This window comes from uncultured Sphingorhabdus sp., from assembly GCF_937872355.1.
GTDB lineage: Bacteria > Pseudomonadota > Alphaproteobacteria > Sphingomonadales > Sphingomonadaceae > Sphingorhabdus_B.
This window is the reverse complement of record NZ_CALMSV010000172.1, coordinates 1-47435: the sequence shown is the minus strand read 5'-3', so window position 1 is coordinate 47435 and position 47435 is coordinate 1. Positions and strand designations below refer to the sequence as shown.

Below are 47435 nucleotides of genomic sequence, written 5' to 3'. Positions count from 1 at the left end.
CGCCGACTTCGTGCCCCGGCTCGCCGGGCTGCTGAAGGAATGGACCGACGTCACCGAGCGCCTCGGCGAGCGCGGTTCGCGTCGCCCCGAGGAACTGGGCGCGGCCGCGGTCGACTACCTGCTGTTCACCGGTTACCTGTGCCTCGCCTGGTGCTGGGCGAAGATGGCGGCGGTCGCGATCGTGCGCCTGAAGCACGAGCCGCCGGATGCCGCGTTCTACCGCGCCAAGCTCGACACCGCGCGTTTCTACTACGCGCGCCTGCTGCCGCGCGCGGAGCTGCGCCTTTAACTCGGGTGCGCCTTCACTTTGCCGAAGTTCCTCCTTCACCTGCTCGCGTGACATGCGAAGTCTCCGAAAGCGTTGGAAATTTTGCGCCGGAACATCGAGCAGGGCGATCAACAGCATGGCAAGGCCCAGCGCCAGCAAGAGCGATATCAGGCTGCTGCCAAGGCTGGCCGATGCCGTCAGCGGATCAGCTGCAGACAACGAAAGTAGTTTGGGGAGTTCACCCATTACCAGCCACCAGCCAACACCACCCAGCAGTCCGGCCTTGGCTAGCGCTTTGGCGAGTTCGATCAGGCCCTGCATCCCGAAGATGCGTTTGATGCCCGAAAGCGGGCTGAGCCGGCTTGCTTTGAACGCCATGGCCTTGCTGCGCCAACCGAGCGAGCCGAGCAAGGCAGGCCCGGCAATCGCCGCTGCAAGGCTGGCAAGCAGCAAGGCGGCGAAGGGAAGAATGAGCGGGGTCAGCAGGCTCGTCAGGCGCGCGGAGAGTTCGAAAGCGGCAAAATGGCTTCTTTCGATGGCAAGCCCGTTCCGCAGCATCGCCGCAACGGCGTTGACCAGCCATTGGCCTGCAAGCGCCAGCCAGCCGATCCCGGCCAGTATGACCAGTGCCGATGCCAGTTCGCGAGAGATCAGGACATCGCCTTCCTCCGCCGCATCCTTACGCCTTTTGGGGGTAGGTGCTTCGGTTTGCTGGTCGCGATCCGGAGCCTCGGCCATGGCTCAGCCCCTCACCAGCATAGCCGACATCGCCAAAGCTTCGGCCATTGTCCTTGCCAATGCCTCCGCCATTACAGGTGTCGCAATGGCGAGCAATATGGTTCCGGCCGACAGGGTGACCGGCAAGCCAACCGCAAACAGATTGAGCGTAGGCGCCGAGCGTGAGACCATTGCAAATACGGCTTGCACCATAAGCAAGGCCGAAAGCACTGGCATCGCCACGGCAAGACCGGCTACAAACATCAGCCCGCCAAAATCGATCATGCCTTTCAAGGTGGTCGCCGATAGCCATGCGGCGCCGGGTGGCAGGCTTTGGTAGCTTTGAAATACCAGTTCGAAGAAGAGCAAGTGACCATCGGCGGCGAGGAAAAGAACCAGCGCTAGCATCGACAAATATTGCCCAATTGCGGGGCTGGGCTGGCCGGTGGCCGGATCAGCCATTGCCGCGAATCCGATGCCCATCATGTTGCTGATGACCTCGCCCGCCAGCAAAGCAGCGGCAAAGCCGATCTGCAACGTGAAACCCATGGCCAGCCCCGCCAGCACTTCGCCTGCCATCATTGCAAAGCCAGCCAAGGAGACCAATCCATCCGGTGGCATTGAAGGCTCGATCATCGAAACGGCGGGCAAGGCGAGCGCCAGCGACAGTACCAGACGTAATTGCACCGGCACATTCGCCGCGCCGAAAAATGGCGCCGCCAGCATGGCGGCTCCCGGACGGATCATTGCCAGCAACCAAAGTTGCAACGTCGCCTCGATATTGCCGAATGCGAATTCGTTCATGGCCTCAGCGCAGCAAAAGCGGAATTTGGTCGAACATGTCGCGGGTAAAATCGGTGAGCAGCACCATGATGCTGCCGCCGAACAGCGCCAGACAAATCGAGACAAGGATCAGCTTGGGCACAAAGCTGAGCGTCTGTTCGTTGATTGAAGTGGCCGCCTGAACCATGCCGAGCAGCACGCCGGTAACGAGCGCAGGCAGCAGGATCGGTGCGGAAGCCAGCGCGAGCACCCACAGCGCCTGCTGGGCTATTGATAGGAAAGCGTCTTGTTCCATCTCATCCGCTCGCAAAGGAGGCGGCGAGCGACCCCATGGTCAGCGCCCAGCCGTCGACCAGCACAAAGAGCAGCAGCTTGAATGGCATTGAGACGATGGTCGGCGACAGCATCATCATACCCAGCGACATCAGCGCCGAGGCCACCATCAGGTCGATAATCAAAAAGGGAAGGAAGATCAGAAAACCGATCTGGAAGGCGGTCTTGAGCTCGCTAGTCACAAAGGCGGGCAGGAGGATTGAAAAGGGCACATCCTTAGGGCTTGCCAATGGCGGGGATTTGGCCAGTTTGGTGAAAAGCGCCAGATCGCCCTTGCGGGTCTGGGCGAGCATGAAGCCATACAGCGATGTTCCGGCACGCGTAACCGCTTCTTCAATGCCGATCTGCTGTTCGCCATAAGGCGTGATCGCGGCGCGATTGATGTCAGACAGCACCGGCTGCATCACAAAAAGCGATAGGAACAGGCTTAAGCCCACCAGCACCTGATTGGGCGGCGTCTGTTGCAGCCCCAACGCGTGGCGCAGGATCGATAATACAATGATGATCCGGGTGAAGCTCGTCATCATCAGCACCAGCGTGGGCAAGATGGTGAGCAGCCCCATGAGCAGCAGGATCTGCAGCGACAGTGACAGCGGGCGGCCGTTTCCGGCGATTTCGCCGAGCGCGCGGTCCATCGCGCCGCTGCCGCTTTGCGCCAATGCTGCTTCTGGAATTAGCACAGTCATCAGCGCAAAAAGACCCGCGATCCACAGCAATCTAGGCAGCATCAAAATCGCCCCTGTCGTCGATGGCTATGGGTGTGATCGTGCCCCTACCCAGTGCGATCAGATGCAGTCTGCCGCCAAATTCGACGACGGCCAATTTGTTGCCAGCACCAAGCGGTAAAACCTCGACCAGCCGCACCAGCCTGTCTTGTGCCGCAACTCCGGGCAGTCCAGTCTGCAAACGCTTCCACATCCAGAGCGAGGCCCAGGCGAGCCCACCTACCAGCGGCAACAGGAGCGCCAGACGCAGCAGATATTCGAGCATCAACCGCGCCCTTCTGCCGAAACAAGTTCGGTGATGCGGATGCCATAGCGCCCGTCGACCGAGACAATTTCCCCGCGTGCGACCAGGCTGCCATTGGCACAAATATCGAGCGGTTCTCCTACCTTACGGTCAAGCGTAACGACATTGCCTGGCTCGAGTGTTGCCAGTTCAGCAATAGTCATCATTGTAGAGCCGACTTCGACCGATACACGAACCGATATTCCCGCCAGCAAATTGACGGAGCTGGTCCTATTGGGCGCCCGTTCAATTTTCCGGGCTTCGCTGAGGTCGCTCATGCGGGGCTGCTTTCATGGAGGGTTTCGATACGAAGCGCGACGCTACCCTGCCATTCACCCATGCATGCGTTGGCAAAGGGGCGTTCGCCGACGAGCATGGGAATCGAAACCGGCATTGTGATCGGCAGAACATCGCCCGGCTGCAACGCCAACAGGCGTGATGCGGGCATTTGGGCAATGGCAATTTCGGAACGGGCAAGCAGCGGAACCCGACCAGTGTGTGACAAGATGCGGTTCTCCCGTTCGGCTCGGCTGATCGACTGCTGGCGTTGCTTTGGCTGTGCATCACGCGATGCGATCAGATCCGAAGCCACGTAGACGCGCATCGTCCAAGTTGCGCCGGTTGTAAGCGCGATATCGAATTCAAATGTGATCGGTGCTTCGACAACAACAGGATCGAATCCTTCCACATCGACACCAAATCGCGCTTCCGATTGCGTGAATGATGGCTCTTCTGCACCAGGAAGCGCGCCCACCAGCCATTCGCACAGCCGATTTCCAAGCCGCAGTGCAAAACGGCTCTGGGCTTCGCCCGGCTTGTCTGCGCGCGCGTCGACACGATCGCCGCCGTAAATTTGCACGAACAGGCGTTCGAACAGGTGCGATGGCATTTCGATAAAAGCACCGGGCTGGCCAGCCTCATTTTTGCAGATAAACCTGATCAACGGCTGATCCGGTGGCGAACCCGCTGCTGCGTGTGCGACCGCGATTCCCTCCGGCTGCACTGCCAGCCGCCGCAACAGTGCAGCAAGGCCATCGGCAAGCCTTGCGGTCGAAATACCGCCTTCATCGGCAGCCTTTCGGTTCGATGATGCAGCAAGCAAGTCCAGCTTCTCGGCTTCGGGTCTGCTCACTGGATCACCAGACTGTTAAAATAGACATTGTCGATCCCGCCAAAGCCCTCTTTTTGGCGCAGCACAGTATTGATCGCCCGCGTCAGTTCGCGCTGCAGCATCTGCTTTCCTTGTGCTGTCGACAGCACGGCAGGGTCCTGTTCGGACAATGTCATCAACACCGCTGAGCGGATCGGAACATCCTGCCGCTTGATATTGGTGATGACCTTGCCGTCATAATAAGTCGCCAGGCTGATTCCGATCTGGATGAATCCCGATCCATCAGCGAGGTTTGCGGTGAAGGGCTGCTCGACCGCGAAATAGGTGATTTCATATTTGGCCGGGTCTACCTTTATCCGGTCATTGGGAACCGAGACTGTACCCTCTTTCAACGGCGCTTGCTTATGGCCTTCACCTTCGGCGGCGAGTTCGGCGGGTTCCTCGCTGCGCAATACCAGCTTGGGTCGGTTCGGGTCTTCCTTTGCTGCTTTCGGCGCGAAGCCACCGGTGGCATAAATCGCGGCGCCCGCACTCCCGCCTGCAAGCAACAGCGCGCCACCAGCCATCAGCAACAACTTCTTTTTGCCGCCTGACTTTGGCCTGTCCTTCTCGGAATTGTCCTTCTCGGTTTTGCTCATCCCACATCCTCGAATGCGGATCAGGCATATCGGCCGGTTGGTTGGCCGTGTGGCTGATCCTGGTCCTGGACCGTGTTTCGGTCTGTTTCCGGGAACGGCAGGAACGGGCGGGGAATTGCACCGTTTCGGCTGTGTCTGCCATCGCCACTTGCTCCAGATTGGACGGTGGGATCTGCAACAGCGACGCCGCGCTGACGTAGTTCCTCGATCAGCCGGGGCTCTTCGCGTGCCACTATAGTCTTTGCCTCCTCGTTTGACGGCCGCAGTTCTACGAGCAACCCTTGAGGTGTATCGGCCAATCCGACTTCCAGCGTTCCGAGATGCCTGGGTGTCAGCCGGAATGTGAGTTCCGAAGTGGCGCTTTCGCGAGCGAGCAGGATTTCTTGCGAGAGGCGCGCTGCCCAATCGTTTGAGCGGAGGTCCGGCAATGGCCGTTCAGGTTGCAGCTTTGTCTTTTGAGCGAGTTCGATAACGACCGACAGGGCCGATGCCTCAAAGGGCAGGGCCTCTGTAATATTGGTTGGAGCAAGCGGTTCCGCCGCCCCCGTTTCGGCTTGAATGGGCGACTGGCCAGCAAAATGGCGGATCCCGTTCATGTTGGACGCTAGCTCCACCACTGAAAGGCTTTTGTTCGTTCGCTGCCCAGCCATTTCAACAGTCGGGGGCGGTGCAGCGGGCAATGGTGCAAAAATTGCCAGCAATTGAGGCTGACTGGCCGGTTGCACCGGCGGAGGCGCCTCATCTGGCTCGGCCACCTTTGCACCATGGTCGACGACTATATGCGCGGTAATCACGAGTGGTGGTGCTGGGGAAGGGGTGGCCACCGAAATGGATGAATCTATAGGGATTTCGGTTTTTGAAGCCTCTGTTTCCTGCGTTGCAGCGTTCGCATTCTCACAGTTGTTTGCGTCCAACGCCATGGTCATCTGCGTTTCAAACACCGCCGATTGTAAAGCCGGGGCGAAGCTGACGACCGGCAGCGCTGCTTCCGCCCTGATAGCAAAAATCCCCGTTAGCGGATTCATCGCTTTTGGCTCCATCCTGTTCCAGGCCGGACTGTCCGGACTTCAGAACGGGCCGACGATTGCTGTTCTTCCGTTCGGATGGCTTGCGAGATCCGTTCCTTGACCCTCTCCATTCGTCCCTTCGCGCGTCGAGCTGCCAAGCTCGCTTCGCTGCAATCGACCGTCACGCGTTCGATAGCGGGCTGCAGGCTGGCCCCTGCCTCGACCAGTCGGCCACTCCATTCGCCCAACGCCGCCAATTCGACACCGGTTGGACAGGCCGTTTTGTGGGTCAAAGCGCTATGCGCCGCTTTGATACGCAATTCGGTTGCTGACAGTTGGGCCCGCTCGCGCTCGGCCTTTGTCTGCGCAATTTGGGCCAAGCGGGCGTCGAGTGCATATTTGCGCAATAGCCGGCGCAGGCGCTGCGATTGCTGGATCATGTGCCAAAACCTTCGATCAAGGCAGTTCGGCTTTCGGAATAGGGAACCAGCGCATCCTCCCGCTGCGTGATGAAGCTGCGCATCTCTGACTGGCGGGCGACGGCTTCATCGAGCAAGGGGTCGCTCCCCGGGGTATAGGCCCCCATCAGGATCAGGTCGCGATTTTCCTCATAGACCGACCAGAGCTGGCGAAAGCGCTGCGCTGCCGATCGGTGCTCGGCATCAACTATATCCGCCATGGTCCGCGACAGTGATCGGCCAATATCGATTGCAGGATAGACTCCCGCTTCGGCGAGGCTGCGCGACAGGATGATATGTCCGTCGACAATAGCGCGCGCTGCATCAACAACCGGATCTTCAAGATCGCCGCCGTCGGCAAGAACGGTGTAAATGGCGGTGATCGATCCGCCGCTGCGTCGATCATTGCCCGCCCGCTCCACCAGTTGCGGGATTAAACCAAGAGCAGACGGCGGATAGCCCTTCATCGCCGGGGGTTCACCGAGCGCAAGGCCAATTTCACGCTGGGCGTGCGCGATGCGGGTAAGGCTGTCGAGCAGAAGTAACACGCGCTTACCACGGGCGCGAAAATATTCTGCGATTGCTGTTGCCCGCATTGCAGCCTTGATACGCAATAGTGGCGCTTCGTCGGCTGTTGTCGCGACAACGACGGTTCGGCGACGCATCCCGTTGTTCAATCGTGCTTCGACAAAATCGCTGACTTCGCGCGCGCGCTCTCCAATCAATCCCGCAACCACAACGTCACAGTCGGCGCCAGCGAGCATCTGGCCCATCAGCACCGATTTGCCGACGCCCGAGCCGGCGATCAGTGCAACACGCTGGCCCTCTCCGAGCGACAACAGGGCATTGATTGCCCGGACCCCGCAATCGAAATGTCGCATCACGCGGCCACGGCTCAACGGGTTGCTGTTGCCCCCCGCAAGCGGCCATGTGTCTGGAAGTTGGGGCAAAGCGAGTCGGTCCAGCGGTCTGCCCATCGCATCAATCACGCGGCCAAGCAGCACTTCCCCACATCTTGCCAGACCCGCCTGCCCATCGGCGACAATAGGTGCGCCAACAGCCAGCGGAATATTGCCCCTCAATGGCAAGGCGAGACTGCGGTGCCCGCGAAATCCGACAATCTCTCCCGGTACGGAAGAGCCATCGCTGCACGAGATTCGTACAGGAGTCAGCAGGGGTGCGGGAAAGCCCTCAATTTCGAGCAGCATGGCCTCATGCGCAGCAAGTCTGCCCACATAGCGGGGGGGCATGTCATGGAGGTGGATAGCCTGCAAATGGGCCTTTGTGGTGGAAAGGCTCATTGTTCGTCTTCCGCGATGCCAAGTTGCTGGCGCAACGATTCAAGTTGCACCGCCCGGCCATGCTCGACCGTACCGGAAGGCGATTCCAGGCGCAGCGTGCCACGCGCGACCCGCATATCCGCAACGACAGGCAGGCCAAGATCGGCACCTTTGAATGAAGCGGCGTCATCCGGGGAGAGCTTGAGTACGGCATCGACCGCGATCGGCTCGGCAAATATGACAGCCTCATCGACCTGCTTGCGAAGTAGCTCCAAGTCGACTGGTGTCACTCCGACGATTTCCCGCACAAGGCGGTCAACAGTTTCGCAAATCATTTTGCGCACCGCTTCAGGTTCCACCGGCTGCAATGCGTTGGCCGCCGCTACCAAGGCTTGCAAGCGCCTGCGCTCCTCCGCAAAAGCTGTTTCGGCGAGCAATTGTCCTTCGGCCAATCCGCGCTCAAATTCGTCAACCGGATCGGTCTTGGTATCGGCTGGATCGGCGGTCCAAAGCTGAAACGTACCAGACCCAACTGTCGAAGTTTCGAAAAGCGGTACAAATGCCGGTTCAGACATAGTCGTCGCCCTTGCCGCCCAACATGATCTCCCCCGAAACAGCCATCGCGCGGGCGATTGCGACGATTGCCTTGCGTGCGGCGTCGACCTCTTCGCGCTTGACTGGAGCCATTTCGGCCAGCTCGTCGCGGATTGTATCGGCGGCGCGAGCAGACATGGTGGCGAGGAAGCGGTCGGCGAGAGCACCCTCGGCTCCCTTCAGCGCCAGCGCCAATGTTGCCGCTTCGACCCCGCGCAGCACAGCTCCCAGCGACTTGGCGTCGAGCTGATTCAGATCTTCGAACACGAACATTTCGTCTTCGATCGCGGCTGCAAGCAGCTTGTCCTTCTTTCGCATCGCTTTCAGCAGCTCTTCTCCCACTGTGCGGGGGAGGCTGTTGACGATCTTGGCTACGTCGCTTTGCCCGCCGATTTCCAGCGTAATCGCTTTGGCTGATGCCGCTTCGGCTTCGGCCAATGTTTCCTCAAGATCATCAATCGCCTCGGCATGCACCGGACCCAGCCGCGCCGCACGCCATAAAAGATCTGCTTGCCGCTCGCCCGAAAATCCAGCCAGCACAGCAGCAGCAATATCCGGCGCAAGCATCGATAGGAGGACAGCACCAACTTGCGGGTGTTCGGCATTGATGACATCGGCGATTGTTTCGGTTTCCATCCACCGCAGTCTTTCGAGCGCATCGCGTTGCGGCTGCGGCGCGATCGATGACAGCAAGGAGCCTGCACGATCATCCCCCAAAGCATCGGTCATCACGTTCCGGATCTTGCGGTCTGCACCTGGGGTTAAAGCCGAAACTTCCCGGCTGCCCGAAACGAAACGGCCTAATGCTAAATCGACCTTGCTCTCGTCCGCTTCGGCTGCACCGAACATCTCACTGCCCAATTGCCGCACTTCATCGGGATCAAGGTGGCGTAGCACATCTGCGGCCTCCTTTTCTTCAAGAAGCAGCATCAGAATTGCGGCTGCCGAAGCCCCTCCGATCTGCGGTTTGCCCTCAGCTTCCACGACCGCGTTCCTGCATCAGGTGGCGAACGATATGCGCGGCACGTTCGGGGTCTTGCTGGACAAAGGCGCGCACCAGTTGCGCCCGCGCTTCATAACCGGGGGCAGCCTCTATCATCGCGAGCGTGATATCTTGCCCGTCGGATTTCACCGAAGCCTTGGCCGCGTCAACGGTCGCCTCAAGCAATTGGTTCTCGATCAGGGCTGCGCGCTCGCTGGCTTCGGCGGCACGGCGCTTCATCGCTTTGCGCAAGGGCAATCCGACGACAAGCAATACCGCCAGAGCGCCAACAACGGCGCCGACCTGACGCAGCAGCGGCCAGAACCAGAGTTCGTCCCACGGTGCAACTTCGGGCGCCGCTATTTCGGCAAAGGGCCGTGCCGAAATGGCGACCTGATCACCCCGCTCCGCATTGAAGCCGACTGCGCCCTTCACCAGCGCATCGATCTTGGCGATATCGGCTTCCGACAATGGCTTGCCTTTCTGCCGCAGCGCCACAGCGACCGAAAGGCGCTTCAACTGCCCCTGAGGCTGATGCGTAACGGATATCTCGCGTCCCAGTGCAAAGCTGCGTGAGAAATTTTCCTCGCTTGATCCTTGCGTCGCGGCTTGCGTTGCAGGTGCACCCGCGGGCGGCGTGGTCGACAGCCCGGTTGCGGGCGGCGGCTGGTTAGACATGGCCCCGGGAATACCAACGGCTGGCGTTGCTGCGCTGCCGTTACGCGAATTGCTGCCTTCTTCGCGGGTCAGCACGCGGCTGTCCTCGGGAAAATTCTCACGCGTAGCCTGGCTTTCGCTGGCATCGACTTCAGCGTTAACTTCAACCGAAAAGGCGTCACGCCCCAATACCGGGGTCAAAAGGCTGATTAGAGCCGCGCGATATCGTGCCTCGATGCGGCTTTGCAGGTCGAGCAACGCGCTGTTGGCGCTTTCTACGCCGGACAAAAGTGCGCCCGATTGATCGATAACGGACACTTGTTCGGCCGACAGGCCCGGAACTGAAGAGGCAACCAAATGGCGGATTGCGCGCACCTGAGCTTCGCTCAATGATCGGCCCTGCTGAAGCGTCAACAACACAGAGGCGGCGGCAGGCTTCTCCTCACGCACGAAGACGCTGGGCTCGGCGAGCGCAAGATGCACACGCGCTATTTTGACGGCATCGATAGCCTCGATTGTTCGTGCCAGATCGGCCTCGCGCGCGCCACGAAGCATTTCGCCTTCGATTGCCCGGCTCGCGCCCATTGGCAATGCGGCCAGCATAGCGTCGCCGCTCGGCTGCGCCTTGGGCAGGCCTTGCCCGGCGAGCATCATCTTCGCTTCGTGCAGTTTGTCGGCGTCGACCGACAGGGCGCCGCTGGCGGGATCAAGCGTGTAGCCGATGCCGGAGGCTTGCAAGGCCTCGGCCACTACCGCCTTATCGGTTTCGGCAAGCCCGGAATAAAGTGGTGCTTGTGTCGGGCTTTGCAGCGTCAGCCAAGCGGCGGCGGCAAGGCCCAGCACGCTGACCATCGCCACGGCTGGAAGGGCACGTGACACGGCTGGCTGGCGGAGAAAAGCGAAGGCACCGTTCATACGTCCACCAAGCCCGTTTTGAGCGTTAGTCAGGAACGGAGTCGGCGCGCCCGCCGGAATGATTTGCTGCTCGCTCATGGTTTAGACCGGCATGTTCATGATGTCGCGATAGGCGGAGAGCAGTTTGTTGCGCACCTGAAGTGTTGCTTCAAAACCGAGCGACGCCTTCTGACGCTCGACCATCACACTAACGATGTCATGAGTCTCGCCGCGCTCATACGCCGCCGACAGATCGGAAGCCTTGGCCTGCTGTGCGTTCACCACGCTTACGACGTCGGACAATGTCTGTGTGAAGGACGACGCGCTTTCGGATTGAGGCGCGGTATCGAGCCCTGCGGCGCGTTGCAACGCCTGGTTCTGCGAAATAATTGCAGATCGCATTTGCAGCAGGCGGTTTTGATCGATCGGGTTCATGGCTTGTCCTGGTCTGGTTCGGTCAGAACAAAGCAATGCTCGTGCCATCACTATAAAAAGCAATATAAAACAATGAAATGTGCGGGCTTCTCCGCCCTCTGCCATCGTGGCTGACAGAAAATCGACATACCGGATTAAAGCTCCGCCGCCGCGCGTCGTTACAGCTTTCGTGGCCGCTCTGCCCAGAGCCGCAGTCCGGTCAGCTAATCCTGAAAGGAACCAAGATGACTGTAATCAATACCAACGTAAGCGCGCTTCGTGCCCAGAACAGCTCGCGGGTTGCGGGCAACATGCTCGGTACCGCCATGGAGCGCCTGTCGAGCGGCAAGCGCATCAACAGCGCAAAAGACGACGCTGCCGGCCTCGCCATCGCGACCCGCATGGACGCCAAGGTGCGCGGCCTCAATCAGGCGATCCGCAACGCCAATGACGGTATCTCGCTGGCGCAAACCGCCGAAGGTGCGATGGGCGAGATTTCCAACATCCTCGTCCGCATGCGTGAATTATCGGTGCAGGCTGCCAACGGCACCACAGCAACGTCGGATCGCGCCGCGATCCAGACCGAAGTGACTGCACTGCTCGGCCAGATCGACGATATTGCCGGACGCACCGATTTCAACGGCACCAACCTGTTCAACGCGGCAGGCACCTTCAACATCCAGACCGGCGTCGATACCGGCCAGACCGTCGCCATTGCCTTTGTCAGCATGAATGCCACCGGTCTGGGCGTGAATGGCGTCGACATGGCGACCACAGCAGGTGCTTCGACCTCGATGGCTTTGATCAGCACGGCCATCGACACGGTGGCTACGCAGCGTGCCAATCTGGGTGCAGTGCAGAACCGCCTGGACGCGACGGTCAACAACCTAACCTCGACCGCGACCAACCTGTCCGAATCGAAATCGCGCATCGCCGATGCCGATTTCTCGGCTGAATCGACCAAGCTGGCGGCAGCACAGATCCTCTCGCAGGCCTCGACCGCAATGCTGGCACAGGCCAACCAGAGCCAGCAGGGCGTGCTTAACCTGCTCCGCTAATCATAGAGCCCACCGGGCTTCGTTGACTGGTCCTGCGAAGCCCACACGCGACACCCCGGCGGTTGCTACCCGCCGGGGTGTTATTTGGTGCCTAACGCCTGCAATCCGGCTATTGACCCTGCGGACGCGCATGCCTATAGGCCGCGTCCTGTCCCGCGCCCTGCGCGGTTCGAACAGGTTGGCGGAGTAGCTCAGCTGGTTAGAGCGTCGGAATCATAATCCGTAGGTCGGGGGTTCAAGTCCCTCCTCCGCTACCATTCAAGTGATTTATCTCTTTGTTTTCAAAGGATAAAATGACTTTTTCGGAAAGTTGAAACCACATTTGATCCCACATTTTATCTGGGATTGAGTGGGCAGTTATGCCCCTCTCTGGGATAGTCTTGCGAGCCCTTCCGGCGTTCTCGCTGAGCTTCGTTATCGGCTTCTGGCACGAATCTTGACCGTGCATCGCACTGGCTGCGGTGATCTTGAGGCTGATTTCCGGCAAGCGTCAATCGCATCTCGGTTATCGCGCAATAGGTCAGCGGCTTCCACCAGCGCACTCCATGCTTGCGGACTATCGGTCTGCATGAGGCGCGCGCCTGCATCCCAACGCGATGATTCGCCGGTCACCCTCGCCGCCATACGCTCGGGCCAATGCCAGCTCTCCGGCACGGTGCGTGCAATAGTGCCGGGCAGGAACGACCAGAGCAATATGGCTGCCAGCACGCCGCCGCCCATGCCCTGCCACAAACGACGCTTTTGCTCGTCGGCGGTTCTCCCCTCTGTAAGTGCCGCGCTTAAACCCGGCGTTGCTTGCGAAGAGTCTTTGTGGGCCTGTTCAATGCGTTCCTGATCGGCACGCCGCGCTGCCAAGGCGACAGCCTCGATTCGCGCCCCAAAGCTCTCTGGTGTCATCTGCATTGCGGGATGTTCCGTGATATCGCCAAGACTGGCTGATATCGCGTCAAGCCGCTTCACCATCCCGCCCAATGTCTTGCCATAGTCCGGGATGACGATATCCGCCCGCTCGGCGGCAAGATGCTGGACGGCGCGACGCATTAAGGCCATTTCGCCTTCAAGTCGTGCGAACGCCTCGGCAGCGGGATCGGCCTCAGTCTCAGCGTTGGCGGCTTGTTCGACCTTGGCAGGCTCGGGCTTGGGCTCGGGCTCCGCCCCCATGTCCAGTGTCACTTCTTCGGTATCGGCATTGTCCATTTTGCGTCTCCTTACAGGCTCATTCCAATCGAGCGGGTCCGCTCGAACGACACGGAGGCGGCAAGGTCGCGGGACAATTCTCGCGAGATGTCCTTGCCGATCCCGAGTTCACGCGTCCGGTTGCGCAGGAGCGATTCCACCTGTGGGTCGCGCTCAAGGCCTTTCGCCATCCCGGCCATGCGGCTGGACGCCTGCGCTGCGCCCTTGGCATCACCCTCGCGCTGCATGGTCAGGCGAGCCTGCCCCAGCCGCTGCCAGTCGCTGACGAAGCGGTCGGCGCGTTTCGACGGGTCTGCGCGGATTTCCGCTTCAAGCTGCATGGCGCGGATCGCGCCCTGGCTGCGACCATCAGCGGCCTCACGGGCCAGCGAGGGCTGGCGCTGCAAGGCGCTGGCGAGGTCGGCGGCGCCATATGGCCGGATCGCATCAAGCGCCTTTCCGGCCTTCTCCAGTGCGTCGCGCTGGTGTGGCAGGACCGGCAATCCCTGTTCGCGCATCTGCCCGATGTCGGCGGCGGCGCGGGCATAACGTTCGACCGCCCGGCGCTGATCGGACAGGCCAGCCTGATCGCTTGGCAGCGCTTCGAGGCGGTTGGCCTGCGGGCGGAATCCGGCGAAGATCGACTTCGCACGCTCCGGCAACTGGCGGGCGATTTCGACAATGCGCTCGCGGAAGGTGATGCCGCGCCGTTCGGCGAATGCCCGCTCGGGCTTGTAGTCGCTCGCCATGTCCTTGCCGCGCTCGCGGCTGAGGGTGCGGACAAGTTTCAGCTGGTCTGCAAAGTCTGCACGGCCATAGTGAAGGTCCACGCTATCACGGTGGCGCGACAGCGCGACATAGGCCCCGTGGCTGTCCATCCCGGGCGTTGCCAACACATGCGCACGGTCAACAGTCATGCCCTGCGCCTTGTGGATCGTCGCGGCATAGCCATGATCGATGTGTGCATAATCCTTAGTATCGAAGGCAACCTTACGGCCATCATCGGTGCGGACGGCAATGCGCTGCGGCGTCACCTGTTCGACGGTGCCAAGCGTCCCGTTCTTGACGGCAAGTTCGCGCTCGTTGCGTAGAAACATGATGCGGTCGCCGGACGCAAAGGCACGCTCTCCCCGCTCTGTCTTTATGGATGCTTCACCGCCCAGCCCGCCCGCGTCACGCATCCGCTCGCGCGCAGCGTCGTTAAGCTCGCGCACTTCGTCATTGGTGTGGGTGAGAATGATCCGCGTATCGCCGGGGCTGGTCTGACGGTCGCGATCCCAGCGCTCGATCAGTGTGCCGCGCGCTGCCTCCCGCGTCTCGGCAACATGCACCATGCCGCGTTCGCCATAAGCCTGAACGGCCAGGCCCGTGCGACCGGTGGCAAGATGCCGGGTCGCGTCCTGCTGCCAGCCTTCATGCTGGCGCCGCACCTCACTGATTTCGACGCCGCCGTGGCGTTCGTGGATCGCTCGAAAGGCGGCTCCGGCTTCGATAGCCTGGAGCTGCTGCGGGTCCCCAACCAGGACAACTTTCGCGCCTGCATCGGCGGCATGGGAGAGAACGCGCTCCATCTGGCGCGTGCCAACCATGCCCGCTTCGTCGATCACCAGCACGTCGCGCGATGTCAGATGTTCGCGGCCTTGTCCCCACTGATGTTCAAGGCTGGCAATGGTTCGCGAAGTTATGCCAGACCCATGCTCCAGCCCCTCGGCGGCAATGCCGGACAGCGCCGCACCGCGAACGGTGTAGCCAGCGCTCTCCCATGCCTCGCGCGCCACGCCCAGCATCGCGCTCTTGCCAGTCCCGGCATAGCCGACAACGACACTGAGGCCGCGCCCAACGGTCACATGCTCGAACGCCGCGCGCTGCTCGCCGGATAGCACCAGCCCGCGCTCCGCAGAGCGCGCCAGCGCACCTTCCCGGCCACGATCTTCGACCTGATGCCGCTCGCGTTCTGCCAGCAATTCCGATGCGCGGCCAAGCCGCTGTTCGGTCTCGATCATCTGGCGCGATGTGAAGCGCTCTTCGCCGCGTCCATCCTTGCCCAGCGCGATCAGGTCGGATGATCCGCGCACCGCGCCCATGGCCAAATCGAACTGCTCCTTGCCGTCGCTGTGCCGGTGCACGAACATGGCAAGGTCGCGGGGCGTGAACGTCGCCTGTTGGTGCGTGATCGCGTCCAATGCGACAGCCGGATTGGCAATGATCCGCTCGCCATTACGCTGCGCGACGGCCCGGTGTTCTTCGATCCGTTCGGCCTCCAGCCCGCGCACGCCCATGCGTGAAGCTGCGGGGCCAATTTTGTCCTGCGGCTCCAGCGCAATGCCCTGCGCCTCCAGGCTGCGGTGATCGATCCGCGCGTCGATATCGAGTTCGGCCAGGCGCTGATTGACGCGATCGGCCCAGCGCTCGCGCCACTGCTCGACCAGTTCGGCCTTGTTCCACTCGCGCACCTTCGCGCCGAACCCGTCTTTGCCGACCTCGCGCATGGTGAGCATGACATGGGCGTGGGGTTTGGGCTGACCGTCCGCGCCAATATCCCAATGGACATTGAGGTCGGCGATCATGCCCTTCTCGACGAACTCGGCCTCGGCGAATTCGCGCGCCAGCTCGATGCCTTGTTCCCTGGTCAGCTCGCGCGGAATGGCAAATTCGACCTCACGGGAAAGCTGCGCATCCTTCCGCTTTTCGGCGGCCTCGACGGCGTTCCAGAGCTTTTCCCTGTCGGCGAATTCCTCCGGCGCGCCTTCCGGCAGCAGCACTTCGGAATGGACGACCCCGTCCTTGTTGGTGAAGTCATGGTCGCGGTCGAGCCGTTCGTCATGCAGCCGCTCGGCCCCGCGATAGGCTGCTGCGGCCACAGCGCTGCGCCCGCTCGATCGGCTGATGACTTTAACCGAGAGATGGAAGATCGCCATGACGGCCATCCATCTACGCCACTAACCGCACGTCGGCACGACGTATAAGCGCGCCCTCCCATGATAAAATCCTGCTCGGGACTAGGTGGTTCCAGACTGTCCCGACGACCCTGAAGCAAACGGCGCGGCGCGATATTATGATCGGCGCATCACCTCTCGATGGAGACACAAGATGCGCAAACCCCGCGATATCGATTCCGAACTGAAAGCGCTGGCCGACAAGGCGAAGCACCTCAAGGAACGCCGCGTTCTGCAACTCGGCGAGCTGGTCATCGCGACCGGGGCCGATGCCAGCGACGCCGAAACGCTGGCAGGCGCATTGCTCGATGTCGCCGGAAACGCTGACGCCGCGCGAAAGGAGAGCTGGCGCAAGCGCGGTGCCGCCTTCTTTCAAGGGACGGCGCGCAAACGCGGCAACGGAGTTGAGCGCCAACCGGACAGCGCTCGCGCGGCTGACGGCGGCGCGGCATCGGCTTGAGGCACGAAAGGCGCGAACCGGCATGCGCGACTGGCAGGTCAAACGCCGTGAACGCACGCGGCAACTCATCGAACTGGGCGGCCTTGTCGCTAAGGCTGGACTGGTCGAGCTCACCGACGATGATCGCGCCACGCTCTACGGCGCGTTCCTAACGGTCGCCGTCAAACTGCGCGGCGAAGATCGCGAGCAAGCGCTGGTGCTCTGGAAGCGTAAAGGGAAGCGCGCGTTTGAGTCGGAGAGCGAAACGTGACCGTTGCGACGGTCGCTGCATATTCAATGTCCTATCGTCATGCCTCCCGACTTCTTCGGGCGTGGGGCTAGCCAGATCAGGGCGGCGGCGATGAGAAGCATGGCGGAGGTTGCCCAGAAGACGTGAATGACTGCGAGCGTGGTCGCCTCCATTTCGACCATGTTGCTCAGCACTTGGCGGACCTGTTCGGGTGAGAACCCCATGCCAGACAACTGCGTTTGCACTGCTTCCGGCTGAAGCGCGCCGACAACATCGTTGCGCGCGGCGCGCTGGGTATCGCCCCAGTATGTCAGCGATACCGACGTGGCAAAAGCCGTGGCGATGGTTCGAACAAAGCTTTGGAGGCCAGCAGCGGAAGCGACCTCATGCTCTTCCACCGTGTTGAGCGTAAGGCCGATAAGCGGGATCATGAAAAAGGTCATGCCCAGTCCCTGCACGAATTGCGGGATGGTCAGTGTCCAGAAATCGGAATCGGTGGTCCAGAATGTCCGGGTGAGCGCCAGCGCCGCGAGCCAGACGATGCCGCCGGAGACAAGCAGACGCGGATCGAAGCGCGGAGCCAGCATCGCAACGAGGGGGGCCGTCAGCAAGGCGGCAATGGCGGTAAATGAGGAAGACATGCCGGCTTGCGTCGCGGTATAGCCAAGCCATGCCTGCTGCCACTGCGGGACGATAACGAACCCGGCGAAATAGGCGCCAAAGCTGATGCCGAGCGCAAGCAAGCTGACACTCAGACCGCGATGCCGCAATACGCGCAGATCGACGATCGGATGATCTTCGGTCAGCTCCCATATGACGAAAAACAGGAACGAAATAGCCGAGACGACCGTGAGCGCGACAATCATCGGATCGCCAAACCAGTCATGCGTCCGCCCTAGATCGAGAACAAGCTGGAGACAGCCGACCGCAAAGATGAGAAGCACAAGACCGATGACATCGACCGGAAGGATACTGCGCTCGGTTTCCAGCGGACGGACAAGCCGCCAGCAGGCAAAAAGGCACAGCAGCACGACAGGGATATTGATCAGGAATATCCAGTGCCAGCTGTAATTGTCGGTCAGATAGCCACCGAAGATCGGGCCTAGGGCCGGGGCCAGCAGCGTCGTGACGGCCCAAAGGCCCATCGCGTAATTCTGCTTGTCCGGCGGGAACACCTTGAGCAGCAGTGTTTGCGACAGGGGCATCATGAATGCACCGACGATCCCCTGGCCGATCCGGCAGATGACCAGCATTTCAAGCGATACCGAAATGCCGCAGAGGAAGGAGAAGGCACCGAAGCCTAGCATACTGGCCATGAAGGTTCGGACCGAACCGAACCGGCCTGCCATCCATCCCGTCAATGGCACACAAATGGCTTCGGCAACGGCATAGGAGGTGATGATCCAGGTGCCTTGCTCCAGCGTGATGCCAAGGCTGCTCGCGATATGCGGCACGGCGACATTGGCAATGGTCAGGTCGAGGATGACCATGAAATTGGCAAAGGCGAGTGCAATCGCCGCAATCAGGCGCTGCGACGGAGACAGTCCGCTATAGGCGGCCGCCACGGCCGTCATCGCGGGTCAGTTTCCCGAAACATCGATTTCGACTTCCATCGACAGCCCGACGCGCAAGGGATGCTGGCGCAGGTCTGCGGGATCGAGTTCGATCCGTACCGGCAAGCGCTGGACGGTCTTGATCCAATTGCCGGTTGCATTCTGCGCCGGGATCACGGCCATAGAGGAGCCGGTGCCGCCTGCCAGTCCGACGACTTTGCCGCGATAGACCACATCGCCGCCATAGAGGTCTGAGGTCAGTTTGACCGGCATATCGACGCGGACGCGACCGAGCTGCCCTTCCTTGAAATTGGCATCAACATAGAGCTTTTCGAGCGGAACGATGGTCATGATCGTCTGGCCGGGATTCAGGCGCTGGCCGATCTGCACCTGCAAGCGGCTGACCACGCCCGAAACAGGAGCGCGGATTTCGGTGCGTTCAAGATCGAGCAAGGCCGCATCGAGCCGGGCCTTGGCAGCGCGCACGGCGGGGTCGGTCTCGACGCTCGAACCGCGCACAAGTGCGTCGTTCGCGGCGAGCTGGCCTTGGGCGACACGGCGGACCGAGCCGACTTCGGAAATCCCGCCGCGCGCGGCGTCGAGCGCAGCGCTGGCGGTGGCAAAAGACCTGCGCGCCTGTGTCAGTTCCTCGCCCGAAACCGCTCCGCTGGCGGCGACCGCCTCGCGGCGCTGCAAGTCGATCCGGGCCTTGTCTAACTCTGCCTGTGCTGTCCGCAGCCGCGCCTGAGCCTGCACCAGACCGGCGCTGGAGCTGTCGACCTGCGCCGAAAGCGCGCTATTGGTCGCGACCGTTTGGCTGAACCGGCGGCGCGCGGCGGCAAGATCGGCCTCGGCCTGGGCGACAGCAATCTTTGCATTCGCCTGATCGAGCCGGACCAGTACGTCCCCCGCCTTTACTTGCTGCGTGTCTTCAACCAGCACTTCGATCGCCGAACCGGCAACAAGCGGCGTGACCTGCGCCATCTGCGCGTTCACATAGGCATTGTCGGTGCTGACATGGTTGCGGGCAACCAGATAGTACCAGGCACCCCAGCAGAGGCCAACAATAGCCAGCACGACGACTAGCCGCCGCAGCCACTTCTTGCGCGTTGCCTTGCGGGAAGCGGAAACGTCCGGATCGACAGCGGGGGCTGTGTCTGCTGCGTCGGTCATCGGTCGGCATTTCCTGCTGGGGGCGTTTGACGCGCGTCGAACCCGCCGCCAAGCGCGCGGATCGTCGCCAGCGTTGCGCCGCGTTCGTAAGTTTCGAGGGCGATGACGGCGAGGCGCAGTTCCTGGACTCCGCGCTCGCTGGCGAGAACTTCGAGATAGCTGGACAGACCTGCGCTGTAACGCTGGCGCAGCAGCGCAAGCGCATCCTCGCTTGCCGCAAGGGCAGCGCGCGCGGCTTCCAACCGTTTGTCCGCCGCATCGCGCTGGGTCACGGCATCGGCAACCTGCTGATAAGCGGTGATCACGGTCTGGTTATAGTTGGCAACCGCCTCGTCATAGGCGGCGATCGCGCCGCGATATTGCGCCTTCAGCCCGCCGCCGTCGAAGATTGGCAAACTGATTGCAGGACCAACCGACCCGAAAACTGATTGCGAATCGATGAGATTGCCAATGCCCAGCGCCTGCAAGCCGATCAGCGCCCGTAGGTTGATCGAGGGGTAGAAGCCCGCCCGTGCCTGCTCGATCTTTGCAGCCGCCGCTTCGACCCGTTCGCGCGCGGCGACAATATCGGGCCGCCTGCCCAGCAAATCGGTGGTCAGGCCTTCGGGAGCCCCGGCGGGCGTTGAGGGCGAAAGCGGCGGACGGGTGATCGTCAGTCCGCGATCCGGCCCCGCGCCGACAAGCGCGGAAAGCTGGTTGCGGCGAATAAGTATGGTCTCTTCGGCGCCAGCGAGCGTCTGCTCCGCGCTTGCGACTTCGACATCGGCGAGGCGCAGACTGGCGCGATTGTCGAGGCCGTTGCGCTCGCGCTGCGCCACAAGGTCGCGCGTCGCCCGTCGGTTGGTTAGCACCGCTTCTGCATTGTCGCGTTCGCGGTGGGCGCGACCCAATTCGGCATAGGCGGCGGTGATTGACACCGACAGCACCAGTCGCGCCTGCGCCGCGTCGATTGTCGCCGCGCGCAGTTCGGAAGTTGCCGCTGCCAGCGCGGCACGATTACGACCCCACAGATCGAGATCATAGCCAAAGCTCAGCGAGGCCTGCCCGTAATCGGTCCAGCCACCGGGGAGGAACTGCGCGGGAATGCCAAAACTGCCGCTTTGGCGACGCGCCCCAGCTTCCGCCTCCGCGCCAATGTTAGGCAGTCGCGCCGCGCCTATGCGTTGCGCTTCGGCCTCCGCTCTGCGGATGCGCGCGACGGCAACGGCAACCTGCGGCGCATTGGTCAGCCCTTCTTCGATCAACGCGGTGAGTTGCGGATCGCCTGCCCGCCGCCACCATTGGTCCGGCGGCCAGAAACCAATGCCACGCGGCGCAAATGTCTGGCTGGCAGCAACCGTCTCGGCGGTCTGCATTGCCGGTCTGATTCCGGTATCGGGGACTGACGCGCAGGCCGAGAGAGCCAGCAAAGTCAGCGGAATGCCGCGCCTAACCGACATAGGCGCCCCGTCCACTCGCCAGCAGCCGACCCTCGGCATCCTCGATCCGGGTTTCCGCGACGCTTAATTGCTTACCCAGTTTCACCACCCGTCCGATCGCGCGCAGCGGTCCCGATGTCGCCGGACGATGGAAATCGACCCGCATGTCGGCGGTGGCGCGCGCCGATCCGCCCAGCGCGTTGATCGTGTAGAGTCCAGTCAGATCGATCAGCGCCGAGAGGATGCCGCCATGCGCCGAGCCGATCATCGGGTTGGAAACGATCTCATCCCGCCAGGGCATTTCGAGGGTCAGCGCGTTTTCGGTGAGCGCGGCAATCTCCAGACCCAGCCATTGGTGGAAAGGCGCAATCAACAGCATTGCGCGCAGCTGCTCGATGTCCATTAGCGCTGCCTGCTCGCTCATGCCGCGATCCCTTTTCCGTGCATCCGCACCAGAAAATCTAGGATCGCATCGCCAAAGGCATCGTTCTGATCGCCGACCACCATGTGCGTCGCATCGGGGATGGCGCTATGCTCGGAGTGGCCGGTTAGTGAAGCATGGGGATTCGACATGCGCCCTTCATAATGTAATATATCTTACAGTGAAGTCTTTTGATGCATCGGCGTTACGGTTGGGGCGCAAAAAATGGCCAAACCACCATCCAACTCAGTCGGATCGTTCCCAAATGCGAATTGAGGAGCAGCCTTCAGCGACCGTTCTTGCAATCCAAAATTGACCATGCTCTCTGTTGATTGCCCCCGCTATCCAACGTCGATAACCGTCAGACCGCTTCCCGAAGTTTATCCTGCACTTCGAGAAAGTCGATGATCGCGCGGCTGAACACGTCATTATCGTCACCGACGACCATATGGCCTGCGCCTGAGACATCGGTGAAATGCGCTCCGGAGACGAAATTTATGAACCTCTCTGCCGCCTCGAGCGAAATGAGATCGCTGGCTCCGCCACGCACGAGATGGACGGGAAGTGAAAGATTGCCCGCAGCGGCTTTGGCCAAGGCATAGTCATGCTCGCGCCGATCGTTGATCCGACTGAGAAATCCGGGATCCCAATGCCAGCGATAGCGATTGTCTGGACCGAGGCGAAGATAGCTCTTGAGGCCCTCGCTGGCGCCGCGTTTGGGCCGGTTGGGTAGATAGTTTCCAATCGCCTCGGCCGCCTCCTCAAGCGACGTAAAGCCGGATTCGATATGCGCGCTCATGAAACCGACTATCCGTGAGACACCGTCGGGGGCCATCTCAGGGGTCACATCTACCAGCGTCAAGGACGCGAAGCTGCCGGGTCGCAGCGCACCTTCGGCCACCAAAGCCGCCAGGCCACCGAGGGACGCGCCGATCACATGCGGTCGTTCATCCAGCGTGTCGCAGACGGCGAGAATATCTTTGCCGAAATCGGCAAAGCGGTATTGGTCGGGGGGCGCCCATTCGCTTTCGCCATGACCGCGCATGTCGATTGCGATCGAGCAGAAACCTTGCTGCTCAAGCATGTGCATGGTTTTGCGCCAGGTCCGCTTGGTCTGCCCGCCGCCGTGTGCGAGGATGACCGGTCCGCGTCGGCTATCTTCGCCGATCCGGCTTGCCGCGATGGCAATACCACCGCTATCTACAAACATCGTTTTCACACATTTGCCTTCAGTGTTGCAGTTCCGGCAAGTGCAGGATCAGTCCGTCCAGCTCGGTAGCCATGGGAATCTGGCAGGCGAGCCGGCTCGTGGCGGTTGTCCCCTCGGCAAACTGGATCAGATCGCTCTCCATGCTGCCTTCTTCGGGCAGGCCAACGCGCTCAATCCAGGCATCATCGACATGCACATGGCAGGTGGCGCAAGCGCAAACCCCGCCGCAATCGCCATCGATCCCGGGAACGCTGTTGAACAGCGCGGCCTCACGGGCGCTCAGGCCTTCGTCAGCTTCAACCGTACGCCGAACACCATCGGCCGAAACAAAGGTCACCTTGATCATCTTGAAATTCCGTCTTTCCTGCGACGTCGAGAAAGTCAGTGCGCGTGAAGCTTCACCGGAAGCCGGGTGATCCCTCGCACCAGATTGGACAACAGCCGTTCCGGTTCGCCGACCATTTCAACAAAGCTGAAGCGCTTGAGGATTTCCTCCCAAACGATCCGCAGCTGCAATTCAGCCAGCCGATTGCCCATGCAACGGTGAATCCCGAACCCGAATGACAGATGGTGACGCGGGTTTTCCCGATCGATAATGAACTCGTCGGCGCGATCGATCACGGTATCGTCGCGGTTGCCCGATAGATACCACATCACCACCTTGTCCCCCTTCAGGATCTGCTTCCCGCCGATTATCGCATCCTCCAGCGCAGTGCGACGCATGTGGGTGAGCGGCGTCTGCCAGCGGATGATTTCGGGGATCATGCTCGAAACGAGCGCCGGGTTTTCGCGCAGCTTGCGATATTCCTCCGGATTCTGATTGAGCGCCATCACCCCTCCGCTAATTGAATTTCGGGTGGTGTCGTTGCCGCCCACAATCAGCAGCAGCAGATTTCCTAGGAATTCAAGAAAGGGCATGTCCCTGGTCGCGGGCGAATGCGCCATCATCGAGATCAAGTCATTTCCACCGGGGTTGTTGACCCGCTGATCCCACAGTCCTTTGAAATACATGGCGCACTGGATGAGCTCTTCCCGACGCTGTTCAAAGGATTCAACAATGCCAGTTTCAGGCGAGGCAGTCGTAACGTCCGACCAGCGGGTCAACTTGGCGCGCTCTTCCCAGGGAAAATCGAAAATCGTCGCCAGGGTCATCGTGGTCAGCTCGACCGAGACCAGCTTGACCCAGTCGATTTCCTCCCCGACCGGCAGCTCATCAAGGATAGCACCGGCCCGTTCGCGGATGATCGGTTCGAGCAACAGCAGATTCGAAGGTGCGACCACCGGGCTTACGGCCTTGCGCTGCTGATCATGCTTGGGCTGGTCCATGGCAATGAACATTTCCAGCTCGAGCGCACCTTCAACGCCGTGCATGTCTTGAACCGCGATCCCACCCAGCTTGGCCTCTGACGAAAAAACCTTGTGGTTGGTATCGACCGCTATGATGTCGTTGAATTTAGTCACCGACCAATAGGGGCCAAAGCGGCTTTCGCGGCAAAAATGGACCGGATCCTCACGCCGCAGGCGCGCAAAATATTCGCCTACGGTGTCATTCTGGAAGAGATACGGATTCGCGACGTTGATTTCATCAAGCGGGATGGTGTCGATATTTTCAAACTGGGCTGCTGCGGTTGCCATTCGTCCCACCTTTCCTAAGTTCGCTGAAAATAACGGTTCAAGGCATAAATGTCAACAATCATTATCAGCTTTATGCCGAAATCGTTGCGAGGCTAGCGAGCAGAGCAAGATGGCGAGGTGCACGAAGGTCGATATTCCGGCATTCCTACTCGCCCTTCTCCAGCGACGAAATTATGACTAGACTCAGGTTGAGATTATTGCTTATACGCATTTATGACCTCCACTGCTCAGCAACCCGTGACGGCTTTTGCAGCCGCACCGACCAAGGCAAAACGCGCACTTCAAGTTGCTCAAGCGATCGTATCTGATATCCAGATGAATGCCCGCGAAGCCGGTGATCGGCTCCCGCAGGAAGAGGATATGCTTGCCCGCTATGAAGTGGCGAGGGCAACTTTGCGCGAAGCGCTGAGATTTCTAGAGCTTCAAGGGGTCATCCACCTTCAGCTAGGTCGGGGTGGTGGCCCGGTCGTGTCGCGGCCGCAAACCCGTGATTTCGCCAGTTCGCTTTCCTTGATCCTGCAGTTCATGGATACCGATCTGCGGGCTCTCCTCGAACTGCGCGAAGCGATAGCACCGGACACCGCCGCAAGAGCGGCAGAGCGGGCAACTAATGCCGATTTGGCCGCGCTGACCGATTGCTATGCCCAACTCGAGCGCGATAGGGAAAGCGCCTCGTTTGAAGAGACCAACCGGCGCTTTCATGACCTGCTTGGCTGGGCAAGTGGCAATCCCGGGTTCGGGTTGCTGACCTCCGCCTTGCACCTGCTTACCCGCGATCTCGCCATGGAACTGGGCTATTCTGCTCAGGAACGGTCAAACCAGTTACGCTGCCTGTTCCGCGTACTGAGCGCCGTGCGCCTGCGCGATGCTGAAAATGCGCGTCGCCACATGGAACGGTTGGTCAAGGGTTCCTCGGAGTATCTTGCGAACCGCAGTCCCGATCTCGTGTCACAAAAAATTTCATGGGGAGACCCATGCTAGGCCTTTGAAGCCGACAAAATGGAGAGAGTGATGGCGCTGAACAGCCGCATTTGCGAAATGCTCAAGATTGAATATCCGATAGTCTTGGCCGGTATGGGCGGCGCGAGTGTGCCGGCACTGGCCGCTGCGGTTTCAAACGCAGGTGGCCTTGGAGTCCTCGGCGCGGCGGCCTGCTCGCCTGAGCGACTGCGCAGCTGGATTCGCGAAACCCGTGCGCTCACCGACAAGCCGTTTGGGGTGGATACCTTGCTGCCAGCATCGGTGCGCCAGGGCAAGGCGCCGCAAACCGGGGCGGCTCCCACCGATCCGATGTCGGTATTCGGCGAATATCAGCAGTTCGCCAAAGACTTCATGTCTCGTGAAGGTCTGGGTGAAGTGGACGCAGCGGCGGCGATGCGCGCGGCGGCAGGCGCGGAAAGCGAAGGCGGGCCTCCGCTTTTTTCGAAAGAATTCTTCGAAGCCCAGATGGAAGTTGTGATCGAGGAGAAGGTTCCGGTCTATGCTGCGGGCCTAGGCAACCCCGGTCCGTGGATGGACCGACTGCATGCCAACGGAACGATTGTCATGGCAGTGGTCGGCAAGGTCAAGCACGCGCTGCAGGTGGCCGATTCCGGGATCGACGTGATTGTCGCCCAGGGCCATGACGGCGGCGGTCACAATTCACCGATCGGCACCATTTCGCTGATCCCGCAAGTAGTCGATGCCGTGGGGGACCGGGTTCCGGTGCTGGGCGCTGGCGGGATCACCGATGGCCGGGGTGTGGCTGCGACCCTCATGCTCGGGGCCGAGGGCGCTTGGGTAGGAACGGCCTTTCTGGCGACCGAGGAAGCCGGAATCGAGGATTTCCAGAAGCAGGCAATCGCCGAGGGCGGCGATGGGGACACGGTGGTGAGCCGCTCGATAACCGGCAAGCCTGCCCGGATGATCGTCAACAAGTGGGCAAACGCTTGGATCGATGCTGGCAAGGAACCGCTGCCGATGCCTTACCAGTCGATGATCGCGGGTCCGGTGATGGCTGCAGCGATCCGCGACAAGCGGATGGACGTCCTACCCGGTTTTGCTGGCCAGGGGATCGGGTTGATCAAGTCGGTTCGTCCTGCCGCCGATGTCATGCGCGATCTGGTGTCGGGTGCCGAAAAAGCACTGGCTCGTGCGAAACGGTTTGGCTGATGCCGACTGGGCCGGTCGCGAAGGGAGGCATCCATGAAGGGACTTGAACTGAAACGGAGCATTCGCCTGCGCGAAGCCTTCGCTGCGATGAAAACACTCCTGAAGGACAAGGAGGATACCGCTCAGGTCTTCCGGATTGTCGATGCACTCGCCGGAAACAGCTATTTCCGGCAATTCAAGCGGTTTGCCAGTTCGGAAGGCGGGAAGCGCATTCTGGCCAGCCGCAGCAGTCTGCTCGAGCACCTGCGCGACCGTGAGCGCCTGGCCCGGTGTCCGCCAGGAAGCCTTGGCCGACGCTACCTGGAATTTGTCTATGACGAAGGGTTGAGCGCGGACGGGCTGGTCTCTGCCAGCGAACAAGGCGGACTGCGCGCCTTCACCGATCCCGACGTCGCGCTGTTCCGCAACCGGATGCGCGATTCTCACGACCTCTATCATGTCGTCACCGGCTACGGCCGAGATGGCCTTGGCGAGTTGTGTGTGCTGACTCTGGGCAACGCGCAAGCGCATAGCCACGGGATAGCATTCTTGACCTTGCTCGGCCTGGCCAAATCTAGGCGAGAGGCTCCCGAGATGCCCGTTTTGGGGCCGATGATCGAAGCGTGGCGGCGTGGGCGCGCAGCGCGACGCTTGTCCGAGACATATTGGGAGGAACTTCTCGATCGCCCGCTTGATGAGGTCCACGCCCTGCTGAGGCTGCCACAAGCACCCCGTTATCGCGCGGCCGAACCGATCGCCAAACGGATCGAAGTCGAATTCCAGGTTCGGCGCGAGCTTTCCCTATCACTGCAGAAGGACGCAGCGTCCGCATGACTTTTTCCGACAAGACAGCGATCACCGGCGTTGGCGAAACTGATTTCGTCAAGGGAACTGAACGCACCGCCGTTGACATGATGCTGGAGGCATCGCGCAAGGCGATTGCCGATGCCGGGTTGAAACCTTCCGACATCGACGGAATGGTGCCGCCGCCGATCTATACGACCAGTGAGGAGCTGGCCGCAAATCTGGGGATCGACGTGCTGCGCTATGCCGCCACGGTGCATATGGGCGGTGCCAGTCCGACCACCGCCTTGCAAAACGCGGCAATGGCGATCTCTGCGGGGCTGTGCAATCACGTGCTCGTGACACTGGGGTGGAACGGCTTTTCGGCGTTACGGCCCAAGGCGGGAGCGCCGCCGACCCGGTCGATGAACATGAATACCCTGACGAACACCATCCAGGGCTATTACATCCCTTATGGCGTTTTCCTTCCGGTCCAGATGTATGCCTGGCTGGCAATGCGCCATTCCCGGCTCTACGGGGTCGGCCCGGAAGCGATGGGTGCCGTCGCAATGGCCTGCCGCAAGCATGCCCAGCTCAATCCCAAGGCGTTTACCTATGGCAGGCTGCTGGATTGGGAGACCTACCATTCGGCGCGCTGGATTTCCGAACCATTCAAGCTCTACGACTGCTGCCTGGAGACCGACGGTGCCTGCGCAGTGGTGGTATCGCGGGTCGATCGTGCCCGCGACATGCCGCATGTTCCGGTAACGATCGCCGGTGCGGCCGAAGGGCATCCCTATCCGGCGGACGATATCCCGTCCCGCCCTGATCCATTCAAGATCGGCCTGTCCTATGCCGCGCCGAAGGCGTTTGAGATGGCCGGGGTATCGCGCGCAGACATGGATTTCCTTCAGGTCTATGATTGCTTCACCTATGTCGTCCTGCTGCAACTCGAAGCCATGGGCTATTGCGAGCCAGGCGGCGCGCACGATTTCGTCAAGGATGGCCAGATCGAGCTGGGCGGCAGGTTTCCCCTCAACACACACGGCGGCCTGCTCAGCGAGGCGCATGTCTGGGGTCTCAAGCATGTTGTCGAAGCCGTCCGGCAGTTGCGGCACGATTGCGGAGCCCGGCAGGTCGAAGGTGCCAGGACCGGGCTTGTCACCGGCTGGGGCGACCTGGGTGACGGCAGCATCGCGATCTTGCGGAGATTTGACTAGATGGACGACAATCTGCCACCGAAGCTGCGCGCCCAAGCCGCCGCTCCGCCCAAACCCCGGCCGCGACCGCAGGACCCGGTCGAACAGGAATTCTGGTCCCGTTGCCAGGACGGACATCTCCATTTCCAGAAGTGCCGGGAATGCGGCACCTGGCGTCATCTTCCCCGTTACATGTGCGCCCGCTGCGGCTCACCGGACTTTTCATGGGAACAGAGCTCTGGCCAAGGCGTGGTATTCTCCTGGACGGTCGTGCATCAGGCGCTCCATCCGGCCTTTGCTTCAGACATTCCTTATGTCGCGGCCGTAGTCGAGCTTGAAGAAGGTGTCCGGATGGCGACGCGGCTGATCGATTGTCCGGCCGGCGATGTCCGGCTCGACCTTCCGGTAACTCTCGATTTCGAGGATTTTTCGGACGGTTTCCGCCTCCCCGTGTTCCGGCCGGTCTGAAAGGGCACTGCGCGATGGATCTGAGCTATAATCCGGAATACGAGAGCTTTCGCGATGAGGTTCGCGGCTTCATCACGGCGAACCGCCATCTGGCTCCGAAGGGCGCAGGACGCGCTTCTCGCCCATCACCGGAAAGCGTGGTCTGGCAGAAGCTGCTGATCCGGCACGGCTATACCGCGCGCACCATCCCGCGCGAATATGGTGGCTTCGGGGCCGATCCCGACATCCTCAAGTCCCGGATCATCGCCGAAGAGTTCGCCCATGCCGGGGTGCCGGGAGGCCTAGCCAATCAGGGCATTTCGATGCTCGTTCCGACCCTGCTCGAACTCGGTACCGAGGAGCAGAAGCGGCGCTGGATCGAACCGACGCTGGCCGGCGATGTGGTTTGGTGCCAGGGTTATTCCGAGCCGGGGGCCGGGTCGGACCTCGCCAGCCTGAAGACCAGCGCCCGGATCGAAAATGGCGAGTTCGTGATCAACGGACAGAAGATCTGGACGAGCACCGCCAAGGAAGCGGATATGATCTTCTGTCTGGTGCGGACCGAAGGCGATGCCGCCAAGCATCGCGGGATCAGCTATCTGATCTTCTCGATGCAGACCCCGGGAATCGAGGTCCGTCCGCTCAAGACGATGACCGGCAACGCCGAATTTAACGAAATCTTTTTCACCGATGTCCGCGTGCCCATAGATCAGATTGTCGGGCAACGCGGGCAAGGCTGGTTCGTGGCCAATGCCACCCTTGGCCACGAACGCGGAATGCTCGGCGATCCTGATGCGCTTGAGAACCGGCTTTTGGCCCTTATCGACCTGATGCGGCAAGAACAGGTCGATGGACATCGGGTGATCGACTTGCCCGCGTTCCGGGACCGACTTGGCTCGCTGCAAGCAGAAGTTGCGGCGATGAAATACAACGGGATGCGGGTCCTCTCGAGCCAGATCAAGGGCGAACCGGGGGGTATGGCCAAGTTGATCGTCAAGCTTCAGGCCTGCGAGCTGGCGCACCAGATTTCGGCGCTGGCGATCGATGCGCTGGGTGAACTCGGCCTGCTCTATCACGGCAGCCCCCACGAACGCGCGCACGGAAGCTGGCAATGGAACTACATGTTCCAGCTCGGCCTGATTATCGGCGGGGGTACTGCCCAGATCCAGAAAAACATCATTTCGGAACGCGGCCTGAACATGCCGCGCGAACCGCGTCTGGCTTCGCAGGGAGAGCGGTAATGGATTTCGGACTTTCCCAGGAACAGCAAATGCTGGCCGAGAGCGTAGCCCGGCTGCTGCGCGAACTGTGCCCTCTGAATCACGTCAGAAATGTCGTCGAAAGCGAAAGCGCGGTTAGTGCACAAGCGGAGGCAGCACTTGCGGAATTGGGGCTGAACGGCCTTGTCGTGCCCGAAGCCTATGGCGGCCTGGGCCTTGGGATGCTGGATGCCGCCGTGGTTGCAACCGCACTTGGCGAAGCGGTGGCCCCTGTCCCCTTCGCTGGCCGCAAGGTCCTGGCCCCGCTCGCGCTGATCGAGGCGGGCTCCGACGCGCAAAAAGCGAATTGGCTCCCGCGCATCGCATCGGGTGGCGTGTGCTTCGGCGTTGGCTTGCAGGGCCTAGTGACGCGCCGCGATGGTTCGGGCGTGTCCTGCGCCGATGGCAGACTGACCGGATTGGCACTGTTCGTTCTTGATTGCGAGGAGGCCGATCACTTCCTTGTCGCCGACGACAACGGACAGCTTTACATCATCCTGGCGCAGTCCGAGGGCGTGGAGCAGATTGCCCTAAGGACCATTGACGCGACCCGCTCGATTTGCGGACTGCGGCTGTCATCGGTTCCAGCCGAAGCCTTGCGCGATGACGGCGGCAAGGCGGCCCAGCGGATCATCGCGGCGGGCCGGATCCTGCTGGCGGCGGACAGCCTCGGCGCGGCAGATGCGATGATCGCCCAGGCTGTGGCCTATGCAGGGCAGCGCGAACAATTCGGACGGGTGATCGGCAGCTTTCAGGCCGTCAAGCACATGTGCGCCGAAATGGCGGCGCGCAACGAGCCATGCCGGTCGCTGGTATGGTATGCTGCCCATGCCTTCGATGCGGTACCGGAAGAGGCGCCCCTGATGGCGTGCCACGCCAAGTCTCACCTCGGCGAGACCGGGCGGATCATCGCCCGCACCGCAACCGAAGTACATGGCGGCATGGGCTTCACCGACCTGCTGGGGCTGCATTACTGGTTCAAGCGGATCGGTTTCGACCGGCAGATCCTGGGAGGGCCCGAGACTGTCAGGGAAGAGGCGGCACTTCTGCAAGGCTGGATTGCAAGAGCAGCGTGACTGTTCGCGAGAGGAGAGTTCGAATGGCGCAATGGAATCTGGGCGACATTCTCGATGCGATCGAGTCGGTTCTGCCCGCGACTGCCCCAGCCCTGATCCACGGCACACGCATGATTACTTGGGCGCAAATGGGCGCCCGATCGAACAACATTGCCCGAGCCCTTGCTGCTCAAGGACTTGCACCGGGGACCAAGGTGGCGTTTTACATGCGCAACCGGCCAGAATACGGCGAACTGATGGCCGCCTGTTTCAAGGGTCGTTTCACTCATGTGAACATCAACTATCGCTATCGCCCGGATGAGGTGTTCTACATTTTCGACGATTCCGACAGCGAAGTCGTTTTCTACAGCTCCGAATTCCGCGATTGCATTGTCGAACTCAAAGACCGGCTGCAAAAGGTGCGGTTGTTCGTCGAAATCGGCGAGGAAGCGGCGAAAGCTCCGTTTGCGATTGCCTATGAACAGCTTGCCCAAACGGGCGACGGCTTGCCGCTGGGAATCGAACGGTCGCCGCATGACGAGCTGTTCATCTACACCGGCGGAACGACCGGCATGCCCAAGGGCGTAATCTGGCGCCACACCGATATGCGCGAGGCCCAACTCGATGCGCAACGTCTGCTCGGTCCGACGCCGGACAGTATTGAGGCGGCGCTCGCTCTGATCCGCGCCGACGGGCCTGGACGGATGACCTTGCCTGCCTGTCCCTTGATGCACGGAACTGGCTTCATCACCGCGATCGGGACTCTTGCTTCTGGCGGGTGTATCGTAACGCTGGACAATGCTTCGCTGGACGCGGACGAATTGTGGCAAGCGGTTGAGCGGAACAAGGTGCAGTCGATTGCGATCGTCGGCGATGCCTTCGCCAAACCAATGCTCAAGGCCCTGGACGCCGCACCGGGCAAATTCGATACGTCGAGCCTGATAACCATCGTTTCGTCTGGCGTGATGTGGAGCAAAGAGGTCAAACAGGGCCTGATCCGCCACATTCCGCAAGTGGCCCTGATGGACAGCTTCGGAGCCTCCGAGGGACTCGGTTTTGGTCGTTCGGTGACGACCGCTGCCGGCAGCACGGAAACCGCAAAGTTCACCATCGGCGGAATGTGCGATGTGTTCGATGAAAAGGACCAACCCGTCCCACCCGGCAGCGGCGTGCCGGGCTTCATCGCCCTCAAGGGACCGATCCCGCTGGCCTACTACAAGGATCCCGAGAAATCTGCGCGGACGTTCAAGACCATCAATGGGGTTCGTTATTCGATTCCGGGCGACTGGTGCACGGTCGAAAAAGATGGCAGCCTGACCTTGCTAGGCCGGGGCAGCGTGTGCATCAATACGGCGGGCGAAAAGGTCTTTCCCGAAGACCCATCCGGCGATCGAGGATTCTCTGGTTGTCGGCGTACCCGATGACAAGTGGGGTCAGGCGGTCACCGCCGTGGTTCATCTCCGCGCAGGAGCAACGCTGGATGAGCAGGCGCTCAAGGATCATGTCCGGGGCAAGCTGGCCGGCTACAAGACCCCAAAGGCGGTTTTCGCAACCGATAGCGCGCTGCGCGCGCCCAATGGCAAGGCCGACTATAAGGGCGCGGCCGAACTTGCAGTCGCATTGAGCAACGCCCGATGAGTGACAAGAACGCAGAACTCGATGCACTCATCATCGGTGCCGGTTTCAGCGGAATCTATCTGCTGCACCGCCTGCGTCAGGCCGGGTTCCGCGTGAAACTGATTGATGCTGCGGAGCAGCCCGGCGGCATCTGGTACTGGAACTGCTATCCCGGTGCCCGAGTCGATTCCCACGTCCCGATCTATGAATTTTCGCTGCCCGAGCTTTGGCAGGGTTGGACGTGGAGCGAGCGATTTCCGTCTGGCGCCGAATTGCGCGCCTATTTTCAGTACGTCTGCGACAAGCTCGACCTGTGGCCTGACATGACCATGGGAACCCGCGTGTCGGGCGCGCGGTTCGATGCTGAAAGCAATCAATGGCATGTCGAAACCGCAAACGGAGAGGAACTGCGCACGCGCTTCCTGTTCCCCTGCGCCGGTTTTGCCGCCAAATCCTATACCCCTGACATTGCGGGCAAAGAGACCTTCGAGGGCGAACAGCATCACACCGCGCACTGGCCCCAAGGTGGTCTTTCCTTTGCCGGAAAACGGGTTGCAATCATTGGCACTGGCGCGAGCGGCGTTCAGGTCGCACAGGAAGCGGCACGCGAGGCCGCCCAGCTGACCCTGTTCCAGCGCACGCCGATCCTTGCCCTGCCGATGCAGCAGCAATGCCTGACAACTGAGCAACAGGTGCAGGAAAAACCCGGCTATCCCGCCATCTTCGATGCACGACGCCACACGAGCGGCGGGTTTGATGCCAATCGTCTGGACGCAAACACGCTCGATGTTGACGCAGCCGAGCGCGAAGCGAGCTATGAGCGTTTGTGGCGAGCCGGTGGCCTTCGGTTCTGGTTCAACAATTTCGCCGACCTGCTGACCGACGAACGGGCCAATCGCTTCGCATATGATTTCTGGCGCGACAAGGTCCGCGCGAGGATCACCGATCCATCGTTGCACGAGGTTCTGGCACCCACCGAACCACCGCACCCCTTCGGCACCAAGCGCCCGTCGCTCGAACAGAATTATTATGAAATTTTCGCGCAGGACAATGTCTCCCTGGTCGATCTCAAGCAGGATCCGATCACGCGCATCGCCCCTGAGGGCATTCAAACCGCGGCCGGATTGGTCGCATGCGATATCATCGTCTTTGCCACCGGGTTCGATGCGGGCAGCGGCGGACTAATCGACATGGACATTCGCGGCCTGCAGGGCCTCAGTCTTGGAGAGGCCTGGACCGATGGTGTCCGTGCCTATCTTGGCAACTCGGTCTGCGGGTTCCCGAACATGATCTTTCATTATGGCCCGTTGAGCCCATCCGGCTTTTCGAATGGCCCGACCTCGGCCGAGCAGCAGGGTGACTGGACAACCGGATTTCTTGTTTATCTGAGAGAAAATGGGTTTTCGCGCTTTGAGCCGGATGCGGAGGCGGAACGCGAATGGACCGGAATGGTCGAACAAATCGGCGCTATGACTCTCTTCCCCAAGGCCAAGTCCTGGTACATGGGCGATAACGTTCCGGGCAAGAAGCGCCAGCTCATCAACTTTCCGAGCGTCGCCGCCTATTCCCAGATCTGCGACGAGGTTGCCGCGAACGGCTATCGCGGATTTGTTTTTACCCCTTGATGATTTCGATTGGAAGAATTCTTGCCCACTGATGCGATCAACGGCCTTGGCGATATCGACCCGACCTGGGCGGGCGATCAGAACAGTTTGCCGAAGTGGTTTGTCGATGCCTTGGCGGTTCCGCGCGAGGAAGGATTTGTCGAGGTTGATGGCATCTCCATACACTATTTCCGGTGGGGTCAACGCGGGAAACCTCCGGTACTGATGACCCACGGCTTTCTTGCCCACGCACGCTGCTTCGCTTTCATCGCGCCATTTCTGGCCGAAGATTTCGACGTTGTTGCCTACGATCTTTCCGCGATGGGCGACAGCGGCGTGCGCGCGAACTGCGATATGACAGCGCGCGGTGGCGAGATGATCGGGGTGGCACGAGCGCTTGGCTTGCTCGACAATGGGCGCAAGCCGTTCATCGTCGCTCACAGTTTCGGGGCCAGCGTCGCGCTGGAGGCGCTCGATCAAGCGCCAGGGCTTTTCGCCGGAGCAGCCATCTGCGACATGATGACCTTGCGTCCAGCGATGCTCGAGGCATTCTGGGCGGGCGGTCACACCAGCCCCGGCTCTGGCGATCCCGACAAGCCGCTCCGTATCTACCCCGATTTCGCTGCGGCCCGCGACCGCTTCAGGCTTTCGCCCCCCCAGCGAGTCGGGCAACCCTTCTTAATGGACTATATGGCCTATCATTCGTTGCGCCGGGTGGAGCAAGGCTGGACCTGGAAGTTCTCACCCGACGTTTTCAAGCGCGACAATGCGCGGGCCGACTGGCTAAGCATTGGCCCAAAACTGATCAATGCCCCAGGGCGAAAAGCGATCATTCACGGGGAGGATAGTCTGCTCTTCACCCGTGATTCCCGAGATTTTGTGCAAGAGCTGGGCGGCGCGGATATCCCGATCATCGCCGTACCCGGCGCGCGGCATCACCTTATGCTTGATGAACCACTCGCTTTCGTGGCGGCAATCCGGTCGGTGCTGGAAATGTGGACCTGTACGTCGAGCCGGAGGAGAGAATGCTAGCCAACGATTTCAACAACGGATCCATAGCCGGCATCCTCAGGAATCACCAGAACCCGTCGGCCATCGCGTTCCTCAAGGCGAGGAAGTACAGGAACCAGCGGCCGTTCTTCTGCGCGCCGCATGCAATCCGCTGAATCGCACGCTTCGGCCAGCAATTGCACATTCATCCGGGTCGGGAAAATAACAGTGCGTTCTCCGCTCTCAGCTAGACGTAAGACCTCTTTCGGCGCGATCCATTCTGCATCGACAGTTTCGTGTCCATCGCAGGCTGCGAGCTGGTTTGCGGGGGCGTGAGCAACATAGAAAAAAGTGTCGAACCGCTTGGGCATGATTGGCGGAGTGATCCAACGGGCAAAAATGCCAAGCGAATCAAGCTGCAGCTGCACATCCAAGTCACGCACCACCTCGATGAATTCAAGCTCTCCTCGATCGACCTTCGCGCGAACATCCGGGTCGCAAACCATTTCGAAGAGTGTCCCATTGCGATGGTGCGCCAGCAGAATCCCGGCCTCTTCGAACACTTCGCGGATCGCGGCGATGCGCAGCTTTCGCTGAACCTCGTCGAACAGCTCCCAGCCGCTGGCATGGTCTGCCCAGGCAGGGTCGGCATCCCCCTGGTGCAGCTTGCCGCCCGGAAAAACCAGCGCGCCCGAAGCGAAATCGATCTGCTGGTGCCGCTTGACCATAAGCACCTGAAACTCAGGGGTATCGCGGAGCAGGAGGATCGTGGCAGCCGGGCGGGGTTCGGACGCACTTGAGTCGTTCTGCATCATTTTCTCCAATTGACATAAGTCTGAGATTGTCGTGCGTTACTTCGATTAGAGGGCGCACATGCTAACCGACATAGGCGCCACGTCCGCTCGCAAGCAGCCTGCCATCAGCGTCCTCGATCCGAGTTTCCGCGACGCTAATCTGCTTTCCCAGTTTCACCACACGCCCAATCGCGCGCAGCGGACCCGATGTCGCCGGACGGTGGAAATCAACCCGCATATCGGCGGTGGCGCGCGCCGATCCGCCCAGCGCGTTGATCGCATACAGGCCGGTCAGGTCGATCAGCGCCGAAAGGATGCCGCCATGCGCCGACCCGATTACCGGATTGGAGACGATCTCATCCCGCCACGGCATTTCGAGGATAAGTTCCTTGTCGGTGAGTTCAGCGATATCCAGCCCGAGCCAGCGATGGAACGGTGCAATCTGCAACATGGCGCGGAGTTGTTCGATATCCATTCCTGCTGCCTGCTCGCTCATGCCGCAATCCCATTCCCATGAGCGCGTCTCAGAAAATCGAGGATCGCATCGCCAAAGGCGTCATTCCGATCGCCGACCACCAAATGCGTTGCATCGGCTATGTCGCCATATTCAGCGTGGCGTACTAACTCGCGGCCGTTCACAACCACTTCAGGCGAAACGAGGTCGTGCGATCCTCCGCAGATTAAATGGGCCAGCGTCGCCGAGAGGCGCTTCCACGCCCGCTTGGTTTGACCACCGCCATGAGCGAGCAAAAGAGGCATACCGCACTCGGCCCCTTCGATCAGCGCGGCAATGGCGTGATCGGAGTGTCCAAAATGGGTAACGGGTAAACTCGACATGCGCTTATCATAAAGTAAGATCGATTACAGTAAAGTCTGTTCACTTGCGTCAATTGCGTATAGGATGCGCGCAATGCCTCACCAGTTCGACCCGCTCAGTTATGTGACCGATGCCGACGAGCTAGTGTTCCTCGTCGAGGAAGTGCCGCGCAAGCTCCGCCGCTTGTTCGACGCCTCGACCGCCAGGTTCGGTCTGACCCGCACCCAATGGCGCGCGCTTGCCTACATCTTTCGAACGCCGGGTCTTACCCAGACCGAGCTTGCGAAGTGTCTCGAACTGGAACGCGCTAGCGTAGGCCATGTCATCGACCAGCTCGAAAGGGCGGAGTATGTCGAGCGCCGCGCCGTTGAAGGCAATCGCCGGGTGTGGACGCTGCACCTGCTGCCCAAGGCAGTGAGCATACTCCCTTCGTTGCGCGAAGAGGCGGACGCCATTTACGAACGATTGCTCGCAGGCTTTTCAATAGAAGAGATTGCAACCGTGCGGCTTCTGCTAAGCACAATGACCGCAAATCTGGATCCCTAGTCTTAATTGGTAAGGACATCTCGCTGTAGCATCGCGGCCTCAACACGAACCGTCTGCCTTCTGCCGATTCGCGCGCAAACGTCGCTCGGTGTGACGCAAATATCCGCCGCTTGTGCGCAGATTTCCCAACTTAACACCGCGTCGGCTCCGATCACCTCACAGAAACTCGGCCTGAAGGCACCCGGTGCTTGCGTCCGTTGTCTTCTCTGCTCTTCCGTATCCGTTTCTATCCTTCCGCAAGTTATTCTATCCGCTCTTGCGATGGCCATACCAGAGACGGCGAATTTTGTTGCGCTTGATGCCTTCTGGCGAAATTCTTGGGTCAGGGGGCACCAGTAACTGCCAACGAATGGAAGCAAGTCCCATGTCCAACTCTGACAAGATCATCCGCCTGAAGACCGTCCTCGCTCGAACCGGGCTGTCCCGATCCACCATGTATCGCAAGATCGCCGAGGGAACTTTCCCGTCCCAAGTGAAGATCAGCGTGCACGGCGCGGGCTGGCGGGGATCCGCCGTCAATTGCTGGATCGATGATCCGGCCTCATATCGGAATGAGGGTGCGACACAGTGAAACCGCCGCCCCCGGTCGAGCCGATCTGCGTTAAGGTCAAAGACGCAGCCCGCATGATCGGCGTCGGTCGCACCAAGCTCTACGAACTGATTGCGTCGGGCGAGATCGAGGCCATCAAGCTTGGCAAGTCGACCCGCATCATGACTGTCAGTCTGCACGACCTGGTCATGCGGCAGCGCGAGCCTGAATAGGCTCGGCTGCCCCCGGTTTCGCTACCGGGGTGCAATTGCCCAGATAATCCGCCCATTGCTTCATCAAGCTGCGGCGCTTCGCGAAGAAATCGGTTCGGCGGTAGGCGGCTTCGACCTTGTTGGGCAGCTTGTGGGCGAGGGCCTTGTCAGCAACCTCCTTGGGGCAGTCGGTGCATTCGGCGGCCCAGTCCGTGAAAGTGGACCGGAAACCGTGTACGGTGATGCTGGCAAAGCCATCGTCGCGCAGCAGCTTGGTCATGGTCATGTCGCTGATGGGCTTCTTGCCATCATTGGAAAAGACCAAGCCAATTTCACTGGTTCGCTCATTCCAGCGTTTGCGCAGCAGTACCACAACCGGCACCGAAAGCGGCACGACGTGGGTTTCGCCAGCCTTCATCCGTTCGGCGGGAATGGTCCATACCGCATTTTCCAGGTCGAACTCGGTCCATACTGCAAGGCGCGTCTCGTTGGACCGCACGGCGTTGTAGATAGTGAAGCGCAGGGCATCGCGTCCGGTCGTTGGGGACGCGGCGGCAAGCTTCCGCATCAGCGCCGGGACATCGGCATAGGGCATGGCCTCCATGTGCCCGCGTTTGTCGTTTTGACGCGGCAGGCCCTTGCGCACCGAACGCAACGAGACCTCTTCCGGCACCCAGCCTTTCACATGCGCGAAATCGAGCACTACGCCGATGCGCTGGAGCAAGCGCCGCGCTGTTTCCGGTATCTCCAGCCATATCGGGGACAGCGCCTCAACGACGCAGGCGCTGTCCACCTTGTCGACCGGCTTCTTGCCGATGCGCGGAAAGAGGTGTCGCTCAAAGCCAGATAGCCAGCGGACATGATGTCCGTCCTTCCAGCCGTCACCCAGGGTTTCATGGCAGGTGCGGGTTGCAGCTTCGAAGGTCGGAATGACTTTGCGCGCCTTTCGCCGCTCGGCGACAGGATCGAAGCCTTCACGAACCCGGCGGCGCAATTCGGCTGCCGCTGTTCTGGCATCTGCCAGCGAAACATCATGCGCCGATCCCAGTCCATAGTCGCGGCGGTGGCCTTTCAACTGCATACGCAGCACCCAGGTGCGCGCGCCGCTGGGCTTCACGACCAGGCACAAGCCCCTCCCGTCGACATGGCGACCGGACTTCGCATTCTTCACTTTCAATACTGTCAGCGCCATCAGGTTATAGTCCCTGTCAGGGATTCATACCGCCAAAATCAGGGGTATTTGGTCCCACAATCGTTCCCACATTTCAGCGGGAATTCAGGCGATTCAGGGCGACCGACCGCGAACACGTTACAAGATAAATCGCTGATTTTACAGAGTAGTTGGAGACGCTCTGAAATTGCCTGAGACGAAAGTTATAGCGCCTCCTCCGCTACCAACATTTCCAAAATCGTAAGACGCAGACCAGAATTGGTTAGTTAACCCCTGTCCGGTCGCGCGCCGCGGGTGATTAGCCGCATCGCGGCATGGCGCAATGTGTCAAAGCCGGGCGATGCGTCCAGCTTTCCGGCCATGCGCAGCACGATCAGGCCGTGGATCGTAGCCCAATAGGTGTGGGCGATCTGGTCAGGGTCACCTTCGAACAATCCAGCCTCAGCCATTTCGCGGACATAGGTGGTCAGCGTCAGGTGCGACCGCCGCTCAGCAGCGCGCAGGTCATCGGATTTTTCGCCTTCTTCCTGTTCGTAATCGAACATCACCTGATAGGCGGCAGGTTCCTGCATCGCGAAATCGACATAAGCATCGCCGATTGCGCGCGAACGCTCCCACAAATCATCGGTGCTGTCGTGCGCTGCCTCGATCCGATCCGAAAAGCGGTTATGCGCTGCTGCACGCAAGGCATCGAGCAATTCGGCCTTGCTGGCGAAATAGCGATAGAGCGAGGCGGCTGTCCAACCGAGTTCGGTAGCGATCGAGCGTAGCGACAGCGCGGCAATGCCATGCGCCGCAATCTGGCGCTCCGCAACCTGCCGGATACGCTCCCGAACGTCATGAACCTGTTCGTCTGTCAGCAGCACTGCCATGGCTCTTGCCATAGTAAACACTGTTCGTTATGCAAGTGCTAAACACTGTTTAGCATGGGAGAGCGAGGCATGTCGGAAGGCTATAAGACGATTATCGTCGAGAAACGCGGGCAGGTGGATTGGCTGACATTCAACCGGCCAGACGCGCTGAACTCGATCTCGGTCGACATGGTCGGCGAGCTCAATGACTATTTCGGCAAGCTCTATCATGACCGGACAGTACGCGTCGTGGTTATGCGCGGCGCGGGCAAGGCCTATTGCGCCGGACTTGATTTCAAAGAACTTGGCGGGCGCGATCCGGGTGCCATCCCCTTTGGCGGTGGCTTCGGTTTTCAGGGCTGGCTCGCCGATGTCTATATCAAGATGCGCCGTTGCCCGCAGCCGATCGTGTCGCTGGTCCATGGCCCGGCATGCGGCGGTGGCTTTGCCTTTGCGCTCGCCTCCGACATCCGCATTGCCGGCGAAAGTGCGCGCATGAACGCGGCCTTCATCCGCATCGGCCTCTCCTCCTGCGATATGGGGGTCAGCTATTTCCTGCCGCGTTTGGTCGGTGCCTCGATTGCCTCCGAATTGATGCTGACAGGGCGCTTCATTCAGGCGCAGCGGGCTTTGGCTGTTGGCTTAGTTGCTGAAGTTGTTCCCGACGACCAACTCGAAGCCGCCGCCCAGCCATGGGTAGATGATTTGCTCAATGCCTCACCTATGGGGCTGCGCATGACCAAGGAAGGGCTCAATATGGCTATCGATGCCGGCAGTCTCGAGGCCGCAATGGCGATCGAAAACCGCAACCAGTTGATGACCGCCGGCAGCAAGAATTTCGCCGAAGGGATGCGCGCCTTCATTGAGAAACGCAAACCCGAATACGCCCCCGAATAAGCCATCCAGCAGGACCGAACCATGAGCCACTCCCGCTACCCCCATGTCTTCTCGCCGCTGAAAATCGGCAACACCACGATAAAGAACCGCATCCTGATGGGTTCGATGCACACCGGTCTTGAAGACCTGCCAGATGCCGGGCCGCGCCTTGCCGCCTATTTTGTCGAACGCGTGAAAGGCGGGGTCGGCATGATCATCACCGGCGGTATTGGCCCGCATGAGACGGCCGGCTTGGGCGCGAAACTGATCACGTCTGCGGATGTCGCGCTGCATAAACAGGTAACCGAGGCGGTTCATGCCGAAGACCCCGAGGTGAAGATCTGCATGCAAATCCTGCACACCGGGCCGCTTGCAGGAACACCCGATTGCGTTGCGCCGTCAGCAGTCAAATCGCGCATCGGTCGCTTCGCGCCGCGTGAGCTGGATGAGGCAGGCATCGAAGAACAGATCGCCGCCTTCGCCCGCTGTGCGGCGCTCGCCAAGGAAGCCGGTTATGACGGGGTCGAAGTGATCGGATCGGCTGGCTATCTGATCTCGACTTTCCTAGTCGAAGAGACCAACCAGCGCCCCGACCAATGGGGGGGCAGCTGGGAAAACCGGGTGCGCTTTCCGGTTGAGGTGATGCGCCGCACCCGCGCCGCTGTCGGCCCTGATTTCGTGCTGATCTTCCGTATCTCGGCGATGGACATGTTGCAGGGCGGGCTCGCCTGGGATGAGGTGGTGAGCCTTGCCAAGGCATTGGAGGCCGAGGGCGTTGATGTGATCAGCACCCACTTCTGTTGGCATGAAAGCTTTGTGCCCACCATCGCCACCATGGTTCCGCGTGCGGCCTTTGCGCAGGTGACAGGGCGGTTGCGCAAGGAATTGTCGATCCCGCTCATCACCTCGAACCGGATCAACATGCCCGATGTGGCCGAGGAAGTTTTGGCGCGCGGCGATGCCGATATCGTTTCGATGGCGCGCCCGATGCTGGCCGATCCTGATCTCGTCAACAAGGCGCGTGAGGGTCGGGAGGATGAGATCAACACCTGCATCGGTTGTAACCAAGCGTGCCTCGACCATACCTTTACCGGCCAGCTCACCAGCTGCCTCGTCAATGCTCGCGCATGTCGCGAAGTCGAACTGGATTATCCGCCAGTCGCCGCAGCAAAGCGGCTGGCAGTGGTAGGTGCAGGCCCCGCAGGTCTCGCTTTTGCGACGCTGGCAGCCGAACGTGGACACAAGGTCACCTTGTTCGATGCGGCAGACGAAATCGGCGGCCAATTCAATCTCGCCAAACGCATTCCGGGCAAGGAAGAGTTTTACGAAACGCTGCGCTATTTCGGCCGTCGGATCGAAACCACTGGTGTTGAATTGAAGCTTGGCAAGCGTGTGGGCGTTGAGGAATTACAGGACTTTGACGAAGTGGTCGTTGCCACCGGGATTGAACCGCGCAAACCCTCCATCCCTGGCATCAATCATCCCAAGGCGGTGCGCTATATCGATGTTATTCAGGGCAAGGCACAGGTGGGCAAAAAGGTTGCGATCATGGGGGCGGGTGGCATCGGCTTCGACGTTGCCGAGCTGATCAGTCATGAAGGCACATCCGCTGCACTCGATATTGATGTCTTCGCCCGCGAATGGGGTATCGATTTCAAGAACCACCCGCGTGGTGGCGTGACCGGCGTTGAACCGGTCGTGGCGCGTAACGACCGCCAAGTGACACTGCTGCAGCGCAAGACCAGCGCTGTCGGCAAGAACCTTGGCCGCACCACCGGCTGGACGCACCGCATCACCCTGCAAAGGCGCGGGGTGGAGATGATTGCCGGGGTCGAATATCTGTCGATAGACGACGATGGCTTGCACACGCTGGTCAATGGCGAACCGCGCACCTTCGATGTCGATACGGTCATTATCTGTGCGGGACAGGAGCCGGCGCGCGGTCTTTTCGATGCCCTCGAAGCAGGCGGCGTGAAGGCGCATCTGATCGGGGGCGCCTATGAGGCGTCGGAACTCGATGCAAAGCGGGCGATCAAGCAGGCTTCGGAACTGGCAGCGGTCGTCTGACCGCTGCTGCCAGGGCTTGGCGGGGCTTGGCTTTGCTGGCATGAACCTCGTGCGCCCATATGGCGCGTCTGGGGAGGGACATGCATTTTAGCGAACGACTGAAGCCGCTTCTACGCGAGCCGCTGGTCCATTTCCTGCTGGCCGGTTTGGCAGTCTTCCTTTTCTCGGCATGGCGCGGGGAGGAGGTCGATCCTGCGAGCCGGACGATCACCATCGACGAGGAGCAGGTCTCGCGGCTGGTCGCGAGTTGGCAGCAGACTTGGCAGCGACCGCCGACACAGGCCGAAATTGACGGTTTGATCCGCGACCATATCAAGGGCGAAATCTATTACCGCGAGGCGAAGCGGCTTGGCCTTGATGAGGACGACACCGTCATCCGCCGCCGCTTGCGCGCCAAGATGGAATATCTCGCCGCTGCGCAGGTCGAGAATGCGACGCCAGACGATGCCACCTTGCAGAAATGGCTCGATCGCAATCCGGCGCGCTACACTGCCAATGCCACCTATAGTTTTGACCAGATCTATCTCGGGCAAAATGAAGGTGCGGCCGAGCGCGTCAAAGCCGCGCTGGCCGCGGGCGGGGATTGGAGCAAATTGGGTGAGGCAATTTCCCTCCCGCGCTCGCTCGAAAATGCGCCACAGGGCGAGGTAGCGCGTGATTTTGGTGAGGGCTTTGCAGCGGCGCTCGCGGGTAGCAAGGTGGGGCAATGGACCGGGCCGATACAATCCGGTTTCGGCGCGCATATGGTTCGCATACGTGCAGTGAAGACTCCGCAAAAGCCCAAGCTTGCCGATGTCCGGCAGGCAGTCGAGAATGATTGGCGGGCGACGACCACCAAGGCTCGCGAGGCGGCGGCCTATCAGGCGTTGCTCGACGGCTACACGATCAAGATCGCCCAGCCGTGATCCGCTTCCTGCTGTTGCTTTTTGGCTTGTTGCTGTCGGTGTCTGTCCAGGCCGATGAGTTGCGTCCCGGCTATCTCGAATTCACCGAGAAAAGCCCCGGCGCATGGACCTTGGTCTGGAAGGCCCCGATGCGCGGCGGGCTGACGCCGCAGACCCAGCCGCTGCTACCCATGGGCTGCAAAATCACTGGCGAACCCAGCCGCGAAATTTCCGGCATCTCGCTGGTCACAACTTCCACGGTTGCCTGCCGGGGCGATGTCTCGGGCAAGTCTATCGGTCTATCGAATTTCGAAGCCTCACAAACCGACGTGCTGGTGCGCGTCCAGCCGCTCGGCCGTCCGGTGCAGGCGCTGCGCCTGACACCCGCCGAGCCAAATGCGGAGATCAAGGCGAAACCTGATCGTTGGCAAGTTGCACACACCTATTTCGTGACAGGGGTCGAACATATTCTGTTCGGTTACGACCATTTGCTGTTCGTCGTCTCGCTGGTGCTTTTGCTCAGCGGCTTCTGGACGATTGCCAAAGCGGTGACGGCTTTCACCGTGGCGCATTCGATTACGCTTATCGGGACAACATTGGGCTTTCTCGGCCTGCCGCAGCGTCCGGTGGAAAGTGTGATTGCCCTGTCGATCCTGTTCCTTGCGGTCGAGATTGTGAAGAAGCGACCCGATCAGCCACGTCTTTCAGAACGGATACCTTGGGTGGTCGCGTTTGGTTTCGGTCTGTTGCACGGCTTCGGCTTTGCTGGGGCGCTCAACGAAATCGGCATGCCCGAAAGCGATGTGCCGACCGCCTTACTGACTTTCAACCTGGGCGTTGAAGCAGGACAGCTGGTGATTGTCGCACTGTCACTTGCGCTGCTGGAACTGCTTCGCCGCTTTGCTGCGGCCCTTATGCATCCGGCATTGCGGCTCGCCGCTTATGGCATAGGTACGATTTCGGCCTTCTGGTTTATCGAGCGCACCTTCGCCTAGGCGCTAGCCAACCAACGCTCTCTCGATCTGCTCCCGCAGCCACGCCTTGGAATCCGCATCGGCAAAGCTGTGCGATACGCTGTCCAATGTCTGCACGTCGACGTCGCTGCGATCACGCGCGTCATCGAAGGCGCTGCCCTTCCACGCCGCAATGAAGGCCATCGCTGTGGTATCACGGCTGGCGAGTAGTATCGTTGTCGGCGTGGTAGCGATTGAAAGGGCGTTACTTATTCGTTGAGCCAGACTGGTCGGCACCTCTTTCTGCGCGGCGCGTGCGAGGCCGCCTGCCAGTTTCCTGAGGTCAATCTTGCCGGTGAGCAAGTCAATCAGGCTGCGCGGATTTTTGAGCCTCGCCCAATAGCGGGCGCGGATTACGGCTGCGGATGGTTGCGCGGGTGCATCCGCTTCGGAGTCCGCCTCAATCACCCAAGGATTGGCAAGCACGAGTCCGTTGATTGGCAGGCCGCCATGGAACAGGGCGAGCGAACTCGCAGCATCGCAATTGCCAAAGGCAACAATCCGCTGGAGATGCGGCACTTGTGCACGGAAGGCAGCGACGGCAGCAGCAATATCAGCCGCGCTGCTTTCGAAACCGCGATTTTCGCCTTCGCTGTCGCCAACGCCGCGCCGGTCAAAGCGGAACACCGGATAGCCCAAAGCGGCGACATGCGCGGCCAGCGCTGCTTGCCCCGCATGCGCACCGCTGCGGATTTCATTGCCTCCGCTGACGATCAGGAAGCCTGTGGTCTTGTCACCCTCGTCGAGCGTCGCAGCGCACCACGCGCCTTCGCAATCAAAGCCTGTCAGCCGCCGCATGAGGCGCTCCACTCATGGAGGTCAGTGGCGATTGCATCGGACATAGCGGGATCATCCTGCGGTTCCGCGCGCAGCCATAGGGTGGAACCTGCAATGTCCTGCCCCAAGGCGCGCAGTGTCAGTTGCGCAACTTCGGCAGGTTCGGCGCTTGCAAGTTCCGCCACCATTGCGGGGCCTAGCATATTGCCAGCCAGCTCTATCGGCGCGGCCTTCGCAGCCTCCATCAACCCCGCTTCGCTGGTCGCTTTGCCCGCTTCCTTGTCGCCCGCAATCCGGGTGCGGATCATCGTCTTCAGAAGGCTGGAACCCTTGGCTGGAGCTAGTCGCCAGTGCGGCAGATTTGCCGCGCCATTGTCAACCAATGCACCACCGCGCAAGGAGGCGATGTGTGTTGCACCGAACTGCGTGGCAGCAGCGCCGACCGCTTCGCGCCAGGTCGAAAGACTTTGCTTTTCGAGCGACGTAAGGCTTTCGTTGCAGCCCGGAAGATCAACCAGAAAACTGCCTGTACCGCGTTCCGCCAACCCGCGCATCGCCTGCACCAGCATCCGGCGGGACCGGTTCATCTCGTCGAATAGCGGCGGAACAATCAATATCTGGCGCGATGCTTCCGCACCAAAGCAGAGGACATGTTCTTCATGCCCCGCAAACTGGTAAGTCCGATATTCGGGGCGCGGGCTCACTACCCGACCTTGGCCTTTGCAAAGGCGACGAGGCTGCCAAAGCTTTCGAACAGTTCGCCGTCGATATCATCATCATCGATCATGATATCGAGCCGGTCTTCCATCTCGGTCAGCAGGCCCGCCACTGCCATCGAATCGAGCTCGGGCAGTGCGCCGAACAGCGGTGTATCGTCGGTCATCGCGGCAACGGTGGCAGGCGCAACGCCGAGGACATCGACAAGCAGTTCGCGGATCGTGGTTTCAACGCTGTCGGGAACGAAAGGCATTCTGTTAAACCTCATTAAAAGTCGTCACCCCCGCGAAGGCGGGGGCCCAACTCCGGTGGATTAAATTTCCCCGGCGGGGGATGGATTCCCGCCTTCGCGGGAATGACGAAGATTATGTACTATCTGTATGTTTCTCAATCCATAGCCCGATAGGCGCGCCATTTGCGGAAGGCAATGTGCGGCCAGTTGGCGGGATGGTTCGGCCAGAACATCTCGAGTCGGTAACGCTCGCGCACATCCTCCATCCACTCGACCTTATAGGCATCATTGCCGGTGCCGAAATCTATGAGGTCGACGCGATCCACGTCGATGACATGCTGGAACAAGGCCGCCGATAGCAGCGTGCCAGGTGAGGCCTGCATATGCCGCTCGTCATGCGCCAGCTTGTGTATCAGAGCGACACCATTTTCGACCGTCCAGAATTGTGCCGC

55 protein-coding genes, 1 tRNA gene and 1 pseudogene are annotated in these 47435 nt (G+C 60.7%); 23 read left to right on the top strand and 34 right to left on the bottom strand.

The genetic code is table 11. From position 1 onward, the window contains the following. Positions 1–10: 10 nt before the first annotated feature. Positions 11–289 carry an acyl-CoA dehydrogenase C-terminal domain-containing protein gene (locus Q0239_RS18205; RefSeq protein ID WP_367276092.1) on the top strand — a complete coding sequence of 93 codons (279 nt, stop codon included), beginning with the start codon at positions 11–13 and terminating at the stop codon, positions 287–289. 21 nt (positions 290–310) lie between these two features. On the opposite strand, the pseudogene Q0239_RS11420 reads toward Q0239_RS18205, so the two are convergent. From Q0239_RS11420 to fliE, 15 genes and pseudogenes are all read right to left on the bottom strand, one after another. After that, positions 311–1006: pseudogene (locus tag Q0239_RS11420) on the bottom strand (EscU/YscU/HrcU family type III secretion system export apparatus switch protein); the annotation flags it as partial. A gap of 3 nt (positions 1007–1009) precedes the next feature. Then, positions 1010–1789 (bottom strand): flagellar biosynthetic protein FliR, encoded by a 780-nt coding sequence (gene fliR / locus Q0239_RS11415; protein ID WP_298602819.1) that lies wholly within the window; start codon positions 1787–1789, stop codon positions 1010–1012. A 4-nt stretch (positions 1790–1793) separates the two neighbouring features. Next, on the bottom strand, positions 1794–2063 hold the full coding sequence (gene fliQ, locus Q0239_RS11410; RefSeq protein WP_298602816.1) for a flagellar biosynthesis protein FliQ: 270 nt from the start codon (positions 2061–2063) through the stop codon (positions 1794–1796). A 1-nt stretch (position 2064) separates the two neighbouring features. Next, positions 2065–2787: a flagellar type III secretion system pore protein FliP gene (gene fliP / locus Q0239_RS11405; protein WP_298602830.1), complete on the bottom strand. Its 723-nt coding sequence runs from the start codon at positions 2785–2787 to the stop codon at positions 2065–2067. Positions 2788–2818: 31 nt separating this feature from the next. Then, positions 2819–3091, bottom strand: a complete 273-nt coding sequence (locus Q0239_RS11400; RefSeq protein ID WP_298602813.1) for a flagellar biosynthetic protein FliO — start codon at positions 3089–3091, stop codon at positions 2819–2821. Beyond that, entirely contained in the window at positions 3091–3387 is a 297-nt protein-coding gene (fliN, locus tag Q0239_RS11395; RefSeq protein ID WP_298602810.1) for a flagellar motor switch protein FliN, read from the bottom strand. Before fliN ends, Q0239_RS11400 begins: the two co-directional genes overlap by 1 nt. Then, complete coding sequence (locus Q0239_RS11390) at positions 3384–4241, bottom strand: FliM/FliN family flagellar motor switch protein (RefSeq protein ID WP_298602807.1); 858 nt, start codon at positions 4239–4241, stop codon at positions 3384–3386. Before Q0239_RS11390 ends, fliN begins: the two co-directional genes overlap by 4 nt. Beyond that, positions 4238–4858 carry a flagellar basal body-associated protein FliL gene (fliL, locus tag Q0239_RS11385; protein WP_298602804.1) on the bottom strand — a complete coding sequence of 207 codons (621 nt, stop codon included), beginning with the start codon at positions 4856–4858 and terminating at the stop codon, positions 4238–4240. Before fliL ends, Q0239_RS11390 begins: the two co-directional genes overlap by 4 nt. Positions 4859–4878: 20 nt before the next feature. Then, entirely contained in the window at positions 4879–5883 is a 1005-nt protein-coding gene (locus Q0239_RS11380; RefSeq protein WP_298602801.1) for a flagellar hook-length control protein FliK, read from the bottom strand. Further along, the gene (locus Q0239_RS11375) at positions 5880–6305 is read right to left on the bottom strand and encodes a hypothetical protein (RefSeq protein ID WP_298602798.1); all 426 of its coding nucleotides are present in this window, start codon (positions 6303–6305) and stop codon (positions 5880–5882) included. Before Q0239_RS11375 ends, Q0239_RS11380 begins: the two co-directional genes overlap by 4 nt. Continuing rightward, positions 6302–7624, bottom strand: coding sequence for a FliI/YscN family ATPase (locus tag Q0239_RS11370; protein ID WP_298602795.1), 1323 nt, complete (start codon positions 7622–7624; stop codon positions 6302–6304). The genes Q0239_RS11375 and Q0239_RS11370 overlap by 4 nt, the downstream gene beginning before the upstream one ends. Beyond that, a complete protein-coding gene (locus tag Q0239_RS11365) occupies positions 7621–8178 on the bottom strand; it encodes a flagellar biosynthetic protein (protein WP_298602792.1) in 558 nt (185 codons plus the stop codon). Before Q0239_RS11365 ends, Q0239_RS11370 begins: the two co-directional genes overlap by 4 nt. Continuing rightward, positions 8171–9181 carry a flagellar motor switch protein FliG gene (gene fliG / locus Q0239_RS11360; RefSeq protein WP_298602789.1) on the bottom strand — a complete coding sequence of 337 codons (1011 nt, stop codon included), beginning with the start codon at positions 9179–9181 and terminating at the stop codon, positions 8171–8173. The genes Q0239_RS11365 and fliG overlap by 8 nt, the downstream gene beginning before the upstream one ends. After that, positions 9171–10829 carry a flagellar basal-body MS-ring/collar protein FliF gene (gene fliF, locus Q0239_RS11355; RefSeq protein ID WP_298602786.1) on the bottom strand — a complete coding sequence of 553 codons (1659 nt, stop codon included), beginning with the start codon at positions 10827–10829 and terminating at the stop codon, positions 9171–9173. Before fliF ends, fliG begins: the two co-directional genes overlap by 11 nt. 3 nt (positions 10830–10832) lie before the next feature. Then, positions 10833–11165 (bottom strand): flagellar hook-basal body complex protein FliE, encoded by a 333-nt coding sequence (fliE, locus tag Q0239_RS11350; protein ID WP_298602783.1) that lies wholly within the window; start codon positions 11163–11165, stop codon positions 10833–10835. A 224-nt stretch (positions 11166–11389) separates the two neighbouring features. Here fliE and Q0239_RS11345 point away from each other — a divergent pair, with 224 nt between their 5' ends. Next, positions 11390–12202, top strand: coding sequence for a flagellin (locus Q0239_RS11345; protein ID WP_298602779.1), 813 nt, complete (start codon positions 11390–11392; stop codon positions 12200–12202). A 180-nt stretch (positions 12203–12382) separates the two neighbouring features. Then, positions 12383–12459 (top strand) — tRNA-Met (locus tag Q0239_RS11340). Positions 12460–12616: 157 nt separating this feature from the next. Here Q0239_RS11340 and Q0239_RS11335 read toward each other — a convergent pair. Both Q0239_RS11335 and traA read right to left on the bottom strand, forming a co-directional pair. Then, a complete protein-coding gene (locus tag Q0239_RS11335) occupies positions 12617–13399 on the bottom strand; it encodes a DUF6118 family protein (RefSeq protein ID WP_298602777.1) in 783 nt (260 codons plus the stop codon). 11 nt (positions 13400–13410) lie between these two features. Further along, positions 13411–16296 (bottom strand): Ti-type conjugative transfer relaxase TraA, encoded by a 2886-nt coding sequence (traA, locus tag Q0239_RS11330; RefSeq protein WP_298602774.1) that lies wholly within the window; start codon positions 16294–16296, stop codon positions 13411–13413. Positions 16297–16468: 172 nt separating this feature from the next. On the opposite strand from traA, the gene Q0239_RS11325 reads away from it, so the two are divergent. Both Q0239_RS11325 and Q0239_RS11320 read left to right on the top strand, forming a co-directional pair. Continuing rightward, positions 16469–16774 carry a conjugal transfer protein TraD gene (locus Q0239_RS11325; RefSeq protein ID WP_298602772.1) on the top strand — a complete coding sequence of 102 codons (306 nt, stop codon included), beginning with the start codon at positions 16469–16471 and terminating at the stop codon, positions 16772–16774. Between the two features lie 22 nt (positions 16775–16796). Then, positions 16797–17024 (top strand): conjugal transfer protein TraD, encoded by a 228-nt coding sequence (locus tag Q0239_RS11320; RefSeq protein WP_298602769.1) that lies wholly within the window; start codon positions 16797–16799, stop codon positions 17022–17024. Between the two features lie 23 nt (positions 17025–17047). On the opposite strand, the gene Q0239_RS11315 is transcribed toward Q0239_RS11320, so the two are convergent. The 8 genes from Q0239_RS11315 to Q0239_RS11280 form a co-directional block, all read right to left on the bottom strand. Continuing rightward, entirely contained in the window at positions 17048–18577 is a 1530-nt protein-coding gene (locus Q0239_RS11315) for a DHA2 family efflux MFS transporter permease subunit (protein ID WP_298602766.1), read from the bottom strand. Positions 18578–18583: 6 nt separating this feature from the next. After that, positions 18584–19729: an EmrA/EmrK family multidrug efflux transporter periplasmic adaptor subunit gene (locus Q0239_RS11310; RefSeq protein WP_298602763.1), complete on the bottom strand. Its 1146-nt coding sequence runs from the start codon at positions 19727–19729 to the stop codon at positions 18584–18586. Next, positions 19726–21168: an efflux transporter outer membrane subunit gene (locus tag Q0239_RS11305; RefSeq protein ID WP_298602760.1), complete on the bottom strand. Its 1443-nt coding sequence runs from the start codon at positions 21166–21168 to the stop codon at positions 19726–19728. Before Q0239_RS11305 ends, Q0239_RS11310 begins: the two co-directional genes overlap by 4 nt. After that, positions 21158–21571, bottom strand: coding sequence for a hotdog fold thioesterase (locus tag Q0239_RS11300; RefSeq protein ID WP_298602758.1), 414 nt, complete (start codon positions 21569–21571; stop codon positions 21158–21160). Before Q0239_RS11300 ends, Q0239_RS11305 begins: the two co-directional genes overlap by 11 nt. Continuing rightward, complete coding sequence (locus Q0239_RS11295) at positions 21568–21720, bottom strand: hypothetical protein (RefSeq protein WP_298602755.1); 153 nt, start codon at positions 21718–21720, stop codon at positions 21568–21570. Before Q0239_RS11295 ends, Q0239_RS11300 begins: the two co-directional genes overlap by 4 nt. Before the next feature lie 209 nt (positions 21721–21929). Beyond that, positions 21930–22778 (bottom strand): alpha/beta hydrolase, encoded by an 849-nt coding sequence (locus Q0239_RS11290; protein ID WP_298602827.1) that lies wholly within the window; start codon positions 22776–22778, stop codon positions 21930–21932. Positions 22779–22797: 19 nt separating this feature from the next. Continuing rightward, positions 22798–23124, bottom strand: a complete 327-nt coding sequence (locus Q0239_RS11285) for a 2Fe-2S iron-sulfur cluster-binding protein (protein WP_298602752.1) — start codon at positions 23122–23124, stop codon at positions 22798–22800. Between the two features lie 35 nt (positions 23125–23159). Continuing rightward, complete coding sequence (locus tag Q0239_RS11280) at positions 23160–24413, bottom strand: cytochrome P450 (protein WP_298602749.1); 1254 nt, start codon at positions 24411–24413, stop codon at positions 23160–23162. A 213-nt stretch (positions 24414–24626) separates the two neighbouring features. Here Q0239_RS11280 and Q0239_RS11275 point away from each other — a divergent pair, with 213 nt between their 5' ends. The 11 genes from Q0239_RS11275 to Q0239_RS11225 are packed head-to-tail and all read left to right on the top strand — an operon-like array spanning position 24627 to position 35539. Next, entirely contained in the window at positions 24627–25394 is a 768-nt protein-coding gene (locus Q0239_RS11275) for a FadR/GntR family transcriptional regulator (RefSeq protein WP_298602746.1), read from the top strand. Between the two features lie 30 nt (positions 25395–25424). Continuing rightward, positions 25425–26564 carry a nitronate monooxygenase family protein gene (locus Q0239_RS11270; protein ID WP_298602744.1) on the top strand — a complete coding sequence of 380 codons (1140 nt, stop codon included), beginning with the start codon at positions 25425–25427 and terminating at the stop codon, positions 26562–26564. 33 nt (positions 26565–26597) lie between these two features. After that, positions 26598–27377 (top strand): Coq4 family protein, encoded by a 780-nt coding sequence (locus Q0239_RS11265; RefSeq protein ID WP_298602741.1) that lies wholly within the window; start codon positions 26598–26600, stop codon positions 27375–27377. Beyond that, positions 27374–28546: a transporter gene (locus tag Q0239_RS11260; protein ID WP_298602738.1), complete on the top strand. Its 1173-nt coding sequence runs from the start codon at positions 27374–27376 to the stop codon at positions 28544–28546. The genes Q0239_RS11265 and Q0239_RS11260 overlap by 4 nt, the downstream gene beginning before the upstream one ends. Next, positions 28547–28993, top strand: coding sequence for an OB-fold domain-containing protein (locus Q0239_RS11255; protein ID WP_298602736.1), 447 nt, complete (start codon positions 28547–28549; stop codon positions 28991–28993). A gap of 14 nt (positions 28994–29007) precedes the next feature. Then, positions 29008–30213, top strand: a complete 1206-nt coding sequence (locus Q0239_RS11250; protein WP_298602733.1) for an acyl-CoA dehydrogenase family protein — start codon at positions 29008–29010, stop codon at positions 30211–30213. After that, complete coding sequence (locus tag Q0239_RS11245; RefSeq protein WP_298602730.1) at positions 30213–31307, top strand: acyl-CoA dehydrogenase family protein; 1095 nt, start codon at positions 30213–30215, stop codon at positions 31305–31307. Before Q0239_RS11250 ends, Q0239_RS11245 begins: the two co-directional genes overlap by 1 nt. Positions 31308–31330: 23 nt before the next feature. Further along, a complete protein-coding gene (locus Q0239_RS11240) occupies positions 31331–32710 on the top strand; it encodes an AMP-binding protein (protein WP_298602728.1) in 1380 nt (459 codons plus the stop codon). Then, the gene (locus Q0239_RS11235; protein ID WP_367276091.1) at positions 32634–32924 is read left to right on the top strand and encodes a hypothetical protein; all 291 of its coding nucleotides are present in this window, start codon (positions 32634–32636) and stop codon (positions 32922–32924) included. The genes Q0239_RS11240 and Q0239_RS11235 overlap by 77 nt, the downstream gene beginning before the upstream one ends. Continuing rightward, positions 32921–34528 (top strand): NAD(P)/FAD-dependent oxidoreductase, encoded by a 1608-nt coding sequence (locus tag Q0239_RS11230; RefSeq protein ID WP_298602726.1) that lies wholly within the window; start codon positions 32921–32923, stop codon positions 34526–34528. The genes Q0239_RS11235 and Q0239_RS11230 overlap by 4 nt, the downstream gene beginning before the upstream one ends. 9 nt (positions 34529–34537) lie before the next feature. Then, on the top strand, positions 34538–35539 hold the full coding sequence (locus Q0239_RS11225) for an alpha/beta hydrolase (protein WP_298602723.1): 1002 nt from the start codon (positions 34538–34540) through the stop codon (positions 35537–35539). Here Q0239_RS11225 and Q0239_RS11220 read toward each other — a convergent pair. The 3 genes from Q0239_RS11220 to Q0239_RS11210 all read right to left on the bottom strand — a co-directional run bounded on the left by Q0239_RS11220 (position 35536) and on the right by Q0239_RS11210 (position 37128). After that, entirely contained in the window at positions 35536–36312 is a 777-nt protein-coding gene (locus Q0239_RS11220; protein ID WP_298602720.1) for an NUDIX domain-containing protein, read from the bottom strand. The genes Q0239_RS11225 and Q0239_RS11220 overlap by 4 nt on opposite strands. Before the next feature lie 61 nt (positions 36313–36373). Next, a complete protein-coding gene (locus Q0239_RS11215; protein WP_298602717.1) occupies positions 36374–36787 on the bottom strand; it encodes a hotdog fold thioesterase in 414 nt (137 codons plus the stop codon). Next, a complete protein-coding gene (locus tag Q0239_RS11210) occupies positions 36784–37128 on the bottom strand; it encodes a hypothetical protein (protein ID WP_298602712.1) in 345 nt (114 codons plus the stop codon). The genes Q0239_RS11215 and Q0239_RS11210 overlap by 4 nt, the downstream gene beginning before the upstream one ends. Before the next feature lie 64 nt (positions 37129–37192). Here Q0239_RS11210 and Q0239_RS11205 point away from each other — a divergent pair, with 64 nt between their 5' ends. From Q0239_RS11205 to Q0239_RS11195, 3 genes are all read left to right on the top strand, one after another. After that, complete coding sequence (locus tag Q0239_RS11205; RefSeq protein ID WP_298602709.1) at positions 37193–37654, top strand: MarR family winged helix-turn-helix transcriptional regulator; 462 nt, start codon at positions 37193–37195, stop codon at positions 37652–37654. A gap of 364 nt (positions 37655–38018) precedes the next feature. Next, positions 38019–38225: an AlpA family transcriptional regulator gene (locus Q0239_RS11200; protein WP_298602706.1), complete on the top strand. Its 207-nt coding sequence runs from the start codon at positions 38019–38021 to the stop codon at positions 38223–38225. Next, complete coding sequence (locus Q0239_RS11195) at positions 38222–38416, top strand: helix-turn-helix domain-containing protein (protein ID WP_298602703.1); 195 nt, start codon at positions 38222–38224, stop codon at positions 38414–38416. The genes Q0239_RS11200 and Q0239_RS11195 overlap by 4 nt, the downstream gene beginning before the upstream one ends. Here the strand turns inward: Q0239_RS11195 and Q0239_RS11190 are convergent. Together Q0239_RS11190 and Q0239_RS11185 are read right to left on the bottom strand one after the other, a co-directional pair. After that, positions 38391–39587, bottom strand: coding sequence for a site-specific integrase (locus tag Q0239_RS11190; RefSeq protein WP_298602700.1), 1197 nt, complete (start codon positions 39585–39587; stop codon positions 38391–38393). The two genes, Q0239_RS11195 and Q0239_RS11190, sit on opposite strands and share 26 nt — an antisense overlap. Positions 39588–39832: 245 nt before the next feature. Beyond that, on the bottom strand, positions 39833–40438 hold the full coding sequence (locus tag Q0239_RS11185) for a TetR/AcrR family transcriptional regulator (RefSeq protein ID WP_298602697.1): 606 nt from the start codon (positions 40436–40438) through the stop codon (positions 39833–39835). A gap of 69 nt (positions 40439–40507) precedes the next feature. Here Q0239_RS11185 and Q0239_RS11180 point away from each other — a divergent pair, with 69 nt between their 5' ends. The 4 genes from Q0239_RS11180 (at position 40508) to Q0239_RS11165 (ending at position 45239) form a co-directional block, all read left to right on the top strand. Beyond that, positions 40508–41314: an enoyl-CoA hydratase/isomerase family protein gene (locus Q0239_RS11180; RefSeq protein WP_298602694.1), complete on the top strand. Its 807-nt coding sequence runs from the start codon at positions 40508–40510 to the stop codon at positions 41312–41314. 21 nt (positions 41315–41335) lie between these two features. Beyond that, positions 41336–43360 carry an NADPH-dependent 2,4-dienoyl-CoA reductase gene (locus Q0239_RS11175; RefSeq protein WP_298602691.1) on the top strand — a complete coding sequence of 675 codons (2025 nt, stop codon included), beginning with the start codon at positions 41336–41338 and terminating at the stop codon, positions 43358–43360. Positions 43361–43440: 80 nt separating this feature from the next. After that, positions 43441–44265, top strand: coding sequence for a peptidylprolyl isomerase (locus Q0239_RS11170; protein ID WP_298602689.1), 825 nt, complete (start codon positions 43441–43443; stop codon positions 44263–44265). After that, positions 44262–45239 carry a HupE/UreJ family protein gene (locus tag Q0239_RS11165; protein ID WP_298602686.1) on the top strand — a complete coding sequence of 326 codons (978 nt, stop codon included), beginning with the start codon at positions 44262–44264 and terminating at the stop codon, positions 45237–45239. Before Q0239_RS11170 ends, Q0239_RS11165 begins: the two co-directional genes overlap by 4 nt. Positions 45240–45242: 3 nt before the next feature. On the opposite strand, the gene Q0239_RS11160 is transcribed toward Q0239_RS11165, so the two are convergent. From Q0239_RS11160 to Q0239_RS11145, 4 genes are all read right to left on the bottom strand, one after another. Further along, on the bottom strand, positions 45243–46055 hold the full coding sequence (locus Q0239_RS11160) for a hydrolase 1, exosortase A system-associated (protein WP_298602683.1): 813 nt from the start codon (positions 46053–46055) through the stop codon (positions 45243–45245). Then, entirely contained in the window at positions 46043–46738 is a 696-nt protein-coding gene (locus Q0239_RS11155) for a hypothetical protein (RefSeq protein WP_298602680.1), read from the bottom strand. Before Q0239_RS11155 ends, Q0239_RS11160 begins: the two co-directional genes overlap by 13 nt. After that, positions 46738–47004 (bottom strand): acyl carrier protein, encoded by a 267-nt coding sequence (locus Q0239_RS11150; protein WP_298602677.1) that lies wholly within the window; start codon positions 47002–47004, stop codon positions 46738–46740. The genes Q0239_RS11155 and Q0239_RS11150 overlap by 1 nt, the downstream gene beginning before the upstream one ends. Positions 47005–47138: 134 nt before the next feature. Next, positions 47139–47435: GNAT family N-acetyltransferase (locus tag Q0239_RS11145; protein ID WP_298602674.1), on the bottom strand; the 297-nt coding region annotated here is incomplete at its 5' end.

What these genes read in the sequence shown, in the direction of transcription:
- fliR (WP_298602819.1), bottom strand. Translation starts at nt 1,789, where the DNA reads ATGAACGAATTCGCATTCGGCAATATCGAGGCGACGTTGCAACTTTGG.
- fliQ (WP_298602816.1), bottom strand. Translation starts at nt 2,063, where the DNA reads ATGGAACAAGACGCTTTCCTATCAATAGCCCAGCAGGCGCTGTGGGTG.
- fliP (WP_298602830.1), bottom strand. Translation starts at nt 2,787, where the DNA reads ATGACTGTGCTAATTCCAGAAGCAGCATTGGCGCAAAGCGGCAGCGGC.
- Q0239_RS11400 (WP_298602813.1), bottom strand. Translation starts at nt 3,091, where the DNA reads ATGCTCGAATATCTGCTGCGTCTGGCGCTCCTGTTGCCGCTGGTAGGT.
- fliN (WP_298602810.1), bottom strand. Translation starts at nt 3,387, where the DNA reads ATGAGCGACCTCAGCGAAGCCCGGAAAATTGAACGGGCGCCCAATAGG.
- fliL (WP_298602804.1), bottom strand. Translation starts at nt 4,858, where the DNA reads ATGAGCAAAACCGAGAAGGACAATTCCGAGAAGGACAGGCCAAAGTCA.
- Q0239_RS11380 (WP_298602801.1), bottom strand. Translation starts at nt 5,883, where the DNA reads ATGAATCCGCTAACGGGGATTTTTGCTATCAGGGCGGAAGCAGCGCTG.
- Q0239_RS11375 (WP_298602798.1), bottom strand. Translation starts at nt 6,305, where the DNA reads ATGATCCAGCAATCGCAGCGCCTGCGCCGGCTATTGCGCAAATATGCA.
- Q0239_RS11370 (WP_298602795.1), bottom strand. Translation starts at nt 7,624, where the DNA reads ATGAGCCTTTCCACCACAAAGGCCCATTTGCAGGCTATCCACCTCCAT.
- Q0239_RS11365 (WP_298602792.1), bottom strand. Translation starts at nt 8,178, where the DNA reads ATGTCTGAACCGGCATTTGTACCGCTTTTCGAAACTTCGACAGTTGGG.
- fliF (WP_298602786.1), bottom strand. Translation starts at nt 10,829, where the DNA reads ATGAGCGAGCAGCAAATCATTCCGGCGGGCGCGCCGACTCCGTTCCTG.
- fliE (WP_298602783.1), bottom strand. Translation starts at nt 11,165, where the DNA reads ATGAACCCGATCGATCAAAACCGCCTGCTGCAAATGCGATCTGCAATT.
- Q0239_RS11345 (WP_298602779.1), top strand. Translation starts at nt 11,390, where the DNA reads ATGACTGTAATCAATACCAACGTAAGCGCGCTTCGTGCCCAGAACAGC.
- Q0239_RS11335 (WP_298602777.1), bottom strand. Translation starts at nt 13,399, where the DNA reads ATGGACAATGCCGATACCGAAGAAGTGACACTGGACATGGGGGCGGAG.
- traA (WP_298602774.1), bottom strand. Translation starts at nt 16,296, where the DNA reads ATGGCGATCTTCCATCTCTCGGTTAAAGTCATCAGCCGATCGAGCGGG.
- Q0239_RS11325 (WP_298602772.1), top strand. Translation starts at nt 16,469, where the DNA reads ATGCGCAAACCCCGCGATATCGATTCCGAACTGAAAGCGCTGGCCGAC.
- Q0239_RS11320 (WP_298602769.1), top strand. Translation starts at nt 16,797, where the DNA reads ATGCGCGACTGGCAGGTCAAACGCCGTGAACGCACGCGGCAACTCATC.
- Q0239_RS11315 (WP_298602766.1), bottom strand. Translation starts at nt 18,577, where the DNA reads ATGACGGCCGTGGCGGCCGCCTATAGCGGACTGTCTCCGTCGCAGCGC.
- Q0239_RS11310 (WP_298602763.1), bottom strand. Translation starts at nt 19,729, where the DNA reads ATGACCGACGCAGCAGACACAGCCCCCGCTGTCGATCCGGACGTTTCC.
- Q0239_RS11305 (WP_298602760.1), bottom strand. Translation starts at nt 21,168, where the DNA reads ATGTCGGTTAGGCGCGGCATTCCGCTGACTTTGCTGGCTCTCTCGGCC.
- Q0239_RS11300 (WP_298602758.1), bottom strand. Translation starts at nt 21,571, where the DNA reads ATGAGCGAGCAGGCAGCGCTAATGGACATCGAGCAGCTGCGCGCAATG.
- Q0239_RS11295 (WP_298602755.1), bottom strand. Translation starts at nt 21,720, where the DNA reads ATGTCGAATCCCCATGCTTCACTAACCGGCCACTCCGAGCATAGCGCC.
- Q0239_RS11290 (WP_298602827.1), bottom strand. Translation starts at nt 22,778, where the DNA reads ATGTTTGTAGATAGCGGTGGTATTGCCATCGCGGCAAGCCGGATCGGC.
- Q0239_RS11285 (WP_298602752.1), bottom strand. Translation starts at nt 23,124, where the DNA reads ATGATCAAGGTGACCTTTGTTTCGGCCGATGGTGTTCGGCGTACGGTT.
- Q0239_RS11280 (WP_298602749.1), bottom strand. Translation starts at nt 24,413, where the DNA reads ATGGCAACCGCAGCAGCCCAGTTTGAAAATATCGACACCATCCCGCTT.
- Q0239_RS11275 (WP_298602746.1), top strand. Translation starts at nt 24,627, where the DNA reads ATGACCTCCACTGCTCAGCAACCCGTGACGGCTTTTGCAGCCGCACCG.
- Q0239_RS11270 (WP_298602744.1), top strand. Translation starts at nt 25,425, where the DNA reads ATGGCGCTGAACAGCCGCATTTGCGAAATGCTCAAGATTGAATATCCG.
- Q0239_RS11265 (WP_298602741.1), top strand. Translation starts at nt 26,598, where the DNA reads ATGAAGGGACTTGAACTGAAACGGAGCATTCGCCTGCGCGAAGCCTTC.
- Q0239_RS11260 (WP_298602738.1), top strand. Translation starts at nt 27,374, where the DNA reads ATGACTTTTTCCGACAAGACAGCGATCACCGGCGTTGGCGAAACTGAT.
- Q0239_RS11255 (WP_298602736.1), top strand. Translation starts at nt 28,547, where the DNA reads ATGGACGACAATCTGCCACCGAAGCTGCGCGCCCAAGCCGCCGCTCCG.
- Q0239_RS11250 (WP_298602733.1), top strand. Translation starts at nt 29,008, where the DNA reads ATGGATCTGAGCTATAATCCGGAATACGAGAGCTTTCGCGATGAGGTT.
- Q0239_RS11245 (WP_298602730.1), top strand. Translation starts at nt 30,213, where the DNA reads ATGGATTTCGGACTTTCCCAGGAACAGCAAATGCTGGCCGAGAGCGTA.
- Q0239_RS11240 (WP_298602728.1), top strand. Translation starts at nt 31,331, where the DNA reads ATGGCGCAATGGAATCTGGGCGACATTCTCGATGCGATCGAGTCGGTT.
- Q0239_RS11230 (WP_298602726.1), top strand. Translation starts at nt 32,921, where the DNA reads ATGAGTGACAAGAACGCAGAACTCGATGCACTCATCATCGGTGCCGGT.
- Q0239_RS11220 (WP_298602720.1), bottom strand. Translation starts at nt 36,312, where the DNA reads ATGATGCAGAACGACTCAAGTGCGTCCGAACCCCGCCCGGCTGCCACG.
- Q0239_RS11215 (WP_298602717.1), bottom strand. Translation starts at nt 36,787, where the DNA reads ATGAGCGAGCAGGCAGCAGGAATGGATATCGAACAACTCCGCGCCATG.
- Q0239_RS11210 (WP_298602712.1), bottom strand. Translation starts at nt 37,128, where the DNA reads ATGTCGAGTTTACCCGTTACCCATTTTGGACACTCCGATCACGCCATT.
- Q0239_RS11205 (WP_298602709.1), top strand. Translation starts at nt 37,193, where the DNA reads ATGCGCGCAATGCCTCACCAGTTCGACCCGCTCAGTTATGTGACCGAT.
- Q0239_RS11200 (WP_298602706.1), top strand. Translation starts at nt 38,019, where the DNA reads ATGTCCAACTCTGACAAGATCATCCGCCTGAAGACCGTCCTCGCTCGA.
- Q0239_RS11190 (WP_298602700.1), bottom strand. Translation starts at nt 39,587, where the DNA reads ATGGCGCTGACAGTATTGAAAGTGAAGAATGCGAAGTCCGGTCGCCAT.
- Q0239_RS11185 (WP_298602697.1), bottom strand. Translation starts at nt 40,438, where the DNA reads ATGGCAGTGCTGCTGACAGACGAACAGGTTCATGACGTTCGGGAGCGT.
- Q0239_RS11180 (WP_298602694.1), top strand. Translation starts at nt 40,508, where the DNA reads ATGTCGGAAGGCTATAAGACGATTATCGTCGAGAAACGCGGGCAGGTG.
- Q0239_RS11175 (WP_298602691.1), top strand. Translation starts at nt 41,336, where the DNA reads ATGAGCCACTCCCGCTACCCCCATGTCTTCTCGCCGCTGAAAATCGGC.
- Q0239_RS11170 (WP_298602689.1), top strand. Translation starts at nt 43,441, where the DNA reads ATGCATTTTAGCGAACGACTGAAGCCGCTTCTACGCGAGCCGCTGGTC.
- Q0239_RS11160 (WP_298602683.1), bottom strand. Translation starts at nt 46,055, where the DNA reads ATGCGGCGGCTGACAGGCTTTGATTGCGAAGGCGCGTGGTGCGCTGCG.
- Q0239_RS11150 (WP_298602677.1), bottom strand. Translation starts at nt 47,004, where the DNA reads ATGCCTTTCGTTCCCGACAGCGTTGAAACCACGATCCGCGAACTGCTT.